The 57,671-nt window shown below is 50.5% G+C and carries 51 protein-coding genes (1 of these 51 running past the window's edge); 38 read left to right on the top strand and 13 right to left on the bottom strand.

What is annotated here, in order from left to right:
- Positions 1–200 carry the beginning of a GNAT family N-acetyltransferase gene (locus GQY55_RS14090; protein WP_160042805.1) on the bottom strand. The gene continues 244 nt to the left of window position 1, outside the view, so the window shows 200 of its 444 coding nt (coding positions 1–200); its start codon is at positions 198–200; the stop codon falls past the left edge of the window.
- Positions 201–988: 788 nt separating this feature from the next.
- Between GQY55_RS14090 and ilvB the strand changes: the two genes are divergently transcribed.
- The 3 genes from ilvB (at position 989) to ilvC (ending at position 4,390) form a co-directional block, all read left to right on the top strand.
- A complete protein-coding gene (gene ilvB / locus GQY55_RS14085; protein WP_160042423.1) occupies positions 989–2,734 on the top strand; it encodes a biosynthetic-type acetolactate synthase large subunit in 1,746 nt (581 codons plus the stop codon).
- 2 nt (positions 2,735–2,736) lie between these two features.
- Entirely contained in the window at positions 2,737–3,222 is a 486-nt protein-coding gene (ilvN, locus tag GQY55_RS14080; protein ID WP_160042421.1) for an acetolactate synthase small subunit, read from the top strand.
- A 175-nt stretch (positions 3,223–3,397) separates the two neighbouring features.
- Positions 3,398–4,390: a ketol-acid reductoisomerase gene (ilvC, locus tag GQY55_RS14075; protein ID WP_160042411.1), complete on the top strand. Its 993-nt coding sequence runs from the start codon at positions 3,398–3,400 to the stop codon at positions 4,388–4,390.
- A 125-nt stretch (positions 4,391–4,515) separates the two neighbouring features.
- Here ilvC and GQY55_RS14070 read toward each other — a convergent pair whose 3' ends face one another.
- On the bottom strand, positions 4,516–5,496 hold the full coding sequence (locus GQY55_RS14070; RefSeq protein ID WP_160042409.1) for an aldo/keto reductase: 981 nt from the start codon (positions 5,494–5,496) through the stop codon (positions 4,516–4,518).
- Positions 5,497–5,739: 243 nt separating this feature from the next.
- Here GQY55_RS14070 and leuB point away from each other — a divergent pair, with 243 nt between their 5' ends.
- The 5 genes from leuB (at position 5,740) to GQY55_RS14045 (ending at position 11,092) form a co-directional block, all read left to right on the top strand.
- Complete coding sequence (leuB, locus tag GQY55_RS14065; RefSeq protein WP_160042407.1) at positions 5,740–6,819, top strand: 3-isopropylmalate dehydrogenase; 1,080 nt, start codon at positions 5,740–5,742, stop codon at positions 6,817–6,819.
- A gap of 382 nt (positions 6,820–7,201) precedes the next feature.
- Positions 7,202–7,750, top strand: coding sequence for a peroxiredoxin (locus GQY55_RS14060; protein ID WP_160042405.1), 549 nt, complete (start codon positions 7,202–7,204; stop codon positions 7,748–7,750).
- Between the two features lie 282 nt (positions 7,751–8,032).
- Positions 8,033–8,440, top strand: a complete 408-nt coding sequence (locus tag GQY55_RS14055) for a hypothetical protein (RefSeq protein ID WP_160042403.1) — start codon at positions 8,033–8,035, stop codon at positions 8,438–8,440.
- 383 nt (positions 8,441–8,823) lie between these two features.
- Positions 8,824–9,936 carry an ATP-binding protein gene (locus GQY55_RS14050; protein WP_160042401.1) on the top strand — a complete coding sequence of 371 codons (1,113 nt, stop codon included), beginning with the start codon at positions 8,824–8,826 and terminating at the stop codon, positions 9,934–9,936.
- Positions 9,937–10,150: 214 nt separating this feature from the next.
- Positions 10,151–11,092, top strand: coding sequence for a serine/threonine protein kinase (locus GQY55_RS14045; protein ID WP_160042399.1), 942 nt, complete (start codon positions 10,151–10,153; stop codon positions 11,090–11,092).
- Here the strand turns inward: GQY55_RS14045 and GQY55_RS14040 are convergent.
- Entirely contained in the window at positions 11,055–13,160 is a 2,106-nt protein-coding gene (locus tag GQY55_RS14040; protein ID WP_160042397.1) for a VWA domain-containing protein, read from the bottom strand. The two genes, GQY55_RS14045 and GQY55_RS14040, sit on opposite strands and share 38 nt — an antisense overlap.
- A 395-nt stretch (positions 13,161–13,555) precedes the next feature.
- Between GQY55_RS14040 and GQY55_RS14035 the strand changes: the two genes are divergently transcribed.
- From GQY55_RS14035 to GQY55_RS13920, 24 genes are all read left to right on the top strand, one after another.
- Complete coding sequence (locus GQY55_RS14035) at positions 13,556–15,724, top strand: transcriptional regulator (RefSeq protein ID WP_160042395.1); 2,169 nt, start codon at positions 13,556–13,558, stop codon at positions 15,722–15,724.
- A gap of 229 nt (positions 15,725–15,953) precedes the next feature.
- Positions 15,954–16,388: a membrane-associated protease 1 gene (locus tag GQY55_RS14030; protein ID WP_160042393.1), complete on the top strand. Its 435-nt coding sequence runs from the start codon at positions 15,954–15,956 to the stop codon at positions 16,386–16,388.
- A gap of 60 nt (positions 16,389–16,448) precedes the next feature.
- A complete protein-coding gene (locus tag GQY55_RS14025; RefSeq protein WP_236575607.1) occupies positions 16,449–16,970 on the top strand; it encodes a J domain-containing protein in 522 nt (173 codons plus the stop codon).
- A gap of 31 nt (positions 16,971–17,001) precedes the next feature.
- The gene (locus tag GQY55_RS14020; RefSeq protein ID WP_160042391.1) at positions 17,002–17,544 is read left to right on the top strand and encodes an FHA domain-containing protein; all 543 of its coding nucleotides are present in this window, start codon (positions 17,002–17,004) and stop codon (positions 17,542–17,544) included.
- A gap of 49 nt (positions 17,545–17,593) precedes the next feature.
- Entirely contained in the window at positions 17,594–18,109 is a 516-nt protein-coding gene (locus GQY55_RS14015) for an FHA domain-containing protein (RefSeq protein WP_160042389.1), read from the top strand.
- A gap of 14 nt (positions 18,110–18,123) precedes the next feature.
- On the top strand, positions 18,124–19,032 hold the full coding sequence (locus GQY55_RS14010; protein WP_160042387.1) for a PP2C family protein-serine/threonine phosphatase: 909 nt from the start codon (positions 18,124–18,126) through the stop codon (positions 19,030–19,032).
- Positions 19,033–19,109: 77 nt separating this feature from the next.
- On the top strand, positions 19,110–20,924 hold the full coding sequence (locus GQY55_RS14005; protein WP_160042385.1) for a serine/threonine protein phosphatase: 1,815 nt from the start codon (positions 19,110–19,112) through the stop codon (positions 20,922–20,924).
- On the top strand, positions 20,921–22,207 hold the full coding sequence (locus GQY55_RS14000) for a normocyte-binding protein (protein ID WP_160042383.1): 1,287 nt from the start codon (positions 20,921–20,923) through the stop codon (positions 22,205–22,207). The genes GQY55_RS14005 and GQY55_RS14000 overlap by 4 nt, the downstream gene beginning before the upstream one ends.
- Positions 22,198–22,899: an iron-dependent peroxidase gene (locus GQY55_RS13995; protein ID WP_160042381.1), complete on the top strand. Its 702-nt coding sequence runs from the start codon at positions 22,198–22,200 to the stop codon at positions 22,897–22,899. The genes GQY55_RS14000 and GQY55_RS13995 overlap by 10 nt, the downstream gene beginning before the upstream one ends.
- A 31-nt stretch (positions 22,900–22,930) precedes the next feature.
- Positions 22,931–25,582 (top strand): molecular chaperone, encoded by a 2,652-nt coding sequence (locus GQY55_RS13990; protein ID WP_160042379.1) that lies wholly within the window; start codon positions 22,931–22,933, stop codon positions 25,580–25,582.
- A gap of 26 nt (positions 25,583–25,608) precedes the next feature.
- The gene (locus GQY55_RS13985) at positions 25,609–26,142 is read left to right on the top strand and encodes a hypothetical protein (RefSeq protein WP_160042377.1); all 534 of its coding nucleotides are present in this window, start codon (positions 25,609–25,611) and stop codon (positions 26,140–26,142) included.
- Between the two features lie 12 nt (positions 26,143–26,154).
- Positions 26,155–26,709, top strand: coding sequence for an RDD family protein (locus GQY55_RS13980; protein WP_236575606.1), 555 nt, complete (start codon positions 26,155–26,157; stop codon positions 26,707–26,709).
- A gap of 96 nt (positions 26,710–26,805) precedes the next feature.
- Positions 26,806–27,378, top strand: a complete 573-nt coding sequence (locus GQY55_RS13975) for an RDD family protein (RefSeq protein ID WP_160042373.1) — start codon at positions 26,806–26,808, stop codon at positions 27,376–27,378.
- Positions 27,379–27,520: 142 nt separating this feature from the next.
- Positions 27,521–28,291, top strand: a complete 771-nt coding sequence (locus tag GQY55_RS13970; protein WP_160042371.1) for a DNA and RNA helicase — start codon at positions 27,521–27,523, stop codon at positions 28,289–28,291.
- 31 nt (positions 28,292–28,322) lie between these two features.
- On the top strand, positions 28,323–28,919 hold the full coding sequence (locus tag GQY55_RS13965) for a hypothetical protein (RefSeq protein WP_160042369.1): 597 nt from the start codon (positions 28,323–28,325) through the stop codon (positions 28,917–28,919).
- A complete protein-coding gene (locus GQY55_RS13960; RefSeq protein WP_160042367.1) occupies positions 28,916–30,328 on the top strand; it encodes a contractile injection system protein, VgrG/Pvc8 family in 1,413 nt (470 codons plus the stop codon). The genes GQY55_RS13965 and GQY55_RS13960 overlap by 4 nt, the downstream gene beginning before the upstream one ends.
- Complete coding sequence (locus GQY55_RS13955; RefSeq protein ID WP_201452158.1) at positions 30,325–30,948, top strand: hypothetical protein; 624 nt, start codon at positions 30,325–30,327, stop codon at positions 30,946–30,948. Before GQY55_RS13960 ends, GQY55_RS13955 begins: the two co-directional genes overlap by 4 nt.
- Positions 30,948–31,472 carry an imm11 family protein gene (locus tag GQY55_RS13950; protein ID WP_201452157.1) on the top strand — a complete coding sequence of 175 codons (525 nt, stop codon included), beginning with the start codon at positions 30,948–30,950 and terminating at the stop codon, positions 31,470–31,472. Before GQY55_RS13955 ends, GQY55_RS13950 begins: the two co-directional genes overlap by 1 nt.
- Positions 31,473–31,520: 48 nt before the next feature.
- Positions 31,521–31,916, top strand: a complete 396-nt coding sequence (locus GQY55_RS13945) for a DUF4280 domain-containing protein (protein WP_160042363.1) — start codon at positions 31,521–31,523, stop codon at positions 31,914–31,916.
- 86 nt (positions 31,917–32,002) lie between these two features.
- A complete protein-coding gene (locus GQY55_RS13940) occupies positions 32,003–34,600 on the top strand; it encodes a contractile injection system protein, VgrG/Pvc8 family (RefSeq protein ID WP_160042361.1) in 2,598 nt (865 codons plus the stop codon).
- Between the two features lie 3 nt (positions 34,601–34,603).
- Complete coding sequence (locus GQY55_RS13935; protein ID WP_160042359.1) at positions 34,604–35,122, top strand: hypothetical protein; 519 nt, start codon at positions 34,604–34,606, stop codon at positions 35,120–35,122.
- A gap of 672 nt (positions 35,123–35,794) precedes the next feature.
- The gene (locus GQY55_RS13930; protein ID WP_160042357.1) at positions 35,795–36,034 is read left to right on the top strand and encodes a hypothetical protein; all 240 of its coding nucleotides are present in this window, start codon (positions 35,795–35,797) and stop codon (positions 36,032–36,034) included.
- A 475-nt stretch (positions 36,035–36,509) separates the two neighbouring features.
- On the top strand, positions 36,510–37,484 hold the full coding sequence (locus GQY55_RS13925) for a hypothetical protein (protein WP_160042355.1): 975 nt from the start codon (positions 36,510–36,512) through the stop codon (positions 37,482–37,484).
- 15 nt (positions 37,485–37,499) lie between these two features.
- Complete coding sequence (locus GQY55_RS13920) at positions 37,500–37,955, top strand: DUF6630 family protein (RefSeq protein ID WP_160042353.1); 456 nt, start codon at positions 37,500–37,502, stop codon at positions 37,953–37,955.
- 438 nt (positions 37,956–38,393) lie between these two features.
- On the opposite strand, the gene GQY55_RS13915 is transcribed toward GQY55_RS13920, so the two are convergent.
- Both GQY55_RS13915 and nfi read right to left on the bottom strand, forming a co-directional pair.
- Positions 38,394–39,242 carry an MBL fold metallo-hydrolase gene (locus tag GQY55_RS13915; RefSeq protein ID WP_236575605.1) on the bottom strand — a complete coding sequence of 283 codons (849 nt, stop codon included), beginning with the start codon at positions 39,240–39,242 and terminating at the stop codon, positions 38,394–38,396.
- A 94-nt stretch (positions 39,243–39,336) separates the two neighbouring features.
- Complete coding sequence (gene nfi / locus GQY55_RS13910; RefSeq protein WP_160042351.1) at positions 39,337–40,011, bottom strand: deoxyribonuclease V; 675 nt, start codon at positions 40,009–40,011, stop codon at positions 39,337–39,339.
- A gap of 155 nt (positions 40,012–40,166) precedes the next feature.
- Between nfi and GQY55_RS13905 the strand changes: the two genes are divergently transcribed.
- The 3 genes from GQY55_RS13905 to GQY55_RS13895 are packed head-to-tail and all read left to right on the top strand — an operon-like array spanning position 40,167 to position 43,701.
- The gene (locus GQY55_RS13905; protein WP_160042349.1) at positions 40,167–42,152 is read left to right on the top strand and encodes a J domain-containing protein; all 1,986 of its coding nucleotides are present in this window, start codon (positions 40,167–40,169) and stop codon (positions 42,150–42,152) included.
- A 3-nt stretch (positions 42,153–42,155) separates the two neighbouring features.
- Entirely contained in the window at positions 42,156–42,818 is a 663-nt protein-coding gene (locus GQY55_RS13900; RefSeq protein WP_236575604.1) for a DUF1266 domain-containing protein, read from the top strand.
- Positions 42,819–42,855: 37 nt separating this feature from the next.
- Positions 42,856–43,701: a hypothetical protein gene (locus GQY55_RS13895; protein WP_160042345.1), complete on the top strand. Its 846-nt coding sequence runs from the start codon at positions 42,856–42,858 to the stop codon at positions 43,699–43,701.
- A gap of 65 nt (positions 43,702–43,766) precedes the next feature.
- On the opposite strand, the gene GQY55_RS13890 is transcribed toward GQY55_RS13895, so the two are convergent.
- From GQY55_RS13890 to GQY55_RS13880, 3 genes are all read right to left on the bottom strand, one after another.
- Positions 43,767–44,264 carry a DUF1266 domain-containing protein gene (locus GQY55_RS13890; RefSeq protein ID WP_236575603.1) on the bottom strand — a complete coding sequence of 166 codons (498 nt, stop codon included), beginning with the start codon at positions 44,262–44,264 and terminating at the stop codon, positions 43,767–43,769.
- A gap of 140 nt (positions 44,265–44,404) precedes the next feature.
- Positions 44,405–47,323, bottom strand: coding sequence for a J domain-containing protein (locus tag GQY55_RS13885; RefSeq protein ID WP_160042341.1), 2,919 nt, complete (start codon positions 47,321–47,323; stop codon positions 44,405–44,407).
- A complete protein-coding gene (locus tag GQY55_RS13880) occupies positions 47,323–49,023 on the bottom strand; it encodes a molecular chaperone HscC (RefSeq protein WP_160042339.1) in 1,701 nt (566 codons plus the stop codon). Before GQY55_RS13880 ends, GQY55_RS13885 begins: the two co-directional genes overlap by 1 nt.
- Before the next feature lie 240 nt (positions 49,024–49,263).
- Here GQY55_RS13880 and GQY55_RS13875 point away from each other — a divergent pair, with 240 nt between their 5' ends.
- A complete protein-coding gene (locus GQY55_RS13875) occupies positions 49,264–50,784 on the top strand; it encodes a leucyl aminopeptidase (protein WP_236575602.1) in 1,521 nt (506 codons plus the stop codon).
- Positions 50,785–50,898: 114 nt separating this feature from the next.
- Here the strand turns inward: GQY55_RS13875 and GQY55_RS13870 are convergent, their stop codons facing one another.
- The 3 genes from GQY55_RS13870 to GQY55_RS13860 are packed head-to-tail and all read right to left on the bottom strand — an operon-like array spanning position 50,899 to position 53,364.
- The gene (locus tag GQY55_RS13870) at positions 50,899–51,087 is read right to left on the bottom strand and encodes a FeoB-associated Cys-rich membrane protein (protein WP_373309220.1); all 189 of its coding nucleotides are present in this window, start codon (positions 51,085–51,087) and stop codon (positions 50,899–50,901) included.
- 31 nt (positions 51,088–51,118) lie between these two features.
- Complete coding sequence (gene feoB, locus GQY55_RS13865; RefSeq protein WP_160042337.1) at positions 51,119–53,128, bottom strand: ferrous iron transport protein B; 2,010 nt, start codon at positions 53,126–53,128, stop codon at positions 51,119–51,121.
- Positions 53,125–53,364 (bottom strand): FeoA family protein, encoded by a 240-nt coding sequence (locus GQY55_RS13860; protein WP_160042335.1) that lies wholly within the window; start codon positions 53,362–53,364, stop codon positions 53,125–53,127. The genes feoB and GQY55_RS13860 overlap by 4 nt, the downstream gene beginning before the upstream one ends.
- Before the next feature lie 216 nt (positions 53,365–53,580).
- Here GQY55_RS13860 and GQY55_RS13855 point away from each other — a divergent pair, with 216 nt between their 5' ends.
- A complete protein-coding gene (locus GQY55_RS13855) occupies positions 53,581–54,540 on the top strand; it encodes an aldolase catalytic domain-containing protein (protein ID WP_160042333.1) in 960 nt (319 codons plus the stop codon).
- Between the two features lie 72 nt (positions 54,541–54,612).
- Here the strand turns inward: GQY55_RS13855 and GQY55_RS13850 are convergent, their stop codons facing one another.
- Together GQY55_RS13850 and GQY55_RS13845 are read right to left on the bottom strand one after the other, a co-directional pair.
- A complete protein-coding gene (locus GQY55_RS13850) occupies positions 54,613–54,864 on the bottom strand; it encodes an HD family phosphohydrolase (protein ID WP_160042331.1) in 252 nt (83 codons plus the stop codon).
- An 11-nt stretch (positions 54,865–54,875) separates the two neighbouring features.
- Complete coding sequence (locus GQY55_RS13845; RefSeq protein WP_160042329.1) at positions 54,876–55,199, bottom strand: YbjQ family protein; 324 nt, start codon at positions 55,197–55,199, stop codon at positions 54,876–54,878.
- A 204-nt stretch (positions 55,200–55,403) separates the two neighbouring features.
- Between GQY55_RS13845 and GQY55_RS13840 the strand changes: the two genes are divergently transcribed.
- The gene (locus tag GQY55_RS13840) at positions 55,404–57,509 is read left to right on the top strand and encodes a putative bifunctional diguanylate cyclase/phosphodiesterase (RefSeq protein ID WP_160042327.1); all 2,106 of its coding nucleotides are present in this window, start codon (positions 55,404–55,406) and stop codon (positions 57,507–57,509) included.
- Positions 57,510–57,671: the final 162 nt, after the last annotated feature.

The raw sequence follows: 57,671 nt of genomic DNA, 5'->3' as shown, positions 1-57,671 counted from the left end.
ATGAAATGGACAAATCCGAGCGGGTCGTCTTCATAGCGTTGGCAGGCGATGAGGGTGATGCCGCGGCTCAGTCTTTTCGGAACGTCTTTGCGAACGGCTTCGAGTTGAGCCGGGGACAGATGCGAGATGGGGACAAGCTGGGAATCGATTAACCGCATAATGAACGTATCGTCTTGTTTCGGTCTCCGATAACGGATCATCATGTCTGACCTCCCTTCGAGATGGGCTTCTTCGAAGATGAATTCATGTCATCATATGAGTGAAGCTTGCATACGGTGTACGCACCTCCCCGAAAGGGATTTTTCATTTTTTAGAAATATGGGTATTGACTTTTAAGTTCGAGGGAACATATAATGTGTCTAAACATTTTAACGAACATATTGCGATCGGCAATGAAGAGGACGAAGTTTAAAGGGCTCTTTTGCTCAGAGAGTGTGAGGATTTGCTGCAACCTCCACCAAAATCCCTTTTATACGAGCTCACCTCGGAGCTGTTCTCCTGAAACGCGCTAAAGCTTATTAGGGAGAATCGTAAAGTCCACGTTACGGACTTAAGGTATGGGAACGGCTGTTTTGCTTGTCTTGACCCGATCCCGATACCTGATGAGGCTGGACATCGCGAGATGTTTGGCAAATATGGGTGGTACCACGGAAGCGCAACCTTTCGTCCCTCACGCAGAAGATTTCTGCGTGACGGGCGGAAGGTTTTTTTGTTTTCCCGGTATCGGAACGAAGGAACAACGAGAACGCGCATCCCGGTATCGCTGAAAGGACCTCCCGTCGGCACGGCCTTATTTCCGTGAAAGTACGTCGACAGACGTTTTTCTTAGATGCGAATCAATTTCATAAGGTTCAAAAGGCAGCAATGAAACGATGTGTAGGCCAATCAACCCGTATTGAATCTATAGATCGTCGAAATTGAACTGCCGATGATGTTGTGAAATTGACTCATGTCACATGTATGTAAATTTTGAGGAGGAGGATGACTGATGAGCGCGCAAATTCCTGAAGTGCGGTCTACAGAACAATTACGTGAGAAATGGATGAAGTCGGAAGTCATTACCGGCTCGGAAATATTGCTTCGCAGCCTTTTGCTTGAAGGCGTCGAGTGTGTTTTCGGATATCCAGGCGGGGCAGTGCTTTACATTTACGATGCGATGTATGGATACGAGGATTTCAAACATGTGCTGACTCGTCATGAGCAGGGCGCGATTCATGCGGCCGACGGTTATGCAAGAGCCAGCGGCAAAGTCGGCGTATGTATTGCAACGTCGGGACCGGGGGCGACGAATCTGGTCACAGGAATTGCCACCGCTTATATGGATTCCGTTCCTCTGGTAGTCATTACGGGCAACGTAGCTACCTCCTTGATCGGAACCGATGCTTTCCAGGAGGCCGACATTACAGGTATCACGATGCCGATCACGAAGCACAGCTACCTGGTCAGAGACGTCAATGATCTGCCGCGGATTATCCACGAAGCCTTCCACATTGCTTCGACGGGACGCAAAGGTCCGGTCCTGATCGACATTCCGAAGGATGTTTCGGCAGCGAAGACTTTGTTTGAGCCAAGCAGTAACGCGGTAAACCTTCGCGGATACAACCCGCGCCTGGTGCCGAACAAACTGCAGCTGGACAAATTGGTGAAGGCGATTGAGGAAGCCGAGCGCCCGCTCATTTTGGCAGGGGGCGGCGTCATTTACTCCGGAGGCCATGAAGCCCTTTACGAATTCGTCAAACGGACGGAAATTCCGATCACGACGACGCTGCTCGGACTTGGCGCTTTCCCGAGCGGGCATGAGCTTTGGACCGGAATGCCGGGTATGCACGGCACATACACGTCGAACATGGCGATCCAGAAATCGGATTTGCTTATCAGCATCGGAGCGCGTTTCGATGACCGGGTAACGGGCAACCTGAACGGATTCGCCCCGCATGCCAAAATCGTGCACATCGATATCGACCCTGCCGAGATCGGCAAAAACGTTCCGACGGATATCCCGATTGTCGGCGATGTAAAAACCGTACTGGAAATGCTGATTCCGGAAGTGAAACGCGCGGACAAAGCCGATGAATGGAGAGCGTGGATCCGGCAGTCGAAAGAGGAGCAGCCGTTCAGATACGAGGACTCCGATACGGTGCTCAAACCGCAGTGGGTTATCGAAATGCTGAACGAAACGACGAACGGCGAAGCGATCGTGACGACCGACGTCGGCCAGCACCAAATGTGGGCGGCGCAATATTACAAGTTCAGCCAGCCGCGTTCGATGATCACATCCGGCGGCCTCGGAACGATGGGCTTCGGATTGCCTTCGGCGATCGGCGCTCAAATGGCCCATCCGGAACGGTTGGTCATCTCGATCAACGGGGACGGCGGAATGCAAATGTGCTCCCAGGAGCTGGCGATCTGCGCGATCAACAACATTCCGGTCAAAATCGTCATCATCAACAACCAGGTGCTCGGCATGGTGCGCCAGTGGCAGGAGCTGATTTACGACAATCGCTACAGCCATATCGACCTGGAAGGAAGTCCGGATTTCGTCAAGCTGGCTGAAGCTTACGGCGTAAAAGGCCTTCGGGCAACGAACAAGGAGGAAGCGCGCAAAGCTTGGGCGGAAGCGCTTGAAACGCCGGGACCGGTCGTTGTCGAGTTTGTGGTCAGCAAGGGTGAAAACGTGTATCCGATGGTAACTCAAGGCTCGACCATTGATCAAATGCTGATGGGAGATGCATAAATATGAGTACGAGACATACCATTGCCGTTTTAGTAAATGACCAGCCGGGCGTTTTGCAAAGAGTTTCCGGACTTTTTGGCAGACGCGGATTTAATATCGAGAGCATCACGGTAGGGCAGTCCGAAGAGCCTGGACTCTCGCGCATGGTCATCGTTACGCTTGGCGACGAGCACACCTTGGAGCAGATCGAAAAGCAGCTGTATAAGCTGATCGACGTTATTAAAGTCGTCGATCTCAGCTCTAATCCGATGGTGGCAAGGGAACTGGCCCTCATCAAGGTCAACGCCGAGCCGTCGGAGCGTCCCGAAATTATGGGCGTAGTCGAAACGTTCCGCGCGTCGGTCGTTGATATCGGCAGCCATAACCTGATGGTGCAGGTGGTTGGGGATACCACCAAAATCGACGCCATGATCGAACTTCTGAAACCTTACGGCATCCGCGAGCTTTCCCGGACGGGTGTCACCGCGATGATTCGCGGGAATGTATAATCATACACAATCGTCATTTTCATAACGCCCGCCGAAGAGCGGGGGTTTGAAGGGATCCCGAACATTCTGGCCGGCGCTTGGGATAGCAGCTCATTTGATTCCCGCTCGCTAAAGGTCTCTTGAAACACCCGCTCTTCATAAGGGTTGTTTTAAAAACAAAGGAGGACTTATAACAATGGCAGTTACGACTTATTATGAACAGGATGCAGAACTCAGCGTATTGAAAGGGAAAACGGTTGCCGTCATCGGTTACGGAAGCCAAGGCCATGCCCAGGCGCAAAACCTGCGCGACAGCGGCGTAAAAGTGATCATCGGCCTTCGCGAGGGCAAATCCTTCGATAAAGCAAAAAACGACGGTTTTGAAGTATACTCCGTTGCCGAAGCGACAAGCAAAGCGGACATCGTGCAAATCCTGATGCCGGACGAAACGCAAGCGGCGGTTTATAAAAACGACATCGAACCGAACCTGAAAAAAGGCGCGGCATTGATGTTCTCCCACGGCTTCAACATCCATTTCGGACAAATCGTGGCGCCAAAAGACGCCGACGTGCTTCTGGTCGCTCCGAAATCTCCGGGTCACATGGTTCGCCGCACGTACGTTGAAGGTTTCGGCGTGCCTGGACTGATCGCCATCGAACAGGACGCTACCGGACAAGCCAAGCAAATCGGCCTTGCTTATGCCAAAGGCATCGGTTGTACGCGTGCAGGGGTTATCGAAACTTCGTTCCGCGAAGAAACCGAAACCGACCTGTTCGGCGAACAAGCCGTACTTTGCGGCGGCGTAACCGCCTTGATCAAAGCCGGCTTCGAAACGCTCGTGGAAGCGGGATATGCACCTGAAATGGCATACTTCGAGTGCTTGCATGAAATGAAGCTGATCGTCGACATGATCTATGAAGGCGGCATGGCCAACATGCGCGATTCCATCTCCAACACCGCCGAATACGGCGACTACGTGACTGGACCTCGCATCGTGACCGATGAAACGAAAAAAGCGATGAAAGAAGTGCTTGCGGACATCCAACAAGGCAAATTCGCTCGCGACTTCATTCTGGAGAACCAATCCAACCGCGCATTCCTGAATGCGACCCGCCGCAACGAAGCAAACCATCCGATCGAAATCGTTGGTTCCCAGCTGCGCGAAATGATGCATTGGATCAAGAAATAATCCTATTTATACAAATATTCGCTTATTCCCGGAAGGGGAAAGCGCATCTTTCGATTCAAACAAAGCAGACCGCCGTTTGGCGGTCTGCTTTGTTGCCGTTTAAGAGATTTCTCCGAATGCCTCCCTTACCACGCATAAGCTTCCGGAGCTTCGCCGCCCGGTCCCGGGAAGATTTCATCCAGGCGTTTCAAGACGGCTTCGTCCAGCTTCAGGTCGATCACGCGCAGCGAGCTTTCGAGCTGCTCCAGCGTACGCGGTCCGATGATCGGCGCCGTGACGGCCGGATGGGTCAACAGCCAGGCCAGCGCGACGTTATCCTGCGGTTCGCCGATTTCATTGCATAATTGTGCGAAGGCCTCCAATTGGGCGCGGTGTTTTTCGATTTTGTTCGGATTACCGCCGCTGCGGGTGCCCTCCAGCTTTTTCAGCGCATTGCGTCCCAGCATGCCGCCGTCAAGCGGGCTCCAAGGGATGACGCCGAGTCCCATCGCTTTGGCTGCGGGCAGCACCTCAAGCTCCGGCAGGCGGCAGTTCAAATTATATTTATGCTGCTCGGCGACAAGACCGAGAAAATGACGGTTTTGCGCTTTGCCTTGCGCCTCGGCGATTTGCCATCCTGCGAAGTTGCTGGAACCGACATACCCGATTTTTCCTTGCGATACGGCCAGCTCGAATGCGCCCCAAAGCTCGTCCCAAGATACGTTGCGGTCGACATGATGCATTTGGTACAGCTCGATATGGTCGGTTTGCAGACGTTTCAGCGAGCCTTCCAGATGACGGCGGATTTTGTAAGCGGACAAACCTTCCTTGCCGTTGGGCCCGTCGGCGGGATCATGCATATTGCCATGAACCTTGGTCGCCAGAACGACCCTTTCGCGGCGTCCCCCGCCCTGCGCAAACCAGCGGCCGATAATCGTTTCCGTAAGGCCGGCGTTTTCTCCCCAGCCGTAAATGTTTGCCGTATCGAAAAACTGGATTCCGGCGTCCAGCGCGGCATCCATAATGCGGAACGCTTCCTTTTCGTCCGTCGCCGGGCCGAAATTCATCGTTCCGAGGCATAAGCGGCTGACCTTCAGACCTGATTTCCCGAGATAGGTATACTGCAAATCGTTCATCTCCTTCAGCGAAAGTTATGGTCTATACCATACCATTGTAACTGGAGAAATGAGGAATAGGAATGTGGGAAATTACGATGTGGGGCGAATCGTTTACTCGTAAAATCCGCTTATAGGAAAATACTATAAAGGTGATAGATTCTATATCTTGGTCAATGCCCTTTGGAATGTGATACAACAGTAGATAGAAGAACTGATCAGTGAGTGAAGGAACCAGAAGGAGTGACGGAAACCATGCCAGAAGTGAAGAAAATTGCCGTAATCAGCGGGGACGGAATTGGGCCGGAGGTCGTGGCCGAAGCCGAGAAGGTGCTGAAGCGTACGGAAGAGCTGTTTGGCTACTCGTTTGAAACGGAGCATGCTCTTTTCGGCGGGATCGCGATTGACGAGAAGGGAACGCCTCTGCCGGAGGAAACGCTTGCGGTATGTAAAAATGCCGACGCCGTGCTGCTCGGCGCCGTAGGCGGACCGAAATGGGACAGCAATCCGAAGGAATTGCGTCCGGAAACGGGATTGCTCGGAATCCGCAAAGCGCTTGGGCTGTTCTCCAATCTTCGTCCGGCGGTTGTATTCGACTGCCTGAAGGATGCTTCGACACTGAAACCGGAAGTGCTTGAAGGTACGGATTTGATGGTCGTTCGCGAATTGACCGGCGGAATTTATTTCGGCGACAAATTCAGACGCCAAGGCGAAAACGGGGAAGAAGCGGTCGACACTTGCGTGTACAACGTCGCCGAAGTGGAGCGCATTGTGCGCCAGGCGTTTGAAATCGCCCAGAAGCGCCGTAAAAAGCTTGCTTCCGTCGACAAGGCCAACGTGCTTGAAACCTCCCGTTTGTGGCGGGAAGTCGTCATTCGCGTGGCAGCGGATTATCCGGACGTTGAGCTGGAACACGTACTCGTCGACAACTGCGCAATGCAGCTGCTCCGCCGCCCGGCAAGCTTTGACGTCATCGTAACGGAAAACATGTTCGGCGACATTCTGAGCGACGAAGCGGCAATGCTGACCGGATCCATCGGCATGCTGGCATCGGCTTCGATGGGCGAAGGCGCCTTCGGCTTGTACGAGCCGGTACACGGTTCCGCGCCGGACATCGCCGGCCAGAATCTGGCGAACCCGATCGCCACGATTTTGTCGCTGGCCATGATGCTTCGCCTGACCTTCGGGTATGCGGATGCGGCGGACGCCATCGAAGCGGCGGTAGCGAAGGTTTTGAACGATGGCCACCGCACCAGCGACATCGCCGTCGACAAGAGCAAAGCAATCGGCACCCGCGAGATGGGGGACCTGATCGTCGCGGCGATGCAGAAATAAATAATCCAAGCAAAACAATCCAAGCGGGCGTCACCTTAACAAAGGCGATGCCCGCTTGCCGTATGTACGGAAACCAAAAGGCGCATACTTAAAATATGTGCAAAAAAAGGGTGCAAACATCGACATATATAATAGGAAGCTTTTTGTTCAACAATTGGAGGATGAATGTTCACCAAATTGTTTAATTTATAATTATTATAAATAAATAACGAATATAATCTTGACTTTGAAAAGGGCGGATGATAACATTTTAAATGTAGGTTCCGCCGGGATCACACATACTTTGAAACAAGAAAAACTAATGTTTTTCTTTCAAATAGAATAGGCGCAAGGCTTGTCCTTCCGGCTGTTCTATAGATATCATAAAGGAGGATTTTTAAACATGGCAGAACGTTTAGTAGGTAAACCCGCTCCCGATTTCACGATGGAAACCGTACTTGGTGACGGCTCCGACTTCAGTAAAGTAAGCCTGTCCGACTACCGCGGCAAATGGCTCGTATTTTTCTTCTATCCTTTGGACTTCACATTCGTGTGCCCAACGGAAATTACGGCTCTGAGCGAAGCCGCTTCCCAATTCAAAGCGCTGGACGCTGAAATCCTGGGCGTAAGCACGGACTCCATCCACAGCCATAAAGCTTGGATCAACACGCCAACGGACGCAAACGGACTGGGCAAAATCAACTTCCCGCTCGCTTCGGACATCACGAGATCCGTTTCGAAAGACTACGGCGTATACATCGAAGAAGAAGGCGTAGCGCTGCGCGGCCTCTTCATCATCAACCCTGAAGGCGAACTGAAATATCAAGTGGTTAACCACAACGATATCGGCCGCAGCGTTGAAGAAACATTGCGCGTGCTTCAAGCTCTGCAATCCGGCGGACTTTGCGCAATGAACTGGAAACCAGGCGACAAAAACCTTGTTACCAACTAAGTTTTAAACATAGGACAAGCCCCCTTTGTTCGGCATAAGGATGCACCTTATGCCTGCAACGGGGGCTTTTTACACCTGAGCGGGCAAAAACGAACGGACTGCGCCGAAAGTGCGAGAACAAATAAAAGCACAGTAGGCCTTTAAGCCGATTTTTGCCATAAATCCGAAGCCGGAAGGCAGGAATTTAATCCAGCCGAGTCGAAGTGAAAAAAGGAATCGACATCAATATAAGCGAATACATTTATGGAGAATGCGGTGGAATCAAGAGGAGGGTGAACTGGCATGAGTTATTGCTGCGGAGCGAGTATGGTTGGAACGAAGGGAACGTTGAAGCATTACCGCACCCAGGTCCATAATGTTCCCCTGCTGTTCTGTCCCGTGTGCCACCGGGTTGAAGTTCATTATAAAGTCGAAAACGAATACGAAATTTTGGCCGAATATGCGCATGGAGACGGGACTGCGGAGATCGATTTTCAAGATTACGTCGTGGAGGATGACGAGGCGATATTCGAAAACGTCGTCAACTGCGAAAAGGAGGACCCGAAAGAAATCGTACAAAGCCAAATCGATATGGCACTGGACCTGCTGACTATCGCCAAACAGATGAAGGACGAGAAATGGGAGGGCGAATTAAAGAAAAGGCTGGCTGTGATGAGCCAGCGGAGACTGCGTCTCCAGCACAAAGCATGATATCCGTCATGTCCAAACTCTATTACGGAAGCAGCAATGCCTGATATAATAGATAAAAAAGCATCAGTACATGCGCTTCATGTATTTGATGCTTTTATTTTGGGCGAAATTTGGGTCGATTTAACTAGAAACTTGTTTTTTCGACAGTTTCTCCGATTGTGTTTTCCGTTTACCTTGTCTATGATAAAGCTATCATTTAGGTTGTACAAATTTTCCAAGTTTATTGAGAAGTTGAAGGATTTCTGTAATCGCAAGGAGAAACATTGGTAATGCGGTCCGATCATATTAGAAGGTCACGTCGATCGACGTTTTCTTTTTGTTTGTCGTGTAGTTGAAGAATAGGAATGGGGGAAAACGCCTTCATTTCCGAAAGGGGGAGTATCGTGTTGGGCGATATCCAAGAGACGCTGTTACAGTCCCTGGAGGCTTTTCAATCTACGCAGCTGGTAAAAAACAAGTACGAAAACATTTTGGAGCATCTGGACAGCGGCGTCATGCTGTTTGACGGTGAAGGTGTGCTGACGTTCATTAATGTTCAAATGGCAAGGCTGCTTGAAGTTTCCCGCAAATCCTTGACGGGATGTACGATCGTGCAGATTTTGCGCCATCCGCAGCTGAGCCGGTACAAAAAGAAAAAGATATTGCGGATTTACCGCGAAACCCTGATCCATCGCAAAAAATATCACGAGCTGACGGACGAGTCCGGAAGGCAATGGCTGCTGACGGTCACCGACGGTGATCAAATGGATGGCGATTATTTGTTTAGCGTCAAAGACGTGTCGGATTTCAAGCAGATCGAGCAGACGGCTTACCGCAACGACAAGCTGGCCATGTTAGGCAAAATATCCGCCTCCATTGCCCATGAAATCCGGAATCCGCTGACAGCCATTCGCGGCTTTATCCAGCTTCTCCGTCCTCATCTGATTAAACTGGGGAAGGACGAATATGCCCGCATTATTTTGACCGAAATCGATCGAGCCAATGATATCATATACGAATTCCTGAATTCATCGAAGCCGTCCGCTCCGCAAACCACCGTCATTTCGGTCTCTTCGCTGCTGAAGGAGGTCGTTCTGCTGACCGAAAGCGAGGCGCTGATGAAGGGGTGCCAAGTGATCCTGCACGACGACATGCAGCCGCTGCACATCTCGGTAGACGTGAAGCAGATCAAACAGGTGATTTTGAACATCGTCAAAAATGCGATGGATGCCATCGATTCGTTGAGCGGCCAAAACGGAGGGCTTATTGAAATTCAGGCGCACCGGGACAACAAAAACGTACATATATGCATTTCCGATAACGGCAAGGGAATGGACCATAACACGCTTTCCCATCTTTTTGACCCGTTTTTCACGACCAAAGAAAGCGGGACAGGCCTCGGCTTGTCGGTTAGTTATCGGATCATCAAAAACCATAAAGGTTATATCGCCGTCAACAGCACCGTGGGCCAAGGCACGGAATTTATCATTTCGCTGCCGATCGTGGAAGTGGTGTAACGGCACACAGACGAAAATACGCCTGTTCCTTCGCCGCACGGTTGAGGGGACGGGCTTTTTTTGCTCAGCATGGTTTGCCGGGCGCAGGTTTGGCCGTGAAAGATATGTGCAGGAATCTTTTCCAGCACTTCAAAATTTAAGTTTTCAAGCAAAAATACGATATTAATAGTATAAGGGTTTGTTTAAAAACAAGAAGCAAAGCGGAGGGGGAAAGGTGGACATTTCATTGAACGGAAACGACCTGAAACGGAACTCGATCGTGGGCGGAAAAGCATTCGGCTCAAGCTTCGCATACCGGATCCGCAAAACGCTGGCATCCAGCGAGCTATCGATCGTCTATGCGGCGCGGAACGATGAAGAGGGAACCCGCTGCATCATTAAGGAGTTTTTTCCGAAAGCGTGGGTGCGCAGAGGAAAAGACGGCGTCAGCGTGCGGCGCAAAGCAGGGATGGCGGAGGAGAAATACGGCCTGCTGTGGAACGCTTTCCTCAACGAAGGGGAACTGCTTGAAAAAAGCCGGCATCCGGGCGTAGTCCGCTGTCTGGACCGTTTTGAGCAAAACGGCACGGCCTACATCGTCACGGAATACCTCGAAGGGGTGACGCTGGACCGCTACATTGCGGATTTAAGGGAGGAAGCGGACCCGGAGTTCCTGTACAAAACGATGATCCCGCTTATCGAAGCGCTGGAGCATATTCACCGGAACGGCGTTATTCACCGGGATGTAAAGCCAGGCAATATAATGATCGGCAAGGATGGAAGCGTGAAGCTGCTTGATTTTGGCTCGGCCATTTCCGTACATGAGCAAAACGGCGGATACCCGATCTTTACGACTGCGGGATATTCGCCGCTGGAATTGTATTCGGAAAAATCCCGCCAAGGGCCAATAAGCGATATTTACAGCTTGGCGGCGGTGCTTTATTTTTGCTGCCAAAAAAACGCGCCGACCGATGTCCGCAAAAGACTGTTCGACGAGCAGCTGGAGCGGCTGGGGACAGGATTGCGGCGTTCCTGGCCGTTCCTGTCGCCCATCGTGAAGCGCGGCCTTGCCGTTTCGCAGGACAAGCGCTGCGCTTCGCTCCGATGGTTCAAAGCCGCCCTGGCCATGGAGTACGCCACTAGCCCGTCTTTTCGCCGGAAACGCCGGTCCGGATAAAAATATTGGTGCTCGGCTTGATCGCTTTGTAACGGATCTCGATTTCCGTGATGCCGTCCTCGAATGTAATGTACAGCTTGTCGTTATATTCGAGGATTTCTTTTTTGTTCGCTTTCAGCGGCGTCCGGTTCCGCACGAGCGCACAGCGCGTCGTATGCTTGACGATCAGCCTGCCGTTTTTGGCGGCGGTAAACACGATGTGCTCCGCTTCCGGAAGCGGCTCGTTGACGTCGAGGCTTTGGAACAATTCCATCAGGCTGACCTTGCGTTTGGCAAAGGAAGTCAGCGGCCAGTATTTGACCGGAATTTCGCTGCCGCTGGCCGTCGCCAGAAAATATCCTTCGAGCTTGCCGGTTAAAGCCGGTTTTGGACGAAGCCAGAAGTACAGGGCGGTACCCAGAACCAGCAGCAGGGCTGCGCCGGCCAGGCTCCACTTCAGCACGGTATACTTCGATTGGACATGGATCGTCAGTACGGCGGTCGCTTGTCCGCCTTCCGGGTCGGTCGCCGTTAACGTCACGGCCGATTGTCCGGTATGGAGCGGGGAGAGCATGAGCTTGCCGCCGCTGAGCTCCGCTTTTAGTTTGGAACCGTCCTCTTTTCCGTCTTGAATCCCATACGTCAAAGGATCTCCGTTAGGATCCGCAAACAGATCGTCTAACAGGACTTCCGTTTTGCCGTCTTCTTTCGTAAGCTGCAGCTGTTGTTTTCCATGAACCTCCGGGGCAAGATTTACGATCTTTTGCGATTGTGCCGGGCCATGCCGGTAAAAGCTTGGACCGTCCATTTCGACATGCCACTCGTATGTTCCCGACTTCGGGAACGCGTATTCCGCATAAAATCGGGTCCCCTCGTTTTTCATCTCCACTTCCGACACTTTTTTGGAAGCAAGCTCCTTCACGACCAGTTTGGTTTTCAGCGACGCATACACCTCGGCGTCTCCAAGACGCTGGTTGTTGTCCGAACGGACGAGAAACGCCTCGATTCCGGCAGGCTTGCCTTTGATCGCTTCTTTTCCGGTCAGAGCCGCTTTCGCCTCCAGCGCATAACTTCCAAGCAGATTGATCTTGATCAGATCGCCCGGCGTTCCGCGGAACTTGAGTTTGGCGGTTCCTTTTTGCGGCTGCGAAATTTTGATCAGCGTGTAACTCGCCGACTTGAACATACGGATGTTCTCCGAGTTGTAGAACAGCTGCGACTCTTTCAGCGGATGTTCGGACAGCAAAATCATGTTGGCCTCATCCATGCTGGAATTTGGAATGTCCACCTGAATCTCCTGAAGATTTCCCGTCGCCGTGACGCCGGCCACCGGCATCAGTACCGAACGCATTTCTTTCGCAAAGATCCGGTTGAAAATTTCCGGCAAATCGTCGGCGCTGCTTGTAATGTAAAACGTCCCGCCGGTCTCGCTCGCGATCCGTTTCAGTTCGTCGGTGTTTACGGTGCCGTCGTGATTCAGGCCGATCGTGTAGATCGGAAACCCTGACTTCTTGGCCTGGGCGATCGCGCTGCCCACGTCCTTGGCGGAATCCGCCTTTGTCCGCTTCTGCTGGAACGGCCCGAAATCCGTTTCGCCGTCCGACAACAAAATCATAAACGGCTTTCGGCCTATATTCTGGTTATCCTGCTGGCCGGATGAAAGCAGCTTGCTTCCCGTGAGCAGGCCCAGTCCAAGGTCGGTATAACCGCTGCGCCGGAGCCCGTTGATGCTGCTTTTGATTTCGTTTTTCTTGGCGGCAACGGAAATCGCGGTCAGCGGCTTGGAGGCCACGATTTGATGATTGTAGGCGACGAATCCGACCCGCGTCCGGCTCGCATCGCTAATATCCATAAACAGTCGAATCACTTCCCCGGCGGACCGGTTCGGGTCGGCATGGTTCATGGAATAGCTGGTATCAAGCACGAACATGGCGTCAAAAGCCTCCGGCGGCGCCTTCTGGACAGATTCGGCGGACGCCTGGCGGCCGTCATAAAAAACGGATGTGCAACACGCAAAAACTAAAATCAGGAGTTTAGTCCTAAGCAAACCGATTTTTGAACCACTTTTTCCGTTCTTCTTGCGCAACATCTCTGAATATCCACCTCGCGAACTAAAATGTGACATATTTGGATGATTGGTCCCATTCCCTCGTGTATCCCACATATATCGGATGAACCTGATCGATTTTGAATAATATACCAAAAAATAGGACTAAAATTGGGGGTTTTTTACTTAAAGGGGCTTTTTTGTAGGTCATTTGTCCCTGTGTCAGGAATAAGTGCTAGATATTGACAATTATTGCGGGCACTGTTTAATATAACCCCAACAGGCCCGAGTTCCGAAGCTGGGTCTCAAGGGCAGTTTTTTAGCCGGGCGTATAGTCATGGTGAACTGGCTGCCGCCGGCTGGAATAGCGGGATGTTCGTCACGTTTGCGTCCGTGCCGGCCGCATCCGTCATACCAACGGGAGGGGAAATAGCGAAGTGGACATTATCAATCAGACCAATCGAACGATGCTGTTTGAGGAAATCAATCCGGAAAAGCTCGATTTGATCACGATTGTCGGTGACGTCAAAGGCATCGACAGTCTCAGCGACGACAAAATCAAGGAAATCAACGCCCATCTGCTTGTGCGCAGCTTCGACGAATTTTTGAACAAGTTTTCGCCGACGGTGTACTCCTTTTTTAACGCGGCAAACCAGAAAGTGGTGTATACGCTGAAGAAGCCGGAGGGCATCGCCGAGGAAGCGATCTCGGAAATCCGGATCGACCAGAACAATGACTTCCTGAAAATGCTGTTTACGCTGATCGATACGAAGCGCAGCCAGGGCATGACCAACGTGGATTTCAAATTCGAGCATTTGCTCGACATGATTTCCCCGAAAAAGGTCATGGACGATATCCGCCAGGTGCGGAAGGAAATCCATTATTTGTACGGGCAATACGAAAAGCTGGATGACGAGGATCCGAAAAAGCTGGACATGGGCGATAAGCTGAACGCGATGTTCGAGGAAGCCAGCGCCAACTACAACAACGTGATGGCGATGCTGCCGCTGGCGATCGAGGATATCAAAACGCGGCTGCTGCTCGGAAGTTCGAACGAAGAGCGCGACGCCGAAACGGTTCAAGTCGGGATGCTGACGATCGGCGAAAGCGGGGAGCTAAAGATCATCGAAGCGCCGAAAAGCGAAAGCACCGAGCTGGTGTTGCTTGACGACAACAGTTCCAGCGACCTGGCGCTCGTGTTCGAGGAGGATTACAACTCCATCACGGAAACTCCGTCGGGTTACGTCAAGGATTTGGTTGTGCGTACGTTTAGCCCGCTGCCGGCGGTACGCAATGAAGTCAACGTGGAAGTCGAGGTTCAGAACTACAATACATATCTCGAATTTTACAAAACGGCCAAAGACGATTTCGTGAAGACGGTCAAACCGCTTGTGGAGAAAATCCTCGGCGTGAAGATGTACTTCGACCAATACGCCGTCAAGAACAAAGGGATGGCCCCGTCGCTGCTCATTACGAACAACAAGCTCGACATGACGGTGAAAAGCGCCAACATTCCGCGCCTGGAAACGTATTTGAACACGGTCAACGCCAAAAACGACTTTACCGATACGATCTGGTTCGGCATCGTGCCTTCGGTGGAGCTGGAGAGCGCCGGCAAAGTCAAGGTGACCCGCGAACGCTTCAAAGGCAACGAAAAGGTGATCAAGCAGGACGGCAACACAATGGAGTCCTTAACGATGCTGCTTCAAGTCATCAAGGATTTCAAGGTCCAGCTGTTCTTCAACTTCGAATCCGGCGAAGAGACGACGTTCAGCAGCATGGCGACGGCCGGCATCGACAAATACATCGACAAATGCGCGCCGCTGCTGCGCAAGGAATACAGCGAATACGCGGTGCCGTGCGTGCCGAACTTCACGATCATCCCGAAAGAGAAGTCCGGGGTCATCATCGATAGCCGGATGATTCAGACGGAAAACGGGGCCCAACTGTCCCGCGAAAAGGAAGACATCCTCAAGCTGTGGATCGAAGGCGTATACGTCGGAGCGGCTTACGTCGCGGCAGGCATCGTTTCCGCTTACCAATGCCCTGAATACTTGAAGGAATCCTTCCGCAACACGAGCAAGGAGTTCCCGGGCGTGCGCTTCGACATCGAAGCGGGCGACAACAGCCTGCGCGCCGTCACGACGATGGCCAAAGAAATTACCGGTTTCACCAATACGATCAAAGATTCGATCAACCGTAAAAACTTCGGATTTATCTTCTCTTCCGAAAATGCCCAGCTGCAAGGCAAGGACATCCGCCGGATTACCGTGTACAAAGCGAGAAGCCTGGCGGCGTCGGAAGACGGATTTGATTCTATATACAAAACGCTGGTCAGCACTTATATCGAGCGCATTTTGCGCTTCCAGACCAATGACTTCAAGCATGAAAACATCATCAAGTTTTTCAGCAACAATCCAAGCAGCCAGAAGAGCCTGTGGCTCGCCAAACGGGGGTTCATCAACTCGATCATTTACGACGGCGACGACATGAACTACATCATCGACGAGAAAAACAATTTGTGCCATATCGATCTGATCTACAACGGCAACGTGAAGAACCTCGAAGTCATGATCACGAAAGGCACGAGCCCGGTCAAAGCTTGATCGCAAAGCTTAAAGCTAAAGGCAGGCTGCGGGAACCGGCGGCCGAGGGTGGACGTGTTATGCGCATCCATGCCATTCGTGCGGTTCCGTTACGCATGATGCAGGCAATCGCCTGAAATGTCAGCTGTATGTGGGGGGACGGGCCTTCACGGCCTGTCCCATTACATAAATTCCGGGCATGATTCCATGCCCGGGCCATATTACACCTATTTTTGAGGAGGAAGCACTTATGGGATTCAGATTGAAAGTAGAAGGCGCAGAAACAATCGAGCTTGGTTTGGACAACATCCAAAAAGTCGTTTACGACACCGATACGCCGGATGATTCCAACGCAAGATCCACGGATGTGGGCTCCACGCTGAGAATTATCGGTAAAATCATCACCGCTACCGACGGCGACAAGGCCGACGACACGCTGAAATTGGCGCTGTGGTCCCTCGTTCCCGCCGAAAAAGCGGACTGCTACCGCAAGCTGACGCTGGAAGTGATCGCAGCGAACCAGGTGGTGCGCGAGGTCGTATTCCCGAACGCTTTTGTGGTCGATTACAAAGAAACGTTTGGAGACACCGAAGGCGTGGGCCAATTCGAGCTTTACGTCAAACAAAAACGCGACAAAACCGAGCTTGCCAAGCTCAACGGCGGCTATCCCGTCAACGATATCTAATGATTCCAGCGGGCCGAATCCGGCCCGCGGCAGACAAATCTCAAGGGGCCTCCCGGCCTCTTGGGATTTCCTGTACTTTGCCTGAAGGCCGTGAAGCCTGAAGGCATTACTGGCGAAAGCGGGGAAAACAGCGTGGCGGATTATTACGAAATACTCGGCGTGGCCCGTCAGGCGGGAGCGGCCGAGATCAAGCAGGCTTACCGCAAGCTGGCCAAACGCTGCCATCCGGACGTCAATCCCGGAGATCCGGAAGCGGCGCGCAGGTTCAAGCAAATCGTCGAAGCGTACGAAACGCTGAGCGATGAGACCAAACGGGCGGCCTATGACGACCGGTTGGTCCGGGGAAAGCGTTCCGCACACGAGCGGAAGACGGGACCGGAGGAACGCAGCGGGACGGGCGCCAAAGCGGCGCAAGGAGGTCATTTTGATCCTGCCCGGGTGCAGGAGCAGTTCGCGCAGTTTTTCGGCACGTCGCCCAAAGGGCAAAAAGAAGCAACGGACAGAAAAGGGAATGCAAAAGAGCGGAATCCGATGGATACGTCCGCCATGTTCGAGCAATTTTTCGGTTATCGCAAAAAATAAATGATTCAAACGCCAAACGGGGGTAACGGATGTGAAAACGGAGAAATCCGGATCGATTGTACTGATAGATCTGTTGATATACGGGATATTGGCCGGTACGGTGCTGTATGCCCTGATCCGCCCGTTTCATTACATACTGCAAATGTTCATCGTCGCGGCAGCAGCCGGGATGGCCTGCGTGCTGATCTGGACAGGAGGCCGCCGACCGGGAAGCATGGCCCGGAAAGGAACGGCGGAAATCGCCAAAATCGTCCTGCTGGACGATGACGGGGAACGCGTGAAGGAATGGTTCGTCAAAGGCGAAATCTCGGTTTTGATCGGAAAAAGCACAAGCCAAGGCGAGGTTGACATAGATTTATCGGACTGTGAATATGCGTCGCTGATCAGTCCGGAACACGCGGTGTTGAACCGCGTCGGCAGCGAGTGGTTTATCGAGGATGCGGATTCGAACAGCGGGACGGGCATCCGCAAGGCAGGGCGCAGCGATGCAAGCAGGTTGGTCGTCGAGGAGCCGGAGCGGCTCGGCGCAGGGGACATGATCTTTATCGCGAATACGCGGCTGCTGGTCAAATGACCCGGCTTTGTAGTATAGATCTCAATACATACGGGGGAATGATTTTACGATGAGCTTGACGAGATGCCTGAATGGACACATGTTCAGTACGAGAAAACACGGCAATACCTGCCCGTACTGCAATACGACGCTGGAGAAGCCCGCGCGCAGCGAAACGGCTCGGCCTCAGGCGGCGGATATGGACGAAAAGACGATGCCTTATTTGGGGGAGACGACCGGCATACAGCCGGTGACGGGCTGGCTGGTTTGCGTCGAAGGACCGCAAATGGGCCAGGATTACCGCATCATGGCCGAAAAAAATTTCATCGGCCGCGCGGAAGAAATGCATATCCGCATCATCGGCGATAACGGGGTATCCCGGCGCAACCACGCGGTTATCGTCTACGATCCGAAAAAACGCAATTTCTATTTGCTTCCGGGGGACGCCTCGGGACTCGCTTATCATAACAACGAAGCGGTCTATTCTCCCGTCGAGCTGAACGCCTACGATCTGATCCAGCTCGGGCGCAGCAAATTCGTATTCGTGCCGCTCTGCGGACCCCACTTCGAGTGGGATAACGGCTAAGGCGGGATATCGGCATGGGAAACTGGGATTTTATCGACAAGTACGGCGTGCTGATGGCGGCGGCCCTGCTGGTTGCCGTATTGTACGCGGCGCGGCTTATGCTCCAGAGGCGGCCGACACCGGCGCTGCAGGCGGCAGAGGATTGGGCTTTCGAGGAGGCGGGCGACGAATATGCCCCTCCATCGGCGGTTCCGGAGGTTGAGATCGGCAATGCGCAGACCATCGGACGCAGGGCGGAACAGGACGATTATTTCGCAAGCGCGGCCACCCGGGTAGGAACGATGGCGGTCATCGCCGACGGGATCAGCGGACTTTCCAACGGCCGCATGTCCAGCACGCTCGCGGTGACGACGTTTACCCGGGAATTTTTGAAGGTCGAAGACCCGCGCGAAATTCCCGATTTTTTCAGCAAAGCGGCGTTTGTCAGCAATCGGGCGATTATGGAGCAGCTGGGCGGCGAAAACGGCGGAACGACGCTTGTTGCGGTCGTCATATGCGGAAGAAGGCTGCATTGGGGCGCCGTCGGGGACAGCCTGCTGATTCTGTTTCGGGATGGGGAGCTTATGCCGGTGAACTCCAAGCATACGCTGGAGACGATGCTGGAGGAGCGTTATTTATCCGGCGAAATCAGCAAGGAGGACATCGAGCAGAACCCGATGCGCAATCAGCTGACCAACTATTTGGGATACGGCGGCTTTAAAAGCATGGAAATCGGCGAGCCGGTGTATTTGGAGCCCGGAGATACAGTCGTGTTATGCAGCGACGGCGTGGTGGATGCGCTGACGGAAGTCGAGCTGGAGGAAATTTTGATGCGGAAGCTGCCGCCGCAGGAGACCGCCGAACACATCATCGAAGGCGTTGAGCGGAAAGGCTTCAAACATCAGGATAACGCCACCGTCATGATTTTGCGGAAAAGGGATTGATCCGGTCTGCCTGGCGGGAAATCCGGAAGGCCGGATGTGGATAAAACGCAGCAGGAAACGGGGAAACGGAGGAGCGCATGAGGAAGGAGAACAGCGATTTTCAGACCGCTTTCGTCTCCGAAGCGGGGTCGTTTGTGGACAACAGGGATTATTTTGCCTTCGTGGAGCTGGATGACATGGCTTGTTACGTCATTGCGGACGGCCTCGATCAGGACCGGGAGCTGCGGAGCGCCGAAATGGCGGTCAGCGCGATTCTGGAAAGCTTCATGGAGAAGCCTTCGTTGTCCAAAAGAAGCATCCGGCGTTATTTGGAGACGGCCCATGAATGGCTCAAATTCGAAAGCCGGCGCGTCCGGCTGAAAGCGAGCGTGCTTGTGGTTGTAACGAACTACACGAAGATGGTGTGGGCGTCCTGCGGGAATGCGCGGCTCTACCATTTTCGCGGCGGAAGGCTGAATTTAAGATCGACGGATCAAAGCTTGTCCCAATTGCTGCTGGAGAACGGCAAACTGTCCGAAGACCGGATATCAAGCCATGAGGAACGGGGCAATCTGCTGAATTACATGGGAAAGCCGGATCATTTCGATCCTTTTATATCGAAAAAAACGCCGCTTGCCGACGGTGACGTGCTTCTGCTCTGCACGCCTGGCGTTTGGGAGCAGGTGGAGCTGCCGGAGATGCTGGATGCGCTGGCGGAATCCAGCGACCCGGCCGCCCTGACGGATACGCTGGAGGAGATTGTGCTCAGCAAGCAGCGGCAGACGGTGAGCAATTATACCGCGGCTGCGGTATATGCCAACAAAACCTTTGCAGAGAAGCCGAAAAACCGCAAAAAATGGATTCTCCGCATGGCGGTCGTTCTGGTGACGCTGATGCTTGCCGGGGGCGGCGTCTGGTATATGAAAGCGAAGCAGGCGCAGATATTGGCCCAAACAGCGATGCAGATGGCCGAATACGAGCAAAGCGGCGACGAATACGCATCCGCGGGCGATTATGCGAAAGCGCTCAAAGCCTACAGCGAGGCGAAAAATGCGGCCAGCAAGCTGAAGGACAAGCTGCATTTCCAGCTGCTTCGCGGCAAGCAGCAAGTGGCGCAGGCCGTCACCGACGGGGACGGTTATGTGAAGGACGGCAGCTATGATATGGCGGTGAACAGCTATACGAAAGCGCTCAAGGATGCGGGGAAATACAAGCCGTTCAAGCCGGAGGACATCCAGGCGAAAATCGACCGCAGCGGCAAAATCGCCGAGCTGGCCGAAATCATCAAGGACGGGGACAAAAAGGTTCAAGCCCAGGATTACAGCGGCGCGCTCAAAACTTACGAAAAAGCGAAAAATGCGGCGATCGAAGCCGGCTATGAGAGCGGGCAAAAGCAAATCGAAAAGAAAATGGCCGAAACTCAGGAAAAGATCGACGGCATTGAGCGCGAAACCAAAACGCTGCAGGCCGACAACCTAGAGAAAAAAGGCGACCGCAGCATGGCCGCCATGGATTACGCCGGGGCGATTGAGGCCTACGGCCTGGCGCAGGAAATCTATCAGGAAATCGACAAGCTGGAGCGGGTCCTGGCAATGGAGCGGAAAATTTCCAAAGCGGATGAAAAGCTGCATCCGGTCGTTCCGGCCGGGGACGGACCGGGCGCCGGAACAGCCGCGGCAGGCTTCCCGTCCGGGGCGGATGACTGGGGGAGCTACGAACCCGAAACGCCTCCGGCCGTGCCGACGGGGAAAAAAGATACCGCTCAGACTCCGGCGCCGCCTCAAGAAGGAAGCGGGTCGGTCTCCGGGGCGAGTAGCAGTCGTACGGAGAAAGGAACGGCTAAAGACGATGGCGGCTCATCCGGCGAAAACGGACAGACGGATACCGAAACGGAAGGAGGGGCTTCTTCATGAAGGAACTCATCATGGACCGGCTGGGCAAAATGGAGGATTTGCAGCAGCGAAGGCTGCTGCGGAACCTGATGAGCGGCGTGTTTCTGAACCTCGTGGAATATCAGGAGGAGCTGAACCGCCGGCTGGAGCGGCGGGTGTTCGAGGAAGTGGGCATTCACGATACCAAACATGATATCTACGTATCCATGTGCAGACGGGAAGAGTGGGATCCTTTGCATGATTATTTGCATCCCATGATTCCCTCGGATACGGAGCCGGGCCGAATCGATCTGGGAGAAATCGTGCAGAGCCTCAAGGAAGGCGGCGAAGTCCGGCTGTTTTCGTTGTTTCTGGAATGCAGCTATCCGCTGATTCAAGAGCTTCTCTACAGCGGCAGAACGTTCCGCGGCAGCCTGAAGACAGGCCGGGGCCAGTATGGGATCGAGGTCAAGCTGGAGAAGGACATGACCTATATCAAAGAAATCGAAAAGCTGTATCATGTGTTTCTGAATAACGGCCTGCCTTGGAAAACGGTGAATCATCCCTATGCCTACAAATTCGTTAAAGCGGTGCTGACCCGGATCGACGGGGAGCTTGCGGAGGACGAGGAGGTTCTGGAAATATCGGTGCATCTGGAGGAATACGAACCTTACAAAAGAACCGATCTCGTTCCGCTGTGGAATATCCAGCGTCTGGAGCTGAAAACCGGAGGGTTTCCGGTGCCGGCGGCCGACCGCGTCAACTATGAGCATGTGCTGCCGCTGCTCAAAACCGGACTTCAGCACGGCTATTTGGTGGAGGTCAACGATGACAGCATCCGTTACATCAAACGTTCCGCGGAAGAGATAACGGTCGTTTCGCCGCGTGAAAAGTCGGATACGTGGCAGGTGCTTAAAATAGCCAGCCCTTTCAATTCCGGAATGAGCCGGCCCGGTTATCCGCTGATGTCCAACCGCCAGAGGGAGGATTTTATCAGCAGGTACGGTCATCAGCAGGGGCAAATCGTTCGCTCCAAAGGCGAAATCGTCCGGATCGTCCATTCATTTGCCGCCTCGGAGGGGCTTACGCTGGCGGATGTGGAAATTCGCCCTGCGGACGGCAGCCAGGCCATCACCTATGAGCTCAACCGTTTCATCACAGATGAAGTCCGGGTGGACAACGGAAAATGGCGGATGTGCCTGAAATTCAAGCGGACGGATAAGGATTCGCAGCCGGATTATTTGGCCGAAGATTTGCTCAGCTTCCTCGTTTCCCAGGTGCAGATGTCGTTCCCGGAATACCGCTGCGAAGGAGAATGGGCTTGAATTACATATGGGATTTGCTTGTGCAGGCGCAGGAAGCGGGCATCGGCAAGCACAACATTACGTTTTTGCCGGCGAAGGTGTATTCGCCTTACATGGAGCTGAGCCTGAAGGAACTGAATGCGGCCAGGGGCCAACATGACGTCGAGGTGGAGATCAATCCGCATTACCGGTTTCCCGACATGTTCCGCGATTTGCTCGATATCAACCTGACGGAAGACGAAGAGTTCCGCTTGGTTTTGTTCGATATTTTGATTCATTTTTTGGCGGAGCTCGATTTGATGCAGGGCATGAACAAACGCGAGTTTTATATCCGTTTCGTGCTGCGGGATTTGGAAGCCGGGGCGTTCGGCAGCCGGGTGAAGGAGCTGATCGGCCTGTTTGATCCGGAAGAACGGGAGCTGATCGTTTGCGCCATTTTGCGGATGTACGATACCGGGGAAACGCTGAATCTTCTGCGCAGCACGGTCAGCCGGATTTTCAAACGTTCGACGATTTACGTCAACAACGAGGACAAGGACGAAATGCTGTTTTATATCGGACAAAAGCAAACGGAACTCGCCGCCCGCAAGCTGGAGCTGCTGATGGAGCTTTTTCTGCCGGTCCGTTACCGGACCGAGGTGTACTGGGACTGCCATGTCGGCATTATCGACGCGGAAGACACGATGGTCCTGGACCGGATCGCGATGTATTAAGACGCCCTGAGAATGGGAGGAGGAATGTAACATGAGGGGATTCAAACTGTATACCGATTCCACCGGCCAGGAGCGGGTGCGCGGGAAGGTCCGTTACACGCGGGACGAGCTGAACGAAATGACGACATTCCAGCTGCGGAACATCTGTTATCGCGAACGTCTGGTCGAAGGATTGAGTCACGGGCTTGACCGCGAAGAGACGATCCGCGTCATCCTGAAATATTTGGGCGCGGACGAGCGGATGTTCATCGGCCGTTTCTGTGAAGGCGGATACGAACGGGTGAGCGTCATCCTCCGCAAATATTTTCAAGCCCCGCTGAGAGGGGACGGAGGCATCAGCGTTCCGGCCCGCATCGTCGTTTACCCCGGCATTGCGGTGGACAAGGCGGACGGGTACAAAGTGCAGGCGCCGGCCGGGTTCGCGGAAGGGAATGCGCTGCTGGTGAACGACCGGATGGAGCTGTGCGGCATTTTTAATCTTTGCAAGGACGAGGCGGCGGCATCGGGCGGCTATTACTTGGCCGCGCATCACGGCGTCGAGTGGAAACGGACGGCCAACAGGCAGTACAGCCTGCTGTTCCTCCGCAAACGGGATTCGGAATACGTGTTCAAAACCTATTATCAAGAGCAGGCTCTGCCGCCCATACATATCCAATATTACAAAATCCCGCTGGCCGACTTGGACATCCGCGAGCTGCAGGAGACGGATGCCGTGCTGGCGATCGACTTCGGCACATCGAACACGACGGCGGGGGCTTTTTTATATCCCGGATACGCCAAAACCTCGGGCGGACAAGATGTGCTGGGCGGTCAAATTCGGATCAATGAAATCAATTTCGTAAAGTTTCCGGATCCGGCCTATCAAACGCCCGATTGGACGGAAGCGCTGCCGACGGCGGTCAGCGTCGCGGATTGCTCCGACCCTTCATCCGTCAGCTACCAGTTCGGGTACGAGGCCCTGCTCCAAATCCGCCGGAGCAGCTACAGCAGCCGGGCGACCGTCTTTCAAGGGCTGAAGCGCTGGGTGACCGATTTCAGGAAACAGGTCGAGGTCATGGACAGCGAAGGGAACACCGCGACGGTGTCCCGGAGCGAAGTGCTTCGCGCTTATATCAAATACGTGATCCGGATGGCCGAGCACCAGTTCAAGTGCAAGTTCAAAAACCTGTATTTCACCAGCCCGGTGAAGATGAAAGCCCCGTTCCTGGACATGTTCGCGGAGCTGCTGCCGGAATACCGGATCGAGCAGGAGGACGCCCTGGATGAAGGGATGGCGGTATTGTACAACACGATTGCGGACGGAATCGAGCGGAACAGCTTTATGGAAGGCGTCGATTATCATGCGCTTGTCATCGACTGCGGGGGAGGGACGACGGACTTGTCCTCCTGCCGTTTCCGCATCGAGGACGGGCATATGTCGTACCGGATCGAGCTGGACGCGACGTACGAAAACGGGGATACCCATTTTGGCGGCAACAACATTACATACCGGATCATGCAGTTTATGAAAATCGCGTTCGCCGATTATTATGCAGGCGGCAAACACCGGGTCACCGATATCGATGATCTGATCGACATCCCCGGCAACGACCTGTTCCGCGAGGTGGACGAGCAGGGCGTCGAAGCGGTTTATTCCAAGCTGGAGCGCCGTTACCGCGAGGCCGAGGCGGTCATTCCTACGGCCTTCGCCCATTACGAGAACCGTTCCCGCGACGAATATTTGCGGGTGCGCAGCAATTTTTATTTTCTCTGGGAGATCGCCGAGGGGATGAAGGAGCAATTTTTCCGGAAAACCGGCATTTTGCGGAACCGGTTCCTCGCGGAGCAAGGCGGGGGATCGGACAACGATTTGCAGATCACGCCGATGGAACGCTGGTTTCTATCGGTGTTTCGCGGCGGCGTCCTGAAGGATGAGTACGAAATTCCCGACGTCGTATTCAACATCAAGGAAATTACGCAGCTCATCAAAGCGGATATTTACGAGGTCGTCCGCAAATTTCTGGACGGCTTCTACCGGAGCGGCGTGCTGGGTGAATATTCGATCATCAAGCTGACCGGCCAGTCCTGCCGGATCGACGTATTCCGGGAGGCCTTGAAGGAATTCGTGCCGGGACGCAGCATCGAATTCCGGCAGAAGCCGATGGAAGGCCGGGTGCCGGAGCTGAAGCTCGCCTGCCTGCGCGGGGCGATTCGTTATCTGAATGCCCGTAAATCGGGCATGATCGAGACGAGCATAACGAAACAGGCGGCGGCCATTCCGTATACGGTCAGCTCGCATACCCATGACCGTCGGGAGCTTGCGCTGATCAGCAGCCTGGAACGAAGCAACCTCGTGCTGGGCTCCATCTCGCGGCCGTTCCAGACGCGGGAGGTCGAGTTCCTCTTGCGCGGCAGCGACGGCAGCCTCCGTCATAGTTACGTGTACCATAACCGAACCGATCAATATAAGCCGGTGCAATACGTCGATATCCAGGCCACCTATGGCGATAAAATCCCGCAGGATGACACCGACTCCATCGTCAACGGGGAGACGAAATATTTCGTCTTTGCGGATGACAACCATTGGGGCTTTCACGTTCTGCCGATCGCGCGCCTGGACGAGGGACTTCTGTTAGGACATAAAGCGCTGTTTCCGTTCGAAAGCGATCAGTCGGAGCTGGATTTTTTTGACGGGACGAGATAGCCGTACAAGAAAGAGGAGAGATAACCATGAATTGGCGTTTCATGACGATCTTGGTCAAAAAAATTTTGGGAACACCTTTTAAACCGGCCAAACGGGGTGCTTCGGGCGAGTTGGTTTTTCAGAAGCCGGTACTTTGGATCGTTCTTGTCATTGGCGGATGCCTTGCAGGTTGGTTAGCGCTTGTGATGTCGCTAATGACCGAAAGTTCGCCTGATGAGGAACAGCTCGTCTATTTGTTGGCTGTAATCGCTGTTTTCTTCACTTTATTCCTGCCGGGTGTTTTGAGCTTTAAAGCAGAGGCAGGGGAGTCCTCCATCAAGGTTAGACGCTGGAACGGCAGAAGAATGCTGAAATATGAAGAGATTACAAGCGTGGAACATACCCGGTTCTTCGGTGGGCAATTCATTTTGAAAAGTCCGCGGGGAACGATCCGCCTTTCCGAACACATGACCGGAATCGCCGAATTGATATCGCTGCTGAGCGCCCGGATCGGAGATCAAAGCTGCACTCAAGCAAACGTGGCTTTGGCGAAAAGGAAGGCTGACTTTGAAAGATATTGATTCATCCGATCCATGGGAGGAGAAAAAATGTACGCAAGTTTCTGGAAACGCCTTTTGGCTTATTGTCTTGATTTGATTGTGGTATGGCTCATTTTTTTCGTGCTGAAATCCGCTTTTTACCGTATCCGCGGGATTTATGCTCAACATCTTTTGAACCAAGGTGCAAGTATAGAAGATTTGAAACATGTTATTGATTTTGATATATCCAAAAATGTGGCGCTAATACTGATTCTAATCTTCTGCTGGCTATATTTCGCTTTGATGGAATCTTCCCGAAGACAAGCTACTTGGGGAAAAAAGTGGGTGGGCCTGATCGTGGTAAACGAAATGTACGAAAGGCTCAGCTTCGGCAAGGCGAGCGCCAGATTTTGGAGCAAGATGCTTTCGAGCCTGATCCTATGCGCGGGATATATCATGGTGCTTTTCACTCCATACAGGCAGTCGCTGCACGATAAGATCGCCAAGACCTATGTGGTGAATCAAAAGCAGTTTCAGAAGTATCTGACTGATAGGGATGCGAACTTGGATGCCGGAATGCAAAGTGTCAAGGCTGTGAAGGCGTTGTAGACCGGTTTGTCAGTCCGGAAATATAAAATATGGCAATTCTATGCCGGAGGGATTCTTGCAAGAATTTCAAGATGAGCTGAGTAAGGAGACGAAAAAATGTACGCGGGATTTTGGAGGAGACTTATTGCCCATATATTAGACGTTACTGTCTTATACTTTTTGGTTATATCGATTGGATTAATTAGGATATTGCTCGATAGTTTTTTCTTAATTAAAGCATTTGAATACGGACGGTATTTGGTCAGCGTACCCTATATTATTTCATTGTTATGCATTATTTCTGCCGTCTGGCTTTATTATGCGGTTTTGGAATCTTCCAAATTACAGGGGACGCTTGGCAAAAGGGCGCTTGGGATTATCGTCGTAGATGAGCACTATAGGAGAATTTCATTTGGTCGTGCAGCCGGAAGATATTGGAGCAAAATCGTCTCGGTATTAACTTTTGACATTGGTTTTATCATGGCGGCGTTTACCAAACACAAACAAGCTCTTCATGATATGATTGCGAATACTTATGTGGTCGATAAAAAGGTTCTTGAGATGAGTAGAGCGCAATATCTGCAGTATCCGCCATATCCTCAGTACCCGCCATATTCTCAGTACCCGCAATATCCGCAATACCCGGAGTATCCGCAGAACCCGCAACAACCGCAACATCCGCAAGATTAAGCATCCGAGAATATATCGTTTTCGGTCAACAGGCGCGCACATTTCGCCCGGTTGTCTTCATTCGTAAAATCATCGGATTCAACTTTTATTGCCGGGCAGTACATCTGAATGTTCTCCATAGGATTTGGAAAGGGGGATGCCATTGTTCACCCATATCGCACCGAAATTCAACAAAGGCCGGATCTTAAAAACGGCGATGCTGGAAAATTTGCGGGATTTCCCGCGTGAATTTACCGACGTCTATTACCGGGATTATACGGACGGCATCGTGACGGGGGCGGGCATCTCGGTTGGGACGGATTCGCTGACCGTTGCACCCGGGATCGTCAAGCACCAAGGAAGAATATACATCATGAAACAGCCGGCGGCCCTTTCGTATATGGCAACGGGACGGGAGAGCGCGGTCAAAATCCGTTTTCAGGAGGGCCGGGAAGACAGCGATTGGCAAGAGTTCCGCAGCGAGATTGTGCTGGATCAACAGCTGGAGACGCGCTCCTCCGAAATGGAGCTTTGCCGCTTCAAGCTGAAGGACGGCGCAAGGCTGCGCCAGGACTATCAAAATTTTCAGGACATGGCCACCGAATATAACACCGTCAATGTGCTGCATGTAAGCATCGCGTCCTTTGGCAAAAGCACCTTGTCCCCGGTCATCATGCGGCGTTTTGCGGAGGAAATGCTGGGGAGGGGAGGCGCCGATCCGCAGGACATGGTGTTCGCCATGATGTGCCTGAACGAAGGCACCGTCAGCCGGGACGTGATTTTGCATTACATCGCAAGACGTCTCGGCATCGCCTACAAAGATTACGGCAACGTGGAAATACATAAGTATTTAGCCCGGATTCTCGAACATGCCCGCGGCAGCAGCCGGATGGGGATGGGCCTGGGCGCAAGCCAGAGGATGATAGTGGATTAAATCTTGCAAAACGGCAGAGGAGGAGACCGCAATGTCATTTATGGATGAGAAAATTGCGCAATTTCTTAACGAAGCGGAGCAAGCCATGAGCCCGAATTCGATTTGCGACGGACCTGTCAAAATCGGCGGCAGGTACTTCGAATTTACGGAGCAAGCCTTCTACGAGGACAAGCTGAAGGTATTTCTGCCGAAGGATTTTGAAGAGATGCCGCAGCAGGCGCGTTCCGTGAAATACCCCTATGAGCAGCGGCCGGAAATTATTCAAAGCGATGCGTCAGGCAGCACCAACTTCACGTTCAACCGGATCGATCATGAGCTCCAGGACGAAATGGTTGAAGAGCTGACCAGCGGCATGAAAATGATGATCCAAAAGTCCAACCCTTCCCACGTGTTTTACGAGAGCGGGGTTGAAGTGGTGAACGGCAAGCCGATCGGCTTTTTTGAATTCAAAAGCATCGTGTTTGACGGTTCCCTGTTTAACATCATGTTCTTTTTGGAGCTGGAGGGCCAAATTTTAATGGGAACTTTTTGCTGCCGTTATGAGGAATATGCCGATTGGAGGGACATTGCGTACCAGGTCATTCGAACCGTCACGGTCATTCAGGAAGAGAAGGAGGATCAGGCATGAGCCAAACCATCTATTCATCTGCGGACATTTCGGTATCCCATTATCGTTTTGAACGGATTACGGATTTGCGTCTGGTCAAGCAGGTTGGCGAGCACGTCAAGCTGTCGGTCAGCGGGGTCGTATCCGAAGAAATGCTGGACAAGTATGTGGAACAGGTCGAAGCCGACGATACGATTCGGGTCACGGTGCGCGATAAAGACAAGGTAATCACCTTGTTTCAAGGCGTCATTACCAACATGTCCGTCCAAGCCGTACGCGATGTCAGAACGATGACGATCGAAGCTCATAGTTCCACGATCACCATGGATTTTCGCAAGGAAAGCCGATCATTCCAAAACGAGCATATGCCGTATAGCCAGTTGTTCAAACGGGTGATGGCGAGCTACCCCAAATCGGATATGATCGATGAAGCTTCGCAAGGCAAAAACATCGGAGGGCTGATCGTTCAATACCAGGAAACGGACTGGGCTTTCATAAAACGTCTGGCTTCCCACTTCCATGCGCCCCTCATTCCGATGAGTTCCGGCGAAGGCGTGAAATTTTTTATCGGTATTCCGGACCTGGGCGAACCCCGCGAGCTGCGCGAACACAATTATACGATCCACAAAAACCTGAAAGAGTATAAGACGAAATCGGAAAACGGCGTGGACGGCATCCATGAGCACAACAGCATCAGCTATTCCGTCACAAGCCATCAATGGCTGGAACTCGGAAGCGCGGTGAAATTTCAACGGAGCACCATGTACGTGAGCAGGGTCGAGACGAAGCTGGAGCATGACCTCTTGATTCATCAGTATGAGCTGAAAGACCGCAAAGGTTTGTTGTGCCCGGTACAGTACCGCTATGAGCTGGCCGGAACCTCGCTGTTCGGAAAAATACTGGATGTGGCCAAGGACAAAGTCAAGCTGGGCTTAAACATCGACCAGGATCAGCCCGTACATGAAGCGATGTGGTTCCCTTATTCGACCGTGTATTCCTCGCCGGATGGAAGCGGGTGGTACTGCATGCCGGAGGTTGGCGATGAAGTCCGTTTATATTTTCCGGATGAACAGGAAAAACACGCTTTTGCCGCCAGCTCCGTCGATAAGGAATCGGCGGACCCGCAAAAACGCAGCGACCCGTCGGTCAAAAGCATCAGCACGAAATACGGGAAACAGATCGTGTTTAAACCCGGCTCCGTCGAAATCATCGGCGGCGGCCAGTTGTTAATGAAGCTCACCGATGACGGGGGGATTGAAATTAACAGCGACAAAAAAATCTCCTTATCCGCGATGGAAGATATCGAAATTACCGGCGGGGCCAAAATCATGATTCAAGGCGATACGGGCGTAGAACTGGTGCAAGGCGGCGCCTCGATGCGGATCGAGGACGAGGTGACCATGAGCGGAGGCCGGGTGAATATCGAATGAGTTCTGTCATGGATCGGGATGCGGCGTTAGGGGATTTTCTTGAAAAATATGTGCTCGAGCGCTGGCAGGAGGATCTTGCGGCGATAGGCGAGCATTATGAAAAGAATCAAGCGGAAATCGAGGCAGGGTTTTTAAAAGCGGTGGACACGGCCTGCATGCAGGCCGTCCATCTTCAGGAGCAGCAGCTTAAGGGGGATATCCAGTATATCTATCTGTCTTTATTGAGGACGAGTATCATGGAACATCAGGCCGTTTATCGGATCGATGTTTTGGACGAACGCTGGTTTCTCGATCCTTCGGAGTGTGTCGTGCAGTGGCAGGCCGATTTTATATTTAATCCGTTATTTCAGAGAATCGCTGCGCTTGACAACGTGAAATCGAACTACGCGCGTAAAATCTCTGCCATGGACGTGGAGCGGATTTTGCAAATCGAAGCGTACAGATACCATCTGTTTGCGATTGAATTCATGCGGGGACTGGTGCCTTCGATCCTGGAAGGCGAGGGATTTTTGCGAATGGGCCAAAAGCCGACATTATGCATTTTGGCGGGAGAATTCAGGGATCAAAGCGAGATTTTGTTCCAAGCCGAGGGCGGCGGGGATGAAGCGGGGGGAGAATGATGGACTATTTTATTCTGCAGCAGGATGAGCGGTATACGAATATTCCCGTGCTGCAAGATCTCCGGCAAAAAATCGATATCCGGCACATGAACCGGCTTCGCGCCCACCATTTGGCGGATACGACGATTTTTCATGTGAAGGCGGCCGCCGATGCGGACTATTTGGATTTGCTGGCCAGCCAGCTTTTTCTGGTGTCGGAGCGTTTTCGGCCCGTCATCGAGATGTACGAACCTGCGTGCATATTCAAGCACATTCCGCTGATGGACCTGGCGCACGGCAAGCAGCATCTGTATTACCTGCCGATTTTTGATGAAGTCGAAGCGTTAAGTCCGAATAGCGAATTCAATTTGGATCGCAGCGTGATTAAAAAAGTGATTTTACAAAAAGAAAAAGTGGCGGGCAAACGCATTTTTCGAGTGCAGGAAAGCGAACAGCCGCTGATTGTCGTACGTTTGGACGTGGCGGAAAGCTTGCTGCGCCGGGATTTGACGGGGATCCGCCTGAAACGGGCAGCGATGGAATGAGACACGAATGGGGGATTATAACGGAATTTTGAAAGGAGCCTGGAGAGCATGGACAAGCAGTTTTACGTCGTGCGGGGAGCCGACATCTTTTGCGATTGCGGGTCGCATTCAAGAAAGCTGAATTTGCCTGAAAGTCACGGCTCGTACGTCAACGGCAAACCGATGATGAATGAACTCGATTGCGTACCGGAAGTCAACATTTCGAAGTTCGGAATTTGCAATCACCCGAGCAATGAGAGCGGAGAAACGATCTATCTGATCTCGATGGACGGCCAGCAAATTCAAGGCAAACCTTGCCTGCCGAAATTGCTCGGTACATCCTGGTCCAAAACCAAAACGAAGGTCAAAGTGGACGGACAGTCCGCCCTGACGACCGAATCGGAATTGTATTGCGCTTTGGGCGGTACGATCAAATTCGCCAGCAATGGGCAGCAGGAAGAGTAGCGGGTCCGAAGTGATTTTAAAAAAACGAGCATAAGCGGAGGGTAGCGGACAGCATGAGAGATTATGCGAACGGAGGCTGACGGGCAGTGATAGGTTACGAGCAATTAAGGATCGTATCCCCTTACCGGTTGAAAAGCATTGAGGATGTCGAGCTGAATTGGGCGCCGAACGAGCATGGGAAGCTGATCGTACGCGGGCTTGTGGACGAGAAGGATCAAACGAATGCCGTGCTGAAGGCAACCGCCGATGACGCCATTCAGGTCCTTGAACAAGGAACGAGCGGTGAACATACGATCTTTCGAGGGATCATTTCCAGTGTGAGGACGGTTCACCGCAGCGGCGTATACCAGCTCGAAATTGAAGCAAGTTCGGGCACGTCTTTGCTGGATGTGCGGAAGAAGAGGCGTTCCTTTCAGGACCCCAACATGACGTACGGAGCTTTGGTAAAGCAAGTCCTAAGCTCTTACGGCGGTTCGGACGTCATTCATCTCGTTGGAAAAGAAGAGCGAATCGGCGAGCCGATCGTGCAGTATGACGAGACCGATTGGGAGCTGCTGAAACGGATCGCAAGCCATTTTCAAACCGTGATCATAAGTGATATATTGGAAGCAAAGCCAAGAATATATATCGGCGTTCCCAGAGGAAACCGCATCCAGCTGCCCGAAAACATGCCGTATACGGCAAGCAAAAACCTGATGGCCTACCGGCAGGCAGGCGAAGCATCGTCCGGGCTGCATCATACCGATTTTTTCAATTACGAGATTCGCAGCGGGACGCGATACAGCATCGGGGATGAAGTGCGGTTCCGGGACAAAACGATGGTCATCGGCGAAGTGAAAGCGGCCATGACCCAAGGGGATTTTTTATACACGTACCGATTGGCCCGTAAAGAAGGCATTCGACAAAACCGGATACATAACGAAAAACTTATCGGCATCACGATCAACGGCGAAGTGCTGGATGTCAAGGGAGAAAAGGTCAAGCTTCACCTGGAAATCGACCGGGAGCAGTCCAAATCGGCGGCATATTGGTTTCCGTTCGCCCCACCGACGGGAAACGTCATGTACTGCATGCCGAAGGTGGGGACCAACGCCAGTTTGTACTTTCCAGACGATGCCGGGGGCAAAGCGAAAGTTACCGGCTGCGTGCGGACCAACGGAGACAGCTGCCAGAAAACAGGGAACCCGAACAACCGGTATTTTGGAACGGAGCACGGAAGCGAGCTCGAAATTACGCCGACCGCGATTAACATCGCAAGCGGAAGCCCCGAGCCGCTGAAGATCACCTTCGATGACGAGACGGGCGTGACGCTGACCAGCCATAAGAAGCTGAGTATCAATGCGGGGCAGGATATTTCGCTGTACACCCCGAAAAAGATCGTCATCAAGGCGCCGAACCTGATCGTAGCCAAAAAGCTGAGCAAGCTGAGCGGATTTACGATCGAAAGCGAATACCATTTCCTGGGGGATCTGATCAACAAAAACGGATCCGACCGGACGAGCTATCCGAAATATGACGACGAGCCCGCGACATGGACGCCGCCACCACCGGAACCAAAGCCGAAGTTTAGTTGGGGGAAAATATTTGGGATTGTGGTCGCTGCCGTAGCGGTCGTTGCTTTGGTGGCCGTTTCCGTAGCGACATTTGGTGCGGGAGCAGTATTGGCTGCAGCAGCTTTTGGAGCAGCATGTGGGGCTATTGGAGCTGTTGCAAGCACGGCTGCCAGTGATATTGCACGAGGAGAAATGAGCAGCGGTTGGGATTACTTAAAAAGCGCCCTTATAGGTGGAGGAGTAGGAGCCATAAGCGGCGCGATCTTCGGCCCGTTCGGAGGGTCATTGACTTCATCGCTGATGCCTGCAACAACTAGCCAAGTAACGGCCCAACTGGCAACCGGAGTAGGGATTGGATTTGCCGGTGGATATACGGATTATACAACGACAGAGTTAATCAACGGCCGCACGCCTACTTTAAGTGGTGCACTAAACGCAGGAATGACCGGAGGATTATTCGCCGGAGCATTTTCAGCCCTCAGTGGCCCGGTATCGAAATTTTTGTCGAGGGCATTTCAAAAGGGTAAGACATATGATCCGTATACTGGTCCTAAACCTGATTCTTCAAAGAGTCAAAAGAGCAAAGGTGGTCCGGGAGTAGACCGGCCTATCGATGAATTTGATGACACTCTGTTCTATAAAAATGCTGAAGAGAGTAGGGCTAGGACGACAGGTGAACCTAAGTTACCTTCTGATAAAGAATTAAATGATGCTGTTAATGAATGGTCCAAAATGCAGAAAAGTCTAGCTCCTTCAAAAAGAAAATTGGATAATTTTAATACAGCTTCAGTAGCTTATGACGCAGGAACAGGAACATATTATTATGGAATGAACAAAGGTGTTCAGCTTAGTGGAGATGTAAAAAACCCTAAGTTATTTGGAAGCAAAGACCAAGCAGGGTTATTGCCAGAAGCTTCTCTTAACGACTACGCTATAGGAAATTGTGCAGAAGTAGACGCAGTGAATCAAGCTCTTAATAATGGTGCTAATATGGGTGATTTGTATTTATACACCATTAAAACAACTTCAAATGAGTTTGGAGTGGCAAAAATAGCTTGTGAAAACTGTACGTTTACGTTCAAAGGAAATGTTGCTGATGCACTAACAGGATGGTTAAAAGGAGGACGATGAAATATGGAAAAATTTAAAAATATTTCATTTAGAGGTAGAGTTGCATATGGAATTAGCTGTTTTGAGAACGCACTTATAGCCTTAAAATATGATCTCAATGATTGGAAGATTATTTTAAACTACTTATGGGATTTTACAAGCATACAGTATTTAGATGACTGGAATGATATAGTAGTTGAATTAATTCCTGAGAATTTACTGGAATTTAAAACTTATGAGGAGGAAGAGTTTGAGCGACTGAGTAAAGAGGAGTTCATATATTTATATAACTTATATCAGAATGTTGATGAATCAATAGATATTTTGCTACGTTATATCTATGAACTTGGTATCAGTCATGCTTATACTGTAATCGAAGGATATGGTGAAAGCAGTCTGAAATCTTTGGATAGAATTATTAAATTCATGATAGAAAACAAATTTCCTTTACCGAGCATTGATCCCTTCTTGAGTTTTTCTATCGAGGAAAATAGAGGATGGGGTAATAAGTTTGACGGAAAATCATTATCTAAAATCCTGTAACATAGAGCGGCTACCCAATGGGGTATGGCAAACATTTTGTGTAGATTTGGTTTCATAACCCCAACGATAAGATCGTTCAACTCACAAATAAACTTCGAAAAGGCTTATTTCTACATGAAAAATGGGTAGGAATAAGCCCTTTTTTTCATGCCATAAATAGTCATCCGAAGGGTGCGAAGAATGAATCGATTGAAGCCAGGAGTGATGGTTTGTGATTGGATGGTGTCAGTTTAATTAACGAATCGGATGCGTGCGAATTAACTGAGACAGATGCCAAAAAACAGGGAACCCGAACAATCGGTATTTTGGAATGGAGCACGGAAGCGAGCTCGAAAATAGGCCGACCGTGATTAACATCGCAAGCGGAAGTCTCCCCGCTGAAGATCACCTTCGATGACGAGACGGGTTGGCTATAATTGTAGAATACACCTGCGTTGGTAGGACCAATGTAAAGGAATTTGATCCGCACATTTATCAATTGTCCAATGTTTTGCCGATAAAAATGTTGTACCGTATCGGAGGATAAATATGAAGAACAATACTAAATACCTTCACTATTTCCCTGAAATATTTAATGAAACTATCGAGGAAAATAGAGGATGGGGTAAAAAGTTTAACGGAAAATCATTATCTAAATTCCTATAAAATAGAGAAGGTACGTGGGGGAAAAGCATGAAAATTGTATTTGAATCATCTAACGGATCTATTATTGAAAATCCAAATATGGATTATTTACGAGAAAATATGATTGATAATTCTCCTGATTATTGGCATCAAGGAAATGGTACTGCGACAATAGATATTTATGATGATAAAAAGGGAGGACGTTCCCTTTTAATATTTCCCAATGCTGAGCATGGAATTTATCTTAAATATTTGATTATAGAAAATAGAAGAGTTAGAGAGGAATGACTTTCATTAGAAGATTCTTCAGCATTAAATCAGTTTGTAGAATCTTCAGAGGAATGGTATGCTTCGGTGGGATTGGTTTTTACCATTGGAAAAAGCATGGTTAGCAATTAAAGAATTTCTTTTAACGGGAGAAAAGACGGAATTAATTGACTGAATCAATTCAGAAGATATGCCTAATTACAGTAACTGGTAGATGGAATTATTCCAACTTTAAAACGATAATCAATAATAAAATTATCGTAACATTTTAACCCACAGTTGATTAACATTGAAAAGCGGTAATTGGCGATCCAGTTATCGCTTTTAATTAGGTAACAAATCCGAAAAAGTTAGCTTCAGTAGCAAATCGGAAACAGAGGGCAGTGAAGTTTTGGTGATGACAGCCGTATCGGAGTTTGTATATAGCAAAAATCAACGATATAGGGCAACCACATGCTGTCCGCGGTATGAGTAACAAACTGTTGGGGAGGATATCATGATAAACCAAAAAAAATTAGAAATGGCTTTTAAAAGATATAGCCAAAATTTCGTGGATGGGATCAAATTTGAAGATGTTAAAAATAAGTATAGTATCAGTAGGAGCAAGATTGAGAAAATCGTTGAGCAAAATGACATAGAGAGAGATCACGTACTATTAATAAATTTAAGCAAAATTTTCTCATATTACTTGTCACAATGGAAACACGATGTATTAATCAGTGGCGGAAACAATCCAGCAGGATTAAAGAACATGCAGAAGGTCGTATTTTACCAATGCATGGGGCAGGATCTCTACACAATCAAGTATCCTGAGATGATCTTGGGATATTCGTTTAGAGAAGTCGTTATCACATTAGTTCATTTTGCAATGTATGGGTGGGAGAAAGAAGAAAATATATTATATGATTTTATGGCTCACCACTTCGGCGGACATTTAATGGATGCTAATGAAGAGAACAGGCATGTCTGGTTTTTGCTTGAGCTGTATCTACAGTATAGAAATAAAACCATCATGGGAACAAATAAAAAATTGCATTTGGCCGTAAAAAACAAGTTTAAGGAAGATGGACTGCGATGCGGCTCAATCCCTGATGAGCTAGACGTTTATGATGAAGCGCTTGAACGGTGGTCCACTGGTGATCTGCTGGAAATAGAGCGTTTGATTTCGAAAATGTCCGAGTATCATTCTGCATTAGCTTCTGAAATCGGTCAGCTGGGCGAATTTGGTGACTTTAGATACGGATTTTATCCATTTGAAATCTTGTTCTTGATTCATGTTAGAAGAAAGTTGGGTCTGCCGATTCCTGAACACTTCGATGATTTTTTAATGAATACTCCAGAAGCGAAAATGGCGTTTGGAGATCCTGAGCCATACCCTGAAGGGGATCCCGCGCTTCAGATGATCGATCAATTTTATCGTAAAAACTATCCCGAATATATTCCTAACCAGCATGGGAAGTTGTTTCAATAAAGGGAGGGGTCAAGTATGCAAGATCAAGAAATAGCACAGCTCATATTCCCTGATAACAAGGATCTGGAACAGTTTTTGAAGGATGAAGGAAGTTATGACCTATACGAAGACCTGTTAAAATTTGGACTGAAGACGAAACAGTTTTTATACGTTGACTATAAAGGTGAGCAGTATCAAGAGATCGTTAATTTTATTCTGGACTATGAATTCGCCCATCACATTGAATTAGCAGCAAAGGAAGAACTTGAGCAATTAGAAGCGTATGACTATGAATTTTTACCGGATAAGATCAGAGAGGCTAACAAAATACTGTCACCAAAGGGGTATGGACTATTTTCATATCCAAATTCGGGCGACTTTTATGCGCTATTCATTGCAAAGTTAGAGAACATAACAAAATTACTGCAAGAAGAATTGCTGCTCGATGATCGAATCCCTTTCCAAGAAAGATGCATCAAGTATTACAGATAGCGTTTACAAACAGGTTAATTATGGTCAGATACCACCATGATTGACCTGTTTTTGTTATGTTCGCTTTCTCACAGGTAGTTGAAAATACTACGCAACCTTATAAAACCTGATTAACAGGTGGTCAATAGTTTCTATCGGATGATTATTCCCAGTCTTGCTTAATGGTGAAGAAGGGTGGACTTTCGATCTTTATCCCGGCAATGTATATAACAAAAGATGAGGGATCGACCTGGTCATCGTTAAGAAAGGTGGAATAACCACCAATTCCCCGGTTTATAGATGAAAAGAAATCAGCCTATCCTTAGGAAACGGGCCGATTTCTTTTCATCTATATATTGTTTCCCAACCGATATAGTTTTTCATAACTGATCTGAGATTCCAGACAGTCATGTTGCCCGTTGTAACATGATGATAGCTTATTCTGCAACGGCTTGCATGTTATCCCCAAGCTCTAAGAGCAGCATCCGTAATGTGAATAAACCTTTCGCCCCGTGCAATCACATGGATGCGCATTTCGGGAAAATGGTCGTATACATAGTCCACGAAGTATCCCGGATGCTCCGTATTCCCTGTAAAGATGTCGTAATGCATGGGGATCGTCATCCCGAATCCGGCCGTTTTTGCCAGCTCGGCTGCCTCCCGGTAGTCCATGTTGCCGATAATGCCGCGGCTGGTCCGGAAAGCGTCCCGGCCATTGATCGGCAGCAACCCGAGGTCGATGGACTCCTGGCGCAGCCGTTCCGCCAATCCTTCATAAACCAGCGTATCCCCGGAATGGTAAACCGTAACGCCGTTTAGCTTGATAAGGTAGCCGACGTAACGGTGATAACCTTGCTCGTCCGTTTCGAGTTCTTCATGCGCAGCCGGAATCGGCCGGATGATCACTTCTTCGCCGCATTCCTTTTCGGTGTCAGCAATGATGAAGCGCTCGCGAGCTACGCCTTGCTTCTCCATGTCCTCCCGGCAGCATGCCGGGGCCATAAAAATGGTGTCTTTGCCAGTTCGGGACATGGCGGCAATCGCATCCAAATCCAAATGATCCGAATGCTCGTGCGTAATCAAGCAGTAGTCTGCATTTGTAATATGTTCCGGGCCGATCGGAGCGGGATAGATACGGTCCGGGTCGTGGCTGACATACGGGTCGATATAGATGACGGTTGTCCCGCCTTTGATGATAAAGCTGGCTTGTCCAAGCGGCCAAACTGCGACCATGCCATACGGCACGACGGTATCCTCGATTTCCTGAATCAGAAGCTGACCTTTTTTCAATTGCTGTGACTGGCTCAAGTCAAACTCTCCCTTCCGTTACCATTAATTCAAACTTAACATCCTGCGGACTACTCATGCAATCTCCGATCTGGGGCCAACCCGGATCGCCGCCTCAACCTCTCCCTAAAACCGTTTTGACTAGATGATCCGCCTGGCGGGTCGTTTCCGGCAAACGGTAGCGGGGAGCAAGCTTCAAAATCCACTCGCGGGCCGCTGCGAGCGAAATCCGATGCCCGACGGATACGAAAATAGGTTTGACTCCCTCCTGGGTTCGCAGGACGCTTCCGATCTCCTCGCCATGATCCACCAAAGGAGCATAAGATCCCCTCTTCAAATCCGGCTCCGTAAAATCGCCGATCAGCCTTGTTTTGCCGCATCCGATCGTAGAAATATCCAACAGAACGCCCAAATGGCTGGCTAATCCAAACCGCCTTGGATGGGCCAAGCCTTGTCCATCACAGACGACCAGTTGGGGCGTCGTTTTTATGTTCTCGAAAGCTTTGATTACCGGAGGGAGCTCCCTGAATGAAAATAAACCGGGGATGTAAGGGAAGGCGGCCGTATCTTCAACGGTGGCGGATTCAACGAGCTCGAGCGAGTCTGCGTTCAAAATCACGACAGCTGCGACCAGATTGCCGTTATGTTTGCTGTATGCCACATCGACGCCGGCAACGTATTCGACCGGGGTCCCGCAATCCTCGTGAATCACCTGCAGAGCTAGCTGCTGCTGCAATTGGATGGCATCCTGTTCGCTTATATTCCATGAATGTTTTAATAGAGCTTTCATTTGGGGAATCCTCCATTTTATTTTCTATTCCGAATGGAACGATACATCTAATTTGGTAAAAATTAATAGATGATCTGCCGATAATATATATTTAGTAGTAATGAAACAGAATACCAGAAGTTCCTAAAAATATCTACCTGGTGGAGTGAGTGCGTTTGAATATATGGTCAATCCTCGGTATTGAACCGACCGATGATATTGCGCAAATTCGGAAAGCGTATGCCAGCATGCTGAAAAAGCATCATCCCGAAGATGATCCGGCAGGGTATCAGAGGCTTCGTGAAGCTTTTGATGAAGCGTTGAAGCTGGCGAAAAAGGGAGGTTTTGGGCAGAAGCAGAAGAGCCTGCTTTTTTTTAATGAGCAAGAGGAGCAGCATGAACGCAATGATAGCGATGAGGATGATAATGTATACGACGATGATGATATAAACATCGATACATATGATGAAGCAGATAGCGACCTATACAGTGAAAGTGAATCAAACGATTTGCCGCCGACTTCGGCTCCAATGTTCCACTTATTGTATCATCATGGGGAAACCTCTCAGGAAAAACCTGTAAATGAACGTGTTGACGAATTCATGGACAAGCTGGACTCCTTATACACAGATTTTCCTTCACGATGTAATCCGGAGCTTTGGCTGGAACTGCTTAATAGCGATATTTTGTGGAAGGTGGAGATGCAAAGTCTGCTAAATGAGCGAATCCTTGCATATCTGAATGAGCACTATTTTTTGCCAAGCGAAATATGGGAGCTTCTTGAAGGCTCTTTTCATTGGAAATCGCTGGCTTCCGAAGACCCGGATGTTTTTTTGAAGAAATACCCTAGGATTTATGCCTATATTTATAAAGTCGATTTTTTTACATCCGAAATTGTCTATTCCGATCTGTTGACAACGGTAAATATGGATCATGATTCTTATTTCCGTTGTCGCGAAGCCTTTGTAAAGGCCTGGTTCTACCGCCGGTTGGAAGAAGCCGAACAAGCGCTGAATGAAGCGATGTCTATTTTTGCGGGGGAGCGCAACTTGTTATGGATGCAAATCGAGTTTTACAGGCAGTGCGGCAATTTGGTGAACGCCTTGGATGCATGCGAGCGCTATATAAATGCTGTAGAAAATAATAACGAGACCGTTCTTCAGCATGCCCGAATTTTGATTCAGATCGGTCGGCTTACTGAAGCTCTGGATATGTTGGAAAGCATAAAAATAAAGAACCCTGACCAGATCGAGATTTTATCCTTGTTAGGTCAATGTTATATGCGGTTGGAGCGGATCGAAGCTGCCCGTGAAGTATACCAGCATATTTTAAAAATAAATCCGAATGACAGCGATGCCGTTATTCAGTTGGCCAAAATACATCGATACGTGAAAGACAACATTCCTTATTTAAAGCGGAAAGAACGGCGCGAAACCAAGCAAAAACTGATAAAAGAATGGAGCAGGCCCTCTTTACATGTCCGATTAAAAATTGCGGGCAGGCTGCTGCTTTCAAACAAATGGATCACGCTGTTCTTTCTCATCGTTTTGCATATCACCATCGCCGTTTCATGGAACAATCATGTGGAGGTATCACCATGGGGTTATGTTAAGCAAATGATCCATCCGGTGCCGCTCCCGGAAATGACAACAGAAGAGGAACTGAAAAATGTACCTGAGGGCAGAAATGCGGTCCGGTTGAAACTGAAAAATGTTGTTTTTACAGGCATACAAATCGTTGAATGGGGCAGTGAGGGAGGGAAAAAAACCTATTTGTTGCAACGAAAACCGGAGAAAAAAGAAAATATTTCCGGATATTATTGCGTTGGAAGCATGGGGAATTCTGCTTTAATCTTTCTTGCGAATTATGAACAAACACTTGAGATATACGAAAAAAAGCCCGTAGAAATAGAGATTACGGGATATATTCAACCTTCGCAAGGGATATTCGGTGAGATAGACAGGTGGCGCAAGTTTACGGGGCATTTTGATAGTTATCGCCTGTCAGACCAGATTATTGATTCAAGTGATGGCTCAAGTCACAACGAGCGGCTCCCGTCTATTCCATTCATGATATATATTTTTACTGCATTGCTTTTATTGTTTTATATTTCTCTTATTGCTGGATTGAACAGAATAAGGAGATACTTGAGGTTTTATTAAGTATTGAAAGGTGATTGGTTCGATATGCCGATGAGTTTTGAAGAGAGGGAGAAGTTACAAAAGTATGTAGATGCAATGGTTTCTCTCGTTTTTGCTGGAGATAAGGCGAATTATTATATCATGAATCCAGAATCAGCTTACTCCGAAACCAAACAGAAACTCGCATCCATCCTGAATGAATTTAATATAAGAGATGCAGCGGAATTGAAGGAGCGGATTGAATGGCTTATTGCTGACGGAAAACGTCTGGATTATAAATTTATTTACTATAAGCTTATTCAAATGACGGAAGAAGGGAGGATTCAGAAGATCAAATCGGTGTCTGATCGTAAAGAGCAGCGGGACCTGACTATCGTTAATCGTTATTTGCGGCGTTTGCCTGCCGGCGGTATAACGGCTTTTGATTGCTCATTTGCAGTGCATTTCTGCTGTATTGGCCATAAACTTCGTTGGTTATCGAAAGATGAGCACTGGAATTATGTAAACAAGCTGGTAAGACTGGCTCAGGAATCCTATGCCGACTGGGATGAATATTGTACAGGTTTCATTGCAGGACTGGAATTGTATTCTGGAGATCAATCCCTGAATATGAAAGAACGGAAAAACCGTCTAATGCAACTATTAAATTTCAGCGACAGCCCCATGGTCAAACGAAAACTGCATTAATCCTTCCCACATCAACAATGAAAGGGGGATCTAATTTGTGGAAAATCGAAAAGGGAAGTGGGCCCGTATTATTTTGTCTTTTGCCATAGGAGGCAGTTTGTTGGTATTGTCAGGCTGCGGGGATGATGATGTTCATGATGCTCAAGAGCAGAAGCTGATGGACGAAGCCGATCGCGATCTAGGGTCCGGGCGTTACGATCATGCGGTGGAAATATATAATAAGGTTTTGGTAATGAATCCGAGCCATGAAAATGCCCGGTATAAACGGAAGGAATCGCAAAAAATCATTGATTTGGCGAATCGGCTAATTGCCCAAGGAGACGAGGCCATTGCGGCACATAAGATGGACGAAGCCTTGGATCTGTTTGGAAAGGCGGCGGATTTGTATCCCGGTAATCCTGATCATGCCATCAAACGGAATAAAGCGCTGTTTGAAATCGATCATCTGCAGTATTATCTGGATTGCCTGACGGAACTGAATACCAAATGGCAGAAAATCAAAAAGGATCTGAAGCATGGCAGCAAGCTTTCTTCTGAATACATAGACGCAGCGATTAGAGAATTGTATCCGTTGGCACAGCAGTTTGCCGATATGGACGTGAACTTGACAATCAAATGGCCTTCTTCACCTGAAGCCATTGCATTGATGAAAAGCAAGCAGGAACAAATCGATTACATCAAAACGGAACTGATGGTATACCAAATTTTGCCACATGGGTATTTTCAGTTTGACGGTCCGGATTCATTTATTATACATGTAAGTAGCAGCATTAAGGCATTTGGACTTGATTTTCAATATGAACGTAAGAATGAATACTTGCTAGAGCTGCCTTTCATCAGGAATCCGGAACTCAAAAAATTTTCAAAAAGCGGAAAACACTAATTCCTGCGACCGATGCTGGTCACGGGAATTAGTGTTTGTTAAGCCGTCGTTGGCGACGCGATAGGTTACTTTAACCGCTGGTCCCACCGGATGGAATGTTCTAAATTGGATATTTCAAGCAGCTTTTGAGCGAAATTGAACCGTAATACATCCAAGTCGGCTAAAGGGGAGGCAAAATAGACTCCCGCAATACACGCCGTTTGATATTCATGCCAGCTCCGGTATTTCGATTGCGCGATTTGGGCCGCCTCCAAGCTATAGGGACGAGCATCTTTGAAGCGGGTTATATGGATTTTGGTCACGACTTTGCACAAAGCGATGATTAAAGCGTAGTCCAAAGCGGCGATACCAGCAGAAGTAAGCATGTTCCTAAACAGATTTACGCAGAAGAATTTGGGTTGTTCTTGTTCCGGAAGACTGCGGATATACTCTTGACGGGCTTGCTGCGGCAGCATGGACAACCTATTCGAGATTTGATCGAACTCGGAGCGGTATCCTTTATAAAAAAGCCATCTCAGCTTTTCTTGATAGGTTACGGAATCGGAAATTCCCCATAATCGCATCCAGTTGGAGAGAGCAGACTTCGGACTAAGAGAGATATCCCGATAGCTGTAAAGGCCTTCGACAAAAACCGGACCCGCCGCAAAAAGTGCGGATGTCATTTCATCGTAAAAGGCAGTTTTTTTAAGCAATGGTCTACGAATCATGTTTGCATTCCTTTCCTCTGGTAGAAACGAATCATCCGGTAATTACTTCTGAATTCGGTGATGAGGATATAGCTGCTGTACAACCAAGCCAATGCAACGACAATGAAAGCGGCGAGCAGATTGCGGTAAGTTTCGGTATTTTTGATGGGAGCCCGGACTTCGATATATTTTGAAAAAATTTCCAGTTTCACCGGTTTGGTAATCGGCTTGGTTTTAGATCCGAACTGAAAGAGTTTTAAGTGTTTTATCAAGCTTTTCGTGTATAACTCGAGCTCTGCTTCGGGCGTCCCCTCCGGATGTTCAGGCTTCCATTGGAGCATCTCGATGACGTCGGCTTGCAATTCCTTGCTTGCTGGATGAACGTATCCCAGAACGGTCGTTTTATGCTGCATATTTTCCAAATCAAGCCTGGCAGCGCTTAATACAATCATGTTGTACCCGTCAAATTCCCCAAGGTAAAAATATCCCGCAGCATCCCCGTACTCCACAAAATGACGAAACGCATAAGCTTGATTTTGATACACATAAGCGTCTTCGCCTTCGCCTTCACCTTCGCCTGAACCTAATTTGTATTTGCCTATGCCCGTATCCTTAAGTTTCGTCAGGGTAAGCGAAGTGTACCTTTGTTCCTTCATTCGCTCCAACGCTTGTATATTGCCGGCGGGAACCGGCTTCATAAGACTTGTTGAATATCCATAAAAATGATAACACCCGATCAATGATACGCTGCTGATGATCCAGATCAGCACATGCGCAAGGATGCGTTTTCTGAAAAACAGCCTGCCTGGTTTTACTTTCTTCTTGGGCTTATGTTCTTGCGAAGAAGGCTTGCCCATTTGCTGCGCATGGTGAAATTGTTCCTCCGCGTGTGGTTGGTCGCCAAGGGCCTTGTGGTTTTGCCCGGACAAAATCCAAGCCTCATAATGATCGGGATTGCGCGAAATGATGAGTTCGCATTCTTCGAGCGAGCGGCTGAATTGGCCGGAATCATAGAAGATTTGGGCCCGGCGCAACTGAGCATCCAATTCATCCGGCATCAGCAGGATCAAATGGTCCACATAAGATAATGCCTTTTCATGCTCCCGCAAACGCAAATAATATTCCCCAAGCATACGAAGCAGGTCCGGATCCGCAGGAAAAAGCGAATAGGCAAGCTTCAAATGTTTTTCCGCCTGATTAAGATCGTTGTGGAATAAAGCCAAATACCCCTGATCACGGTTCTCCAAAAAGGCATCGATGTCGATTTCCCCGGCATGAAGCAGTGCCCCATAACCAAGCCCCGGCTCCCGAAGCTGTCTGACATAGTAACCAAAAAAAGATTGAACTCCGCGGTCCCAATCAAATGCGGGCGACTCCCGCATGTATTCTTCCCAGTGGAAATAGCTTTCGAGCAGCTTCCAAATCCCGGCCGGAAGGTATCTGCGGTTTTGCAGTACGGCTAACAGCTCCTTGCTGATCTCAAGCTTATATTCGATGTTCCACATTACCTCGGAGTTCAGCAGCTCGATCCATTTATCGGGCGAAATCCGTGACGGAAAATGATCGTATAAGGCAGTTACCGCTGCGATTAGATCCGCTATGGTGCGGGGACTGCGTTGGGATAGTAAGGATTCTTCCGATTCTTGAACAGTTGAACTTTGAAGGTTTATGTTATAGTCGGACTCAAAGTTTTCATGATTTAGATATGGTATTGGTAGTTCGATATCGATATAAAATATTCCGTTTAAAGCTTGTTTTCGATATTTATGATGTGAGCGTTCATTTTTATCCGTTTTCTCAAGAACCTTTCGGAACCAGTGTAAACCTTTTTCTTTCAGTCCTTCTTCTTTAAGGGAATATCCTAATAAAATCATAGCTTCGTAATGATCAGGGTATGAAGTAACAAGGGAAACACATTCCTTGGCTGAATACTCATAATTGCCCATGTTATACCATGTTAATGCTCGATATAAATAATGGCTGATTTTCGAAGGTTGCAGCTTGATCAAATGATTATAACAGGCAAGGGCCGATGAATACTCCCGCAAACGCAAATAATATTCCCCAAGCATGCGAAGCAGGTCCGGATCCGCAGGAAAAAGCGAATAGGCAAGCTTCAAATGTTTTTCCGCCTGATTAAGATCGTTGTGGAATAAAGCCAAATACCCCTGATCACGGTTCTCCAAAAAGGCATCGATGTCGATTTCCCCGGCATGAAGCAGTGCCCCATAACCAAGCCCCGGCTCCCGAAGCTGTCTGACATAGTAACCAAAAAAAGATTGAACTCCGCGGTCCCAATCAAATGCGGGCGACTCCCGCATGTATTCTTCCCAGTGGAAATAGCTTTCGAGCAGCTTCCAAATCCCGGCCGGAAGGTATCTGCGGTTTTGCAGTACGGCTAACAGCTCCTTGCTGATCTCAAGCTTATATTCGATGTTCCACATCACCTCGGAGTTCAGCAGCTCGATCCATTTATCGGGCGAAATCCGTGACGGAAAATGATCGTATAAGGCATTTACCGCTGCGATTAGATCCGCTATGGTGCGGGGACTGCGTTGGGATGCATTTTCTGCATCAACATTCATATGCGGCGGCCATTTTGGAGGAGGTTCCAGCGCTTCAGCGTCTTCGTCCTCCTCAGGAAACTCGACTGAACGAGCTTGAAATAAAAGCGATTCCGGCGGTACTAACGGCCGTTCTTTGTCTTCTTCGGATTGCAATTGCAAATGCAATATATCCTCTGCTTCCGCAGCCGCTTCTTCCCGGATGGCCTGCCGTTTGGCTAACGATAACGCTGCATCAAATGCCTCGCGTAGCGCCTGATATCCTTGCGGATCGTCCTCCGGATGGTGGATTTTGAGCTGCTCGGCATACGCACGTTTAATAGCCTTGACGTCATGGGTTGGAGGGATGCCAAGCCGTTCCCAAATCGTCATTAAAACTCCATCCACCTTTCAAGGGAATCGAGCTGTTGTTTGAATTGGGCAGCTTTTTTCTTGATTTCCTGTTCATTTTGAGTCGCGAGAACACGCTCGAATGCCATGATCAACTCGGCGATATATTCACGTCTTTCATTTAGTGACTCCTCATAAAGCCTTTCGCCTCTAGCCAGAAGCAGGCGGTTTTCGCTACGGTCCCGCGGATGAATTTTGAGATGCTTAAGCTCTTCAAGTCTTGCCTGAATTTGCTCGGGCGTCGATTGACCGGGATTTTTTTCGATAATCATCGATTTTTTCAGGCCTGTGCTTTCGACGGTAAGCTCTACTTCCAGGACCCCATTGATGTCATAGGTATATCGTACTTGAACGGATTCTTTTCCTGCCTTGGTAGGTGGGATCGGAATTTCAATTTCCCCGATTTTGATGTTATTTTCGACCTTCCGGCTTTCGCCTTGGTAAACGAGTATATTTATCTTGTCCTGGTGATCATGGAGTGGGACATAGCTTTTAACTTTGCTTACAGGGATCGGCGTATTTCGTTCAATAATGGGATCAAAATGTCCGTGACTGTAACTCCCATCCCCCATCTGCCTGGAGACATCCGTCCCCAAAGTAAACGGGCATACATCCGTCAAAATGATTTCCTGCAAGCCGGCATTCCGTTCTTTGAGCGCCACCTGAATAGCCGCTCCGAGCGCAACGGCTTCGTCGGGATTGATTTCCGAATAGGGGAGCCGGCCGAACATTTTGCTGACGACGGTTTTGATGACAGGCATTCGTGTAGCTCCGCCAATCAGGATGACGGCATCGAGATCTTGCGGCACTAGCGAGGCGTCCCGAAGCGCCCGTTCAATCGGACTGCGCAGACGCAGCAGAAGCTGGGCGGCAAGCTGTTCATATTGGTTCCGGTTCACGCTGGTTCGGTAGGTTTGGCCTTCAAAGGCAAACGCCATCTCTCCGGTATTTCCATTTGCCAAGGCGAGCTTGCATAACTCCGCTTGTTTGTATAAGGCGGATTTCGCCTTGCCGGGCAAGCTTGCAAAATCGATCGCTTGCGACTCGACGAAATGGGACAGCAGCAGCTCGGTAAAATCCTCCCCGCCCAGATAGTTATCTCCCGCGATCGATTGTACCTGCATAATTCCTTCAAACAGCTCCAGTACGGAAACGTCAAAGGTTCCGCCGCCCAAGTCAAAAACAAGGAAGCGGGTTTCCGAGTCATATTGATGCAGCCCATAGGAGATCGCTGCTGCGGTCGGCTCGCTTATCAGCCGTTCCACATGCAGTCCGGCAAGCATGGCAGCACGCAAGGTCGCTTTGCGCTGCGCATCATTGAAATAGGCGGGGACGCTGATGACCGCTTCGTCAACTTCTTCCCCTAAATGGGCTTCAGCATCCGCTTTTAATGACCGCAATACGAATGATGATAAATCCTCGGGAGTAAATATGTATTTTCCAAGCTCGTATTGCTTGTCGGTGCCCATATACCGTTTGAAAGTCGAGACGGTGAGATGGGGATGTGTAATTAATCTTTCTTTTGCGATTTGGCCCACCAAAATTTCGCCGTTCTCATCCAGACTGACGACCGAAGGCGTCAAGGAATTTCCGAGCGAATTGGGGATGATTTCGGGGCCATCTTCTTTCCAATAAGCGACAAGGCTGTTGGAGGTGCCCAGATCGATTCCGATTTTAGCCACAGTTGCAAACCTCTCTTCTGCAAGATGATGTTATAAGTTTAATATCGTATATATCATCAAAATTTGTTAGTATTTTACAACGATTAGGGACAACCGGCTTTTTATCAACCGAGCTGTTTTTAGGCAAAAAAACCTGTTCAAGGAGTTGCCTTGGACAAACGTGGAATAATATATATGTTTAACGTCCGAAAACTTCATGACAAAGGAAGATGGCCGATGGATGGACATTCCTGTTCTGAAATGATGCAGGTTGCGATCGAATGGATCGGGGAATCGGACGCGGCACGGTTGGACGTGGACGCGTTTATCGTATTGGTATCGCCGGAAGGCGTTCAGCATGGAAGCATGCGTCAGGCATGGAATTCGCTGCTGCTGCCGCTGATGGAAAGGCATTTGTTCCAGGGAGCGCCTTTTCAGACCTACGCCATGCCGCTGCAGGGCCGGGGGGAATACCGGACCGTTATTTTCGTAGGCGTCGGCGAGCGGCCGCTGACGTCGGAGGAGCTGAGGGTGGCGGCGGCCCAAGCGGCAAAAGCGGCATTAAAAATGAGGGTCAAAACGATCGCCTGGGAGCTCAGCTCGCCGCTGGTCGCTTTTACGGTTGAGCAAGATGCCGCGACAGCCGCCCAGGCGTTAACCGAGGGGATGATCCTGGGCGCGTATCGCCAGCAGCATTATAAGAAACACGCAGCCCCGTACGACGGGATCGAGCAGCTTTTATTTTTGCGCAAAGGATCGGCTTCGGCGGCGGAAAAAGCGGACTGGGAGCTAGGCATCCGGCGGGGGCTGGCCTATGCGGAATCGGTTTGTTTGGCCCGGGACCTGACCAATTTGCCGGGCAACATGCTTGTCCCGGATGATTTGGCGAAAGCCGCGTTAAACGTCGCCGCAAAATACGGATTCGAGTCGTCCGTTTTGGACGAACGCCAGCTGAAGGAGCTGGGCATGGGCGGCTTGATCGCCGTCGGTCAAGGCAGCGCGCATCCGCCGCGGCTGATCATGATTCGATACCAAGGCAGGGAGCAATGGGAAGACGTGATCGGCCTGGTAGGCAAAGGGATCACCTTTGATACGGGCGGCATTTCGCTGAAAAGGCGGGTCGGGATGGAGGAAATGATCAGCGACATGGCCGGGGCCGCCGCCGTGTTGGGCGTCATGAACGCGCTTGGCAGGCTAAAGCCGGCCGTCAATGTCGTCATGGTCATTCCCACCGCCGAAAATATGCCGGGCGGCACCGCCTTTAAACCGGGAGACGTGATCCGAAGCTATAACGGCCGGACGATCGAGGTTTTGAACACCGACGCGGAAGGCCGCGTGGTGCTGGCCGACGGGATGGCATACGCGCGGGAGCAAGGGGCTTCGAAGCTGATCGATGTCGCCACGCTGACCGGGGCCGTATTGACGGCTTTGGGGGATGTGGCCACCGGAGCGGTCGCGAACGATGACACGATGCTCGAGGAGTTTATCCTCGCTTCCAAACGTACCGGAGAAAAGGTATGGCCGCTGCCGGCGTACAAGGAATTTTGGGATATGCTGAAAAGCGACGTGGCCGACGTCAAAAACAGCACGGGTTCCCGCGGCGCGGCGATCACGGCCGGACTGTTTGTCGGGACTTTTGCCGAAGGGCTGCCCTGGATCCATTTGGATATCGCCGGAACGGCTTTTCTCGCCAAGGAGCGGGGCGTCAACCCGAAAGGAGCGACGGGAGTAATGGTGCGGACCATTACGGAATGGATTTTGGCGCAGGAGGCGGCAAAATAAAATGAGGGCAGCTCCCGGCGAGATACACTGGGAACTGCCCATTTTTGTGAGACTCTATTGGCAATAAGCGAAAGGCTTTATTCGCAAAAATACTATTATTGACAGGCCATGCCCTTACTTGGAGCCGGGGCTGTCCCCGGCTTTGGCGCGATGAAGCGCCGCATCCGGAACGGAGCAGGCCGATTGGCAGGATTTGTTCAAGGCGCAGGAGGCGCAAGCGCCTTTTTTGCTCTTTTTGACATAACGGAAAAGCATCCATCCGGCATAGGCGAAAATAACTCCAATGATGAGTACATCGATCAACAGAAACACCCCGTTTCTTGTTTGCGGTTTGTCAAGATAAGCCGAGCAGGCGACCGCCCTGATAAATGATCAGGGAAATCAAATAGGCGAGAATGACGGCGTAACCGATCGAAAATGCCGTCCAACGCCAGGAGGAGGTTTCCTTGCGGATGACGCCCACCGTCGCGAGGCAAGGCGTATACAGCAGGACAAAAGCCATAAAGCTGAAAGCCTGCAGCGGCGTAAAGCTGAGGGCGATTTGCCCTTGCAAACCTTCCATGTTGGGAACGTGATAAATGATGTTCATGGTTGAAACGACGATTTCCTTAGCCAAAAATCCGGTCAAAAGCGACGAGCCCGACTGCCAGGTTCCGAATCCGAGCGGCGCCAGCAGCGGAGCCATCAGCCCGCCGATTTTGGCCAGGAAGCTGTTGTCCATGTCAACGCCGAAACCTCCGGGACCGCTGTAGGAGAGCAGCCAGATCAGCACGGAACCGCCAAGAATAAGCGTGCCCGCTTTGCGGAGGAAGCCCTTGCCTTTTTCCCAGGTTCCCCGCATCAAACTGCGACCCTGAGGCAGGCGGTAAGGCGGCAGCTCCACAACGAAGACGGAAGACTCGTTTTTGAGCAGGTAAGACGAAAACACCTTGCAGAGCAGAAGCGCCATCGCAATGCCAAGCACGTACATGGACAGGACGACAAGCGCTTGATGGCTCCGAAAAAAGACGCCTGCGAACAAAGCATATACCGGCAGCCTTGCCGAGCAGGACATCAGCGGAATCAGCAGGGTCGTCAGCAGCCGGTCTTTCGGTTGCTCGATGCTCCGTGCGGACATGACGGCCGGAACGTTGCAGCCGAATCCGATAATGAAAGGAATAAAGGCTTTTCCGTTCAGCCCTACCGCTTCCATCAGGCTATCCATCAGCAGGCTGACCCGAGCCATGTAACCCGAATCCTCAATAAAGGAAATGATGAGGAACAGGATGAAGATTTGCGGAATAAAAACGAGTACCCCGCCGACCCCGGCCACGATGCCGTCAACGATCAACGCGTGGGTGAAGGACGAGGCTCCCGCCCAATCCAGCGCTTGGTTGATGTAGCCGCTGACCGACCCCGAAATGAAACCGTCCAGCCAATCGGAAAGCGGGTTGCCGATCCAGTCGAACGTCACTTTGAACAGCAAAAACAAAAAAGCAAGAAAAATCGGGATGCCTAGAAACCGGTGCGTCAAAATGGCATCCAGGCGCTCCGTCAAGTTATGGGGTTTTTGCGCCGAACGGTCAACGGACGCCGCGCACAGCCTTTCGATATATCCCGATCGCACCGCCCGGATCCATTCCGTCAAGGAGGAGGAAAGTCCGGTCCGACGAAGCTCGGCCTCGCAGCGGCTGACGATTTCTTTGGCGGCTTCCATGTCCAGTTTGGCGGACAAGGCGTCCAGAATGACGGGATTTTGCGAAAGCAGCTGAATCGCGACCCAGCGGTGATCCGGCAGGCCCGGAATGCTAAGGAGCAGCTTCTCGATCTCCGAAATCGCCGTTTCCGCAATACCGTAGTCCAGCTTCAGCCGGTTGGGGGCGTCTTCGGGAACATCTTTTAAAGCGTCCAAAATTTTCGTGCTGCCCTTGCCCGTTCGGGCCACAAGCGGAATGACGGGAACGCCGAGACGTTCTTGAAGTAGGGCGGGATCGACATGAATGCCGCGGGACTTGGCCACATCCATCATGTTGAGTCCAAGGATCATGGGCCGGCCGTATTCCAGCAGTTGAATGCTGAGCGCCAAATTCCGCTCCAACTGGGATGCATCCACAATGTTGATTAGAGCCGCAGGCTTTTCTTCCATTAAATATTGCGCAGCGACGCTTTCATCCCTGGAGAGGGGGTGAAGAGAATAAATGCCGGGCAGATCGACCAGTTGGCCGCCGCCATCCTTCAAGTCCCCGATTTTTTTCTCCACGGTGACGCCGGACCAGTTCCCCACGTATTCGTAGGAGGTCGTCAGCGTATTAAAAAGCGAGGTTTTGCCGGTATTCGGATTGCCGACCAGGGCAAAGGAGTTCAACAAACCGACACCTCAATTTCCTTTGCTTCCTTTAAGCGGATGCCGAACAGCTGCCCGTTGCATTCCAGCGTTACCGGGCCGCGGAACGGGCCGCGTTGTTTCATCGATATGACAGAGCCCTCATGGACGCCCAGGTCGCTGAGACGACGGCGAAGAATCGGGTTCATTTGATTTATGGCGTATATGGAGCCTGTTGCGCCGGGTTGCAAATCTAACAGCGGAGTAGGTTGGCTCATCGTAATTCCTCCAGATAAAAGAGACTGATAATCAATATCATTTAATACGAATATATCACGGGCGGAAAGCTCCATCAATATGCATCATTCTTCCATTCAAGCATTTATTTTTATTTGTGCACGAAAGGCGAACAAATCGATATTCATCTTTACTTTTTCACTGCCATTCAAGTATGATGAAATAATAAATTTCTACGCCGGAAGGAGAAGTTTTGGTTGAAGACGAACCCTTGCAAAATTGTGGACTGTACGATTCGTGACGGTGGACTGGTGAACAATTGGGATTTTAGCGTTGAATTTGTGCAAAATCTGTACGCCGGGCTGAATGAGGCGGGCGTTGATTATATGGAAATCGGTTATAAAAACTCCCCGAAGCTGCTGAAGGGCGCCGATCAGGCGGGACCTTGGCGGTTTTTGAACGACGATTTTCTGCGCGAGGTCATTCCCCAAAAAGGGAAAACGAAACTGTCCGCGCTGGTGGACATCGGGCGGGTGGACGTGGACGACATTCTTCCGCGCTCCGAAAGCATGCTCGACCTGATCCGCGTGGCTTGCTACATCAAGGACGTCGATAAGGCGCTTGAACTGATCCAAACCTTCAACGATCGCGGATACGAAACCACGTTGAATATTATGGCGTTGTCCAACGTGATGGAAAACGAGCTGGCCGAAGCGTTTGAAATGATCAAGGACAGCGTGGTGGACGTGGTTTATATCGTCGATTCCTACGGCAGCCTGGATCACAAGGACATCAAATATTTGGTGGAAAAGTTCAAAACGAATTTGCCGAACAAACGCCTTGGCGTGCACACGCATAACAACATGCAGCTCGCGTTCTCCAATACGCTGATTGCCGCCGAGCTGGGCGTGGAGCTGCTGGATGCATCCGTTTACGGCATGGGGCGCGCGGCCGGCAACTGCCCGACGGAGCTTTTGGTGACGCACTTGAAAAATACGCATTATACCCTCCGTCCGGTGCTGGACATCATCGAGCGCTACATGATTCCTTTGCGCGAAAAAGAAGAGTGGGGTTACCTGATCCCGTACATGATTACGGGGACGCTCGACGAGCATCCGCGTTCCGCCATGGCGCAGCGCGCCTCGGAGGACAAGGACAAATACGTGGAGTTTTACGATAAGCTGACAACGCCTGAAGTCAATTTCGAGAGAAAATAAAGACAAAAAGCTTGGCCGCACGGTTGCGGCCAAGCTTTTTTTATTACATGAATGGAGGGCGGTTTCGGGAAATTATTGGATCGGGACGTATTCCCGTTCGCCCGTTTCTTTGTTGTAATACACCTGATATTTGAGTCCGTCGCGCGGGTCAACAAATATTTCGGAGGTTGGCACGAATTTGCCGCTGAGCAAGTCTCTCCGGCTGGCTTCTTCGTTTTTTCGGCGATAGCGGCGGTCGAAGAAGCGCCAACTGAGCCAAAGCAAAAACAGAAAGACGACGACCTGCAAACCGTAAAACAGGATCATTCCCACGACTACACCCATTGGAATCCCGGTTAACCGACAGGCCTTGTTCTAACGACGGTGCCGTATGCGACGATTTCGCTCATGTTGTTGCCGATGTCCCCGCTGTCAAAACGCATCATGATAATGGCGTCCCCGCCCATGGCATGGGCATTTTGAACCATCCGATCCATCGCCTGCCGCCGCGCGTCTTCGATCATCTGCGTATACTGCTTGACCTCGCCCCCGACAAGTCCTTTCAAGGATGCCATAATGTCGCCGCCGATTCCCCGTGCGCGCACCACGACGCCAAACGTGGTTCCGAGTACCTCAACGACTTCGTGGTTATGTATGTTTTCCGTTGTCGTAATGATCATCCGCGTTCACTCCTTCATCGTTATATTATATATTACGGTTGAAAAGCGAAAAGGATTCAGTTTTCGGGAAGCGCAATTTATGTCGAACGGTGCCAAAGGACGTAAAATTATTATCTGGTCCCAGCAGGAAAAGAGGCGGATACGTGGAATTATTTAACATGAAACCATCTTCATATTTTTATTACCCGGGGGTCAGATGGCTTTATGCGTCCAAGAAGAATTGAGGAAAAAAGAACGATCAGAACGGCCCTGTGGGGAATATTGGTTTTTGCCGCCGCATGGCTCGCGGAATGGCTGATTCCGCTGCAGGGGACGGATCCCCGCGTATTCCTGACGATATACATTTTGCTGGGCAGCTGCTGCACAGCCGCAAGCTTCGCCATCTTTTCCCAGGGATGGCTTTTGTTCTCCCATAAGCTGTCGCGTTACCGTTTGTATACGGCGGCTTTGTTTTTGTGCGTGGCGGTTTTCGATCTGCTGCAGACGCTATGCTTGATGGGCGTGCCGCTGCTTGGAACGGGCATGAACGAAAGCGACGCCTTGTGGTTGTCCCTGTTGTCCAAGGCGCTTTTGACGGCGGGAGTGTTTTACATATATTCGTTAAAAGATTTCATGGTCCATATTTCCCATAAAAGCGCCGTTTTTTCGGTTACCGCGGTTGCTACGGCCATGGCCGTAGCCGTTTTTATCGGATGGCGCCGCGAGCTGCCGCAGCTGGTCGTGGATGGGCAACTGAGTCCCGTGGTCCGATACGCGGTCTTATTGATCGGCCTTGCCGCATTGGGAGGCGTCGCTTCCATCGTGTACCGCGGCAGAAAGGAAAGGGCGCCTTCGCTTTTGATCATCATTCGGGCGCTTCTGTATGTCGCCATCGGCCAAGCGCTGATGATGTCTGCAGACAGCATGTACGAGATCGGCTTTTTGCTGGGAAGCTTGAGCAGCGGGATGTCCTATTACCTGCTCCTAAAAGGCGTATACCGCTTGACGATCGAAGATCCTTTCCGGGAGCAGCAGCGGATGGAAGCCAAAATGAATTTTCTGGCGTTTCATGATGATTTGACCGGACTTCCGAATAAACGAAGGTTGACCGAACAACTGGGGAAGCTGATGATGGAGCGGAATAGCGGCAAAACCGGAGTCGTCGTGTTTAACATCAACCGGTTCAAAAATATCAACGATTCGCTCGGACACCAGGCGGGCGACCGGCTGCTGCAGCTGGTGGGCGACCGGTTGAAGCGGAATACCCTTCCCAAGGAGGAGCTATTCAGTATGGGCGGCGACGAGTTTGCCTTGATTATGCCGTCGCTTGCCGACGTGGAAACCGCGATCCGGCGGATCCGCAGCCTGATGGAGATGTTCGAAGAGCCTTTGACGATCGACGACGGCGACTATCATATTACGTTATGCGCGGGAGTGGCGGTCTATCCGGAAGACGGGGATACGGCGGCGCAGCTGGTTCAACATGCCGATACGGCGGTACATCATGCCAAGGACTACGGGCTGGATGTGCGGCATTTCGTCCCGTCCATGCAGCGGAAGGCGAAGGAACGGTTGAAGCTGGAGAACGATCTGCGCAAAGCGCTTGAACGCCGCGAATTTTATTTGGAATATCAGCCGCTCGTTTCCCTCGAAACCGGCGAAATTGTCGGCATGGAGGCTTTGCTGCGGTGGAAGCATCCGAAGCGCGGCAACGTTTCGCCTCAAGAGTTCATTCCGCTGGCCGAGGAAAGCGGGCAGATCGTCCAGCTTGGCGAATGGGTGCTGCGCACGGCATGCAAGCAGAACAAGGCTTGGCAGGATGCGGGCTACAAGCCGATCTGCGTCTCGATCAACCTGTCCATGCGCCAGTTCCTTCAGCCGCATTTGGCGGACAGCATCGGGCAGATCCTGCAGGAAATCGGTCTTGACCCGAAATACGTCGAGCTGGAAATTACGGAAAGCATGACGTTCGATAAAGAGACGGCGTTCGAACAGCTGCGCAGGCTGAAAGAGCTTGGCGTATTCATCAGCATCGACGATTTCGGAACGGGTTACAGCTCCTTGCATTATTTGAAAAACATGCCGATCGACCGGCTGAAGATCGACCGTTCTTTCGTCAATGAGGTGATGAGCGATCATAACGACGCGGCGATCGTGTCGACCATCGCTTCGATGGCCCACCACCTGCAGCTGAAAGTGACGGCGGAAGGCGTGGAGAACGAAGAGCAGCTTCGTTTTTTAAAGGAGCAGCGCTGCCATGAAGGGCAGGGATACTACTTCAGCAAGCCGGTGCCGCCGGCCGATTTCGAGAAGGCGTTTTTGCTTCATTAGACTATACATAACAGCTTTGGAATAAAAAAAAGAGTTGCAAATCCCGCGGGCTCATGATATATTATTTCTTGTCTTCAATAACGTGAAGTCGTGAGTGATCGCGGGACGTAGCTCAGCTTGGTAGAGCACCTGGTTTGGGACCAGGGGGTCGCATGTTCGAAT

Source organism: Paenibacillus sp. USDA918EY (assembly GCF_009870825.1).
In the GTDB taxonomy this organism is placed as follows: domain Bacteria; phylum Bacillota; class Bacilli; order Paenibacillales; family Paenibacillaceae; genus Paenibacillus_AQ; species Paenibacillus_AQ albilobatus.
The sequence above is the reverse complement of the archived record's forward strand: the minus strand, read 5'-3'. Positions and strand labels throughout refer to the sequence as shown.

Excerpts from the sequence above, each read along its gene's own strand:
- ilvB (WP_160042423.1), top strand. The coding sequence starts at position 989 with ATGAGCGCGCAAATTCCTGAAGTGCGGTCTACAGAACAATTACGTGAG.
- ilvN (WP_160042421.1), top strand. The coding sequence starts at position 2,737 with ATGAGTACGAGACATACCATTGCCGTTTTAGTAAATGACCAGCCGGGC.
- ilvC (WP_160042411.1), top strand. The coding sequence starts at position 3,398 with ATGGCAGTTACGACTTATTATGAACAGGATGCAGAACTCAGCGTATTG.
- leuB (WP_160042407.1), top strand. The coding sequence starts at position 5,740 with ATGCCAGAAGTGAAGAAAATTGCCGTAATCAGCGGGGACGGAATTGGG.
- GQY55_RS14060 (WP_160042405.1), top strand. The coding sequence starts at position 7,202 with ATGGCAGAACGTTTAGTAGGTAAACCCGCTCCCGATTTCACGATGGAA.
- GQY55_RS14055 (WP_160042403.1), top strand. The coding sequence starts at position 8,033 with ATGAGTTATTGCTGCGGAGCGAGTATGGTTGGAACGAAGGGAACGTTG.
- GQY55_RS14040 (WP_160042397.1), bottom strand. The coding sequence starts at position 13,160 with ATGTTGCGCAAGAAGAACGGAAAAAGTGGTTCAAAAATCGGTTTGCTT.
- GQY55_RS14030 (WP_160042393.1), top strand. The coding sequence starts at position 15,954 with ATGGGATTCAGATTGAAAGTAGAAGGCGCAGAAACAATCGAGCTTGGT.
- GQY55_RS14015 (WP_160042389.1), top strand. The coding sequence starts at position 17,594 with ATGAGCTTGACGAGATGCCTGAATGGACACATGTTCAGTACGAGAAAA.
- GQY55_RS14010 (WP_160042387.1), top strand. The coding sequence starts at position 18,124 with ATGGGAAACTGGGATTTTATCGACAAGTACGGCGTGCTGATGGCGGCG.
- GQY55_RS14005 (WP_160042385.1), top strand. The coding sequence starts at position 19,110 with ATGAGGAAGGAGAACAGCGATTTTCAGACCGCTTTCGTCTCCGAAGCG.
- GQY55_RS14000 (WP_160042383.1), top strand. The coding sequence starts at position 20,921 with ATGAAGGAACTCATCATGGACCGGCTGGGCAAAATGGAGGATTTGCAG.
- GQY55_RS13995 (WP_160042381.1), top strand. The coding sequence starts at position 22,198 with ATGGGCTTGAATTACATATGGGATTTGCTTGTGCAGGCGCAGGAAGCG.
- GQY55_RS13990 (WP_160042379.1), top strand. The coding sequence starts at position 22,931 with ATGAGGGGATTCAAACTGTATACCGATTCCACCGGCCAGGAGCGGGTG.
- GQY55_RS13985 (WP_160042377.1), top strand. The coding sequence starts at position 25,609 with ATGAATTGGCGTTTCATGACGATCTTGGTCAAAAAAATTTTGGGAACA.
- GQY55_RS13980 (WP_236575606.1), top strand. The coding sequence starts at position 26,155 with ATGGGAGGAGAAAAAATGTACGCAAGTTTCTGGAAACGCCTTTTGGCT.
- GQY55_RS13975 (WP_160042373.1), top strand. The coding sequence starts at position 26,806 with ATGTACGCGGGATTTTGGAGGAGACTTATTGCCCATATATTAGACGTT.
- GQY55_RS13965 (WP_160042369.1), top strand. The coding sequence starts at position 28,323 with ATGTCATTTATGGATGAGAAAATTGCGCAATTTCTTAACGAAGCGGAG.
- GQY55_RS13960 (WP_160042367.1), top strand. The coding sequence starts at position 28,916 with ATGAGCCAAACCATCTATTCATCTGCGGACATTTCGGTATCCCATTAT.
- GQY55_RS13955 (WP_201452158.1), top strand. The coding sequence starts at position 30,325 with ATGAGTTCTGTCATGGATCGGGATGCGGCGTTAGGGGATTTTCTTGAA.
- GQY55_RS13950 (WP_201452157.1), top strand. The coding sequence starts at position 30,948 with ATGGACTATTTTATTCTGCAGCAGGATGAGCGGTATACGAATATTCCC.
- GQY55_RS13945 (WP_160042363.1), top strand. The coding sequence starts at position 31,521 with ATGGACAAGCAGTTTTACGTCGTGCGGGGAGCCGACATCTTTTGCGAT.
- GQY55_RS13935 (WP_160042359.1), top strand. The coding sequence starts at position 34,604 with ATGGAAAAATTTAAAAATATTTCATTTAGAGGTAGAGTTGCATATGGA.
- GQY55_RS13930 (WP_160042357.1), top strand. The coding sequence starts at position 35,795 with ATGAAAATTGTATTTGAATCATCTAACGGATCTATTATTGAAAATCCA.
- GQY55_RS13925 (WP_160042355.1), top strand. The coding sequence starts at position 36,510 with ATGATAAACCAAAAAAAATTAGAAATGGCTTTTAAAAGATATAGCCAA.
- GQY55_RS13920 (WP_160042353.1), top strand. The coding sequence starts at position 37,500 with ATGCAAGATCAAGAAATAGCACAGCTCATATTCCCTGATAACAAGGAT.
- nfi (WP_160042351.1), bottom strand. The coding sequence starts at position 40,011 with ATGAAAGCTCTATTAAAACATTCATGGAATATAAGCGAACAGGATGCC.
- GQY55_RS13890 (WP_236575603.1), bottom strand. The coding sequence starts at position 44,264 with ATGCGATTATGGGGAATTTCCGATTCCGTAACCTATCAAGAAAAGCTG.
- GQY55_RS13885 (WP_160042341.1), bottom strand. The coding sequence starts at position 47,323 with ATGACGATTTGGGAACGGCTTGGCATCCCTCCAACCCATGACGTCAAG.
- GQY55_RS13875 (WP_236575602.1), top strand. The coding sequence starts at position 49,264 with ATGATGCAGGTTGCGATCGAATGGATCGGGGAATCGGACGCGGCACGG.
- GQY55_RS13860 (WP_160042335.1), bottom strand. The coding sequence starts at position 53,364 with ATGAGCCAACCTACTCCGCTGTTAGATTTGCAACCCGGCGCAACAGGC.
- GQY55_RS13850 (WP_160042331.1), bottom strand. The coding sequence starts at position 54,864 with ATGGGTGTAGTCGTGGGAATGATCCTGTTTTACGGTTTGCAGGTCGTC.
- GQY55_RS13845 (WP_160042329.1), bottom strand. The coding sequence starts at position 55,199 with ATGATCATTACGACAACGGAAAACATACATAACCACGAAGTCGTTGAG.
- GQY55_RS13840 (WP_160042327.1), top strand. The coding sequence starts at position 55,404 with ATGCGTCCAAGAAGAATTGAGGAAAAAAGAACGATCAGAACGGCCCTG.